Genomic DNA, 57,671 nt, shown 5'->3' on the forward strand with positions numbered 1-57,671 from the left:
CCGCCGCACCCCGCCGCGGCCCACCGGGCCGGCCGGGCGCGGCGCGCCGCGCGGGCGTCGGGAGCCCGGGGCGCGGCGCCTCCAGCCGCTCGGGCTGACGCAGCGCGACCAGCGCAACCGCTGGGGGCTGGCGTTCCTGATCACCCTGCTGGTGGTGGTGGTCGGCAAGCTCGTGGTGCTCCAGGGGGTCGACGGGGCCGCCTACGCACAGGCGGCCGAGAACGACCGGATGCGCACGTACCCGATCGAGGCCGTCCGGGGGGAGATCGTCGACCGCAACGGCAAGGTGCTCGCCTACTCCGTGGACGCCAAGCGGGTCACGGCCGACCCGACGCTGGTCTCCGACCCCACCCGAACGGCGCTGGCGTTGACCACGCTGCTCGGCATCCCGGTCGACGAGCTGGTCGAGAAGCTCTCCCGGGAGGGGCGCTACGTCGTCCTGGCCGACGAGGTCAGCACCGACGTCACCGACCAGATCCGGGAGCTGCCGGCCTCCACCCAGGCCGGCCTGGTCTTCCAGGACGACCCCGTGCGGCTCTACCCGGCGGGCGCGGTCGGCGGCCAGCTGGTCGGCTTCGTCGGCAAGGAGGGCGACGGCCTCGCCGGGGTCGAGCAGACCTTCGAGGAGCACCTGGCCGGGGTCGACGGCGAGGAGCGGATCGAGGTGGACGGCGTCGGCAACCCGATCCCCTCGGGCATCGACGACACCCAGCCGGCGACCGACGGCAGCACGGTGCAGCTGACGCTGGACCAGGACCTGCAGTTCGTCGTGCAGCAGACGCTGGACGCGGCCTGCGCCGACGAGGCGACGGCCACGGCGTCGGCCGTGGTCCAGGACGTGCAGACCGGCGAGGTGGTGGCGATGGCCTCCTGCCCCGGCTACGACCCGGGGAGCTACAACACCACCGACCCGGCCCTGCTCGGCAACCCGGTCGTCTCCGAGGTCTACGAGCCGGGCTCGGTGATGAAGGCGGTGACCCTGGCCGCCGCCATCGAGGAGGGCAAGGCCACCAAGGACACGGTGCTCAACGTGGACGGGCACATCCAGGCCGGCGACGTCGTGGTCACCGACGCCCACGACCACGAGCCGATCGACTTCACCGTCACCGGGATCCTCGCCAAGTCCAGCAACGTCGGGTCGATCATGCTGGCCCGGGAGATCGGGGACAGCACCCTCGACCAGTACCTGCGGGACTTCGGCTTCGGCTCGACCACCGGCATCGAGCTCCCCGGCGAGAGCGCCGGCATCCTGGAGGACGCGGCGGACTGGACCGCCAGCCGCGCGGCCAACGTGCCGATCGGCCAGGGCGTCTCGGTGACCACCCTGCAGATGGCCTCGGCGTACCAGGCCCTCGCCAACGACGGCGTGCGGATCGCCCCGCGGGTGGTGTCCTCGCTCACCGCCGAGGACGGCACGGTCACCGAGGTGCCCCGGCCGGAGGGCGTGCGGGTGGTCAGCGAGTCCACCGCGGACCAGCTGACCTACATGCTCGAGGCCGTGGTCGGCCCCGGGGGCACCGCACCGCTGGGCGAGATCGACGGCTTCCGGGTCGCCGGCAAGACCGGCACCGCCCAGCGGGCCAACCCCGAGACGGGCGGCTACGCGGGCGGCGGCTACTTCACCACCTTCGTCGGCTACGCCCCGGCCGACGACCCGCAGTACGTGGTGGCCGTCGACCTCGAGCGGCCCACCAGCGACGCCGAGGGCGGCCAGGTGGCGGCCCCGGTCTTCGCCGACGTCATGCGGTACGCACTGATCTCCGGGGGCGTCGTCCCCTCCGGCGCGCCCCGCCCGGACTTCACCCTCACCGTCCCCTGAACCCCGCCGGCGCAGGGAGCCGGCCACCCGCCGGTGCGACACGGGGCCGCCAGGTGATCGGGTCGCGCTCCTCCGCGCCGGTAGATTGGACCGTCGTGACCCCGACTGCGCCCGGGGCGGCGTCCCGGCCGGCCGGGAACCGCCCGCTCTCCCTCGGTGATCTCGCCGACCTCGTCGGCGCCCCGGTGACCGGCCCGACCGCTGTGGACGTCACCGGTGTCACCCACGCCTCCGGCGACGTCCGCCCCGGTGACCTCTACGCCGCGCTGCCCGGCGCCCGCACCCACGGCGCCCGCCACACCGCCGACGCCGCCGCACGCGGTGCCCGCGCGGTGCTGACCGACCCGGCGGGGGAGGAGCAGGCCCGGGCCACCGGCCTGCCGGTCTGCGTGGTCGAGGACCCGCGGTCCGTGCTGGGCGCGGTCGCCTCCCGGGTCTACGGGCTCCCCAGCGAGCTGCTGACCGTGCTCGGCATCACCGGCACCAACGGCAAGACGACGACGAGCTACCTGGTCGAGGCCGGCCTGGCCGCCGCCGGGTGGGCCAGCGGCCTGATCGGCACGGTGCAGACCCGCACCCGCGGCCGGGACGCCGACGGGACGCCGGTGACCACCGAGCTGCCCAGCGTCCGGACGACGCCGGAGGCGGCCGACCTGCACGCCCTGCTCGGCACGATGGTCGACTCCGGCGTCCGCGCGGTGGTCATGGAGGTCTCCAGCCACGCGCTGGTGCAGGGCCGGGTCGGCGGGGTGCGCTTCGCCGCGGCCGGGTTCACCAACCTCTCCCGCGACCACCTGGACTTCCACGGCGACCCGGAGAGCTACTTCCAGGCCAAGGCGCTGCTGTTCGACGGGCGGGCCGCCGTCGAGGTGGTCGACGTCGACGACCCCGCCGGGCGGCGGCTGGTCCGCCCGGGCACGGTCACCGTCTCCGGCTCCGGTGCCCCGGGTGCGGACTGGTCGGCCACCGACGTGGCCGCCGTATCCACCGGTGGGTCGACCTTCACGCTGCACGGCCCGGGCGGGCGCAGCTGGCCCGCGCACCTGCGGTTGCCCGGCAGCTTCAACGTGGCGAACGCGGTGCTCGCCGTGGCGCTGCTGGACGCCGTCGGCGTGCCGCCGGAGACGGCGCTGCCCGGGATCGCGAAGACCGTCGTCCCCGGGCGGATGGAGCCGGTGGACGCCGGCCAGCCCTTCGTCGCCGTCGTCGACTACGCGCACACCCCCGACGCGGTGCAGACCGCGCTGGCCGCACTGCGCCCGGCCACCCCGGGGCGGCTGATCACCGTGCTGGGGTGCGGCGGTGACCGCGACCCGGGCAAACGGCCGGGGATGGGCGCCGCCGGGGCGGCCGGCAGCGACGTGCTGGTGATCACCGACGACAACCCGCGGTCGGAGGACCCGTCGGCCATCCGCGCGGCGATGCGCGCCGGTGCCGGCGAGGTCCCGGCCGACCAGCGCGCCGAGGTGCTGGAGATCGGCGACCGGCGGGCCGCCCTGGCGGCCGCCGTCGGGCTCGCGCGACCGGGTGACACGCTGCTCGTGGCCGGCAAGGGCCACGAGACGGGTCAGGAGGTGGGCGGTCAGGTGCTGCCCTTCGACGACCGCGTGGTGCTGCGCGACCTGCTGGCCGCCATCGAGGTGGGTACGTGATCGAGCTCGCGAGGTCACGCATGAGCGCAGCATCGTCGAGCACGCGGCCGACGAGCGCCAGCGAGGTGGACTCGTGACCGAGCTTGCGAGGTCACGCATGAGCGCAGCATCGTCGAGCACGCGGCCGACGAGCGCCAGCGAGGAGGACGCGTGATCGCCCTGACCCTGGCCGAGGTGGCCGCGGCCGTCGACGGCGACCTCGTCGGTGACGGCTCCGCCACGGTGACCGGCGCGGTGCTGGTCGACTCCCGCGCGGTCGCCCCCGGCGACCTCTTCGTCGCCCTCCCCGGGGAACGGGTGGACGGCGCCGACTTCCTCCCCGCCGCCGCCGCGGCGGGCGCGGCCGGGGCACTGACCGCCCGCGCCGACCCCGCCCTGCCCTGTGTCGTCGTCACCGACCCGGTGGCGGCCCTGGGCCGGCTGGCCGCCGCGGTGCACGCCCGGCTCGTGGAGGCCGGACTGGTGACCATCGGCGTCACCGGGTCCTCCGGCAAGACCTCGACCAAGGACCTGCTCGGCCAGGTGCTGGCGGCCGCCGGCCCGACCGTCAGCCCGCAGGGCTCGTTCAACAATGACATCGGCCTGCCGCTGACCGTCCTCTCCGCCGGTGCGGACACCCGCTTCCTGGTGCTGGAGATGGGCTCGCGCGGCCCCGGCCACATCGCCCGGCTGTGCCACATCGCCCGGCCGGCCATCGGCGTGGTGCTCAACGTCGGGTCCGCCCACCTCGGCGAGTTCGGCAGCGCCGAGGTGATCGCCACCAGCAAGGGCGAGCTGGTGGCGGCACTGCCGGCCGGCGGCACCGCGGTGCTCAACGCCGACGACGCCCGGGTGGCCGGCATGGCCCCGCGCACGCAGGCCGCGGTGCTGACCACCGGGCTGGCCGAGCACGCCGACGTGCGGGCCACCGACGTGGAGCTCGACGACGCCGCCCGCGCCCGGTTCGCCCTCCATGCCCGCGGCGAGCAGCACCCGGTCGCCCTGCAGGTCGTCGGCGTGCACCAGGTCGCCAACGCGCTGTCCGCCGCCGGCGCGGCGCTGGCCGCCGGGATGACGCCCGCCGCGGTCGCGCAGGCGCTGTCGGCCGCCGCGCCGCGCAGCCGCTGGCGGATGGAGGTCACCACCCGCGCCGACGGCGTGACCGTCGTCAACGACGCCTACAACGCCAACCCCGAGTCGATGCGGGCCGCGCTGGCCGCGCTCCGCCGGCTGCGGGGCCGCCGCCGGATCGCCGTGCTCGGTGCGATGGGGGAGCTCGGCCCCACCGCCGGGGCCGCGCACGAGGAGCTGGGCCGGGACGCCGTGCGCGCCGGGGTCGACCTCGTCGTCTCCGTCGGGCCCGACGCGGCCGGTGTGCACGCGGGTGCCCGTGCGGAACTGGACGCCCGTGGTCGCGCAGGCGACCGCGGGGGAGAGCAGGAGGAGTCCGTGCACCTGCCGGACCGGGCAGCAGCCCGGCGGTTGCTGAGCGAGGTGGTCGGGCCCGGGGACGTCGTCCTGGTCAAGGCCTCGCGCAGCTACGGCCTCGAGGAGCTCGCCGCCGACCTGATCGCCGACGGCGGCCCGGAGGTGACCGCGTGAGGTCGGTCCTCGTCGCCGCCGCCGTCGGGCTGATCGTCTCGATCCTGCTGACCCCGTTGGCGATCAAGGCCTTCCGGAAGCACGGCTTCGGGCAGGAGATCCGGGACGACGGCCCGGAGAGCCACCTGTCGAAGAAGGGCACGCCCACCATGGGCGGCACCGTGATGGTGCTGGCCACGGTGGTCGGCTACCTGGTGGCGCACCTGTTCGTGATCAACCAGGAGGGCCGTGGCGTCACCGCCACCGGTCTGCTGCTGCTGTTCCTGCTCATCGGCCTGGGCACCGTCGGGTTCCTCGACGACTACCTCAAGATCCGGTACCGGCGCAGCCTCGGCCTGAACAAGACCGCCAAGCTGGTCGGCCAGCTGGTCATCGGGGTCACCTTCGCCGTGCTCGCGCTGATGGCCGACGGCGAGGACGGGACCGCGGTGGCCACCACGACGGTCTCCTTCGTCCGGGACATCGCCCCGCTCACCCTGCCGACGGTCGCGTTCGTCGCGCTGGCCTACCTCTTCATCGCCGGCTTCTCCAACGCGGTGAACCTCACCGACGGCCTCGACGGGTTGGCCGCCGGCGCCTCGGCGATGGTGTTCGGCTCCTACGTGGTCATCTCGTTCTGGCAGTTCGGGAACGACTGCGCCGGCGGCTTCGTCGACGGCTGCTACACGGTCCGCGACCCGCTCGACGTCACGCTGGTGGCCGCCGCGGCGATGGGCGCCTGCCTGGGCTTCCTGTGGTGGAACACCTCGCCGGCCCGGATCTTCATGGGCGACACCGGTTCGCTGGCCCTCGGCGGGCTGATGGCCGGGCTGGCCATCGTCACCCGCACCGAGTTGCTGCTCGTCGTCCTGGGCGGGCTGTTCGTGGCGGTCACCCTGTCGGTGGTGATCCAGGTCGGCTTCTTCCGGGCCACCCACCGCCGGGTCTTCCGGATGGCGCCCCTGCACCACCACTTCGAGCTGGCCGGCTGGGCGGAGAACACGGTGATCGTCCGGTTCTGGCTGGTCACCGGGATGGCGGTCGCCTTCGGGCTCGGGCTGTTCTACGCCGACTGGCTCTCCGTCACGGGGCTGTAGAGGTGACCCACGCGAACGGGACGGCGGACCGACCGCTGGGCACCGTGCTCGTCGCCGGGCTCGGCGTCTCCGGCGCGGCGGCGGCCCGGGTGCTGCTGGCGCGCGGGGACGAGGTCTGGCTCACCGACGCCACCGAGCCCGCCGTGCTGACCGAGCTCGTCGAGTCGGGCGCCCGCTGGCTCGGGGCGCTCAGCGAGCCGCCGGAGGACGTCGACCTGGTCGTCACCTCCCCGGGCTGGCGGCCGGACTCCCCGCTGCTGCGGACCGCCGCCGCCCGCGGCGTGGAGGTCATCGGCGAACCGGAGCTGGCCTGGCGGCTGCGGACGGCGGCGCCGGGTGCGGAGCCCGCCCCCTGGTTCGCGGTCACCGGCACCAACGGGAAGACGACGACGGTCACGATGCTCGAGGCGGTCCTGCTGGCCGGCGGGCTGCGGGCGGTCGCCGCGGGCAACGTCGGCCGGCCGCTCGTCGAGGTGGTCACCGCCCGCGACGCCGACGGCGCCCCCGCCCACGACGCGATCGCCGTGGAGCTCTCCAGCTTCCAGCTGCACTGGTCCTCCTCGATCGCCCCCGCCGCCGCCTGCGTGCTCAACGTCGCCGACGACCACGTCGACTGGCACGGCTCCTTCGACGCCTACCGCGACGCCAAGGCCCGCCTGCTGCGGCTGGCGCCGGTCGCGGTCGCCGACGCCGGCGACCCGGTCGCGTCCGGGCTCGTCGCCGCCCACCGGCACCCGGTCACCGTGACCCTCGGCGAGCCCGCCCGCGGCCAGCTCGGCGTCCGGTCCGGTGCCCTCGTCGACCGCACGTTCAGCCCGGACCCGGCCGGTGAGGTGCTCGCCGAGCTCGAGGCCCTGCAGGTGCGGGGGCCGCACAACACGGTGAACGCGCTGGCCGCCGCGGCGCTGGCCCGGGTCGCCGGCGTCGACGCGGCCGCGGTCGGTCGCGGCCTGGCCGGCTTCCGCGGCGGCGCCCACCGCAACGTGCTGGTCGGCAGCGTCGACGGCATCGACTTCGTCGACGACAGCAAGGCCACGAACCCGCACGCGGCCGGGGCCTCGCTGGCCGCCTACCCGCGGGTTGTGTGGATCGCCGGGGGCCTGCTCAAGGGCGCCGACGTCGAGCCGCTGGTCGCCGCGGTCGCCCCGCGGCTGGCCGGGGTGGTGCTGCTGGGCCGAGATCGGGAGGTGCTGGCCCGGTCGCTGGCGCGACACGCCCCGTCGGTCCCACGCACGGTGGTCCCCAGCGGCGACGATGGCGCTGTGACGGATGGGGACAGCGTGATGCGTGAGGTGGTCGCGGCTGCCGTCCGGCTGGCCCGCCCCGGGGACACCGTGCTGCTCGCCCCGGCGGCCGCCTCGATGGACGTGTTCACCGACTACGCGCACCGCGGCCGGGCCTTCGCCGACGCGGTCCGCGCGCTGGGGTGAGCGGCCGGTGACGGCGACCACCGGGCAGCGCTCGTCCCGCCGTCCCGGCCGCGAGGAGCAGCAGCCCACTGCCGCCCGGGCCGCGGGGCCGCGCTTCCGCGTCCCGGCCTGGGTCGACGGCCCGATGACCAGCTCGCACCTGGTGCTCGGGGCGGCCGGCATGCTGCTGGCCATCGGTCTGGTGATGGTCTTCTCCGCCTCCTCGATCGAGGCGGCCAAGGCCGGCCAGCCGGCCTGGCTCCCCGGCGTCCGGCAGATCGCCTTCGCCGCGATCGGGCTGCTCGCCATGCTCGCCGCAATGCACCTGCCGGTCGGCCGCATCCGCCAGTTCTCCGGCTGGGCGCTGCTCGGCGTCGCCGGGCTGCTGCTGCTGGTCCTGGTGCCGGGCATCGGGCTGAAGCTGAACGGTTCCCGGGCCTGGTTCGACCTGGGCTTCACCAACTTCCAGCCGTCCGAGCTCGGCAAGCTGGTCTTCGCGCTGTGGGGCGCCCACGTCATCGCCCTGCGGGAGAAGTACCTGACCGTGCAGTCGCTGCTCGTCCCGGTGTTGCCGGTGTTCGGCGTGCTGTCGTTGCTGCTGCTGCTCGAGCCCGACATGGGGGCGGTGGTCAGCCTGGGTCTGGTGCTGGCCGGGTTGATGTGGGCCGGTGGGCTGTCCCGCCGCTACATCGCCGGTGCCGTGGCGCTCGCCGCCGTGGCCGTCGCCCTGATGGTGACGTTCGCGAGCTACCGGATGGCCCGGATCACCTCGTTCCTGGACCCCTTCGCCGATCCGGAGAACGGCGGCTACCAGGCGATCCGCGGGCTGTACGCGCTGGCCACCGGCGGGGTGTGGGGCGTCGGGCTGGGCAACAGCGCGATGAAGTGGAACATCCTGCCGCACGCGGAGTCCGACTACATCTTCGCGATCATCGGCGAGGAGCTGGGCTTCCTGGGCTGCCTGGTGGTGGTGACCCTCTACGGGATCCTGGCGTGGGCCGGGTTCCGGATCGCCCACCGGTCCGCCGACCGCTTCGTCCAGCTGTCCAGCGTCGCCATCACGGTGTGGCTGGTCGGGCAGGCCGTGATCAACATGGGCTACGTCGTGGGCCTGCTGCCGGTCACCGGCGTGACGCTGCCGCTGATCTCCGCCGGCGGCACCTCGCTGGTCCTCACCCTCTTCGTCGTCGGGCTGCTGGTCCGCTTCGCCCGGGCCGAACCGGCCGCGATCGCCTCCCAGCGGAGCCAGCGCCGCGGCCGGTTGGCCCGGCTGCTGGCGCCGGTCCCCTCGGCGGCCGTCGACCCGGTGCCCTCCCGCCGACGCCGCGAGAGCCGGTCCACCGCCCGCCCCGGTCCGCCGCCCCCGGCCCCCCGGCGTGGCAACGGCCGGACGGTCGCCCGGGTGACCGGGCACCCGACGTCGTCCCCGGTGGGCCGGGGACGTGGTGCCGGGGCTCCGGGGCCCGCCCCGGACGCGCGCCGCGGTGGCCCGGAACGGCAGACTGTCGACCGCCGGCAGAACCCCGGTGACCGCCCGACCGTCCGCAGCCGGCCCTCGTCCGCGGCGGGGCCTGCCCTGCATGAGGGGCTCCGCGACCGTCCCCGGTCCGGGGAGCCGCCCGCCGCCCAGGGCCGGCCCGTCCCGCGGTCCCGCCCCCCGAGAACAGAACGGCCAGGACGCCCGCAGTGACCTCACCCCAGCACGATCCCGGCGAGAACGGCCCGGCCGTGCCCTCCTCCGGCCCCACCCCGGTGCACGTCGTGCTCGCCGGTGGGGGCACCGGTGGCCACATCGAGCCGATGCTCGCCCTCGCCGACGCCCTCACCCGCCGCACCGGTGCTGCCGGCGGTGCTCCCCGGGTCACCTGCCTGGGCACCGCCCGGGGCATGGAGACCCGCCTCGTGCCGGCCCGGGGCTACGACCTGCGGCTCATCCCGCCGGTCCCGCTGCCGCGCAAGCCCACGCCGGACCTGCTGCGCGTCCCGGGCCGGGTCCGCCGGGCCGTCGCCGAGACCCGGGCGCTGCTCACCGAGCTCGACGCCGACGTCGTCGTCGGCTTCGGCGGGTACGTCGCCCTGCCGGCGTACCTGGCCGCCCGTCGGGCCGGGCGGGGGCGGGCCGGCGTCCCGATCGTGGTGCACGAGCAGAACGCGCTGCCCGGGCTGGCCAACCGGATCGGCGCCCGGCTCGCCGCCCGCGTCGCGGTCACCGTCCCGAGCACGCCGCTGCACCGCGCCGAGCACGTCGGGATGCCGCTGCGCACCGCGATCAGCGGGCTGGACCGGGCCGCCCGGCGGGCCGAGGCGCGGGCCGAGTTCGGGCTGGACCCCGACCGCCCGACCCTGCTGGTCTTCGGTGGATCGCAGGGCGCCGCGTCACTGAACCGGGCCGCGGTCGGCGCGGCCGACGCGCTGACCGCCGCCGGGGTGCAGGTGCTGCACGCCCGGGGGCCGAAGAACACCGACGTCTCGGTGCCCGCCCGGCCGGCCGGGGGCGCGCCCTACGTCGTCGTGGACTACCTGGAACGGATGGACCTGGCCTACGCCGCGGCGGACCTGGCGCTGTGCCGCTCCGGTGCGGTGACCGTGGCCGAGCTCTCCGCGGTCGGGCTGCCGGCCGTGTTCGTCCCGCTGCCGATCGGCAACGGGGAGCAGCGGCTCAACGCGCTGCCCGTGGTCGAGGCCGGTGGCGGGCTGCTGCTCGCCGACGCGGACCTGTCGCCGGCCTGGATCCGGAGCGAGCTCGTGCCGCTGCTCACCGACCCGGCCGCGCTGTCGGCGCTGGCCGCCGCCGCGGCCGCCGCGGGCACCCCGGACGCCGACGAGCGGCTGGCCGACCTCGTGCTGCAGGTCGCCGCCGAGGGGGTGCGGAACCGATGAGCGCCGCCGACGTCGCCGCCTGGCGCGGGCCGATCCCGGCCCTGGCCGAGCTGGGGCCGGTGCACTTCATCGGCATCGGCGGGGCCGGGATGAGCGGCATCGCCCGGATCATGCTGGCCCGCGGCGTGCCGGTGTCCGGCAGCGATCGGCGGGACTCCCCGGCGCTGCGCGCGCTGGACGCGCTCGGTGCCCGGATCGAGGTCGGTCACGCCGCCGAGCACCTGGGCGAGGCGGCGACCGTGGTGGTCTCCACCGCGATCCGCGACGAGAACGCCGAGCTGGTGGCCGCCCGGGAGCGCGGGCTGCGGGTGCTGCCGCGGGCGGTGGCGCTGGCGGCGGTGATGGCCGGACGGCGCAGCGTGGCGGTGGCGGGCACCCACGGGAAGACCTCGACGACCTCGATGCTCACGGTCGCCGTCCAGGCCTGTGGGGTCGACCCATCCTTCGCCATCGGCGGCACGCTCAACGAGTCCGGCTCGAACGCCCACGCCGGCCAGGGCGACGTCTTCCTCGCCGAGGCCGACGAGAGCGACCGGTCCTTCCTGCTGCTGGCCCCGCGCGGGGGCATCGTCACCAACGTCGAGGCCGACCACCTGGACAACTACGGCGACCTGGCCGCGGTGGAGGCGGCGTTCGACACGTTCGTGCGCACCGTGCCCGCCGAGGGCTTCCTGGTGCTCTGCGCCGACGACCCGGGTGCTGCCCGGCTGGCCGGCGTGGGAGCCACCGCCCGGGTGCGCACCTACGGCCAGTCGGCCGGGGCGGACCTCCGCCTGGTCGACCTGGAGGTCGGCCCGGACGGCACCCGGTACACCGCCGTCCTCGACGGTCGGGAGCTCGGCGCGGTGCACATCCGGCTGCCCGGCGTGCACATGGCCCTCAACAGCGCCGCGGCGCTGCTGGCCGGCCTGGAGCTGGGCCTGCCCGCCGCCGGGCTGGTCACCGGGCTGGCCCGGTTCGGCGGTGTGCACCGTCGCTTCGAGCTCAAGGGCACCGTCGCCGGGGTCCGGGTGTACGACGACTACGCCCACCACCCCACCGAGGTGGACGCCCAGCTGCGTGCCGCCCGCGCGGTGGTGGGGGAGGGGCGCCTGCTGGTGCTTTTCCAGCCGCACCTCTACAGCCGGACGGCGCAGTTCGCCGCCGGCTTCGGCGCGGCGCTCGGCCTGGCCGACGAGGTCGTGGTGATGGAGGTCTACGGCGCCCGGGAGGACCCGGTCCCCGGGGTGACCGGTGCGCTGGTGGCCGACGCGGTGCCCCTTCCCGCCGGGCGGGTCGCCTTCGAGCCCTCGTGGTCGGCGGCCGCCGGCGCGATGGCCGACCGGGCGCGCCCGGGCGACCTGGTGGTGACCATGGGCGCCGGCGACGTGTCGATGGTCGGTCCCGAGGTGCTGGTGGCGCTCGCGCCACCGCCGGAGCCGACGGACGCGGTGGAGGACGGGCCGGAGCCACCACGGTGAGCCGCACGGGGTCGACGACCCGCGACCGGTCCCGCAGACCGCGGCGCGGCGCCGCCCCGGCGGGAGCTGCTGCACCGGTCACCTCGCTGGGCTCCCGGCGCGGTCGGTCCCGTCGCGCGCACCGGCCACGCCGCCGGCTGGTCGTGGCGGCGGTCGCGCTGGCCGTCGTGGTCGCGCTCGCGGCGTGGGTGCTGCTGGCCAGCCCGTTGCTCGCGGTGCGCGCCGTGCGGGTCGACGGTGCCGTCGCGCTGTCCGACGCCCAGGTCGTCTCCGTCGCCGGGATCGAGGAGGGCACCCCGTTGGCGCGGGTGGACACCGGGACGGCGGCCGGGCGGGTGGCCCAGCTCCCGCAGGTCGCCTCGGTGGAGGTGACCCGCGGCTGGCCGGGGACGGTCGTGGTCACGCTGGCCGAGCGCGTCCCGGTCGCCGTCGTGGAGCAGGCCGGCACCCGGCAGCTGCTCGACGCCGGGGGCGTGGTGTTCGACACCATCACCGGCGACGCCCCGAGCGGGGTGGTCCCGCTCGACGTCCGCGACCCCGGCCCGGACGACGCGGCCACCACCGCCGCGCTGGGTGCGCTCACCGCGCTGCCGGACGCCGTGCGCAGCCAGGTGACCCAGGTGTCCGCGCGCACCGCCGACGACGTCACGCTGACCCTGACCGACGGTCGGTCCGTGCGCTGGGGGAGCGCCGAACGGACCGACCGCAAGGCCGAGGTGCTGCACGCGCTGCTGGACCAGATCGACCAGGGCACCCTCGACCCGGCCGGCACCCTCGACGTCAGCACCCCTGACGCGGTCGTCCTGCGCTGATCCCCCGGAGTCGGTCGGGCTCCCGACACGCCCGGCCAGAAAAAGGTCCGCGAGTCGTCCGTCTCCGCGTGCCGGACCCGGCCGGAGATGTCTGCAGTCGAACTGGAGACGCTGACCAGGCGGGTCGTCACGTCTCGTGAGCGGCAAGTGACGGATGGGTCGGCAGATCCTCGTGGGAATCCGCCGGATGGACACGCCGAACCAAGGAGGGTGCTTGCTGCCTCGGATGGGCACACCTAACTTCGTCCTCACAACGACTCAGTTGACATAACTATAAGGCTTAACCTAAGGATGAGGGTCCAGTTGGGGAGCGCGGCATGACACCTCCGCACAACTACCTAGCGGTCATCAAGGTCGTCGGCATCGGCGGCGGCGGGGTGAACGCGGTCAACCGCATGATCGAGGTCGGCCTCAAGGGGGTCGAGTTCATCGCGATCAACACCGATGCGCAGGCGCTGCTGATGAGCGACGCCGACGTCAAGCTCGACGTCGGCCGTGAGCTCACCCGCGGCCTGGGCGCCGGTGCGCAGCCCGATGTCGGCCGGCAGGCCGCCGAGGACCACCGCGAGGAGATCGAAGAGGTGCTCAAGGGCGCCGACATGGTCTTCGTGACGGCCGGCGAGGGCGGCGGCACGGGCACCGGCGGTGCGCCCGTCGTCGCCTCCATCTCCCGCAAGCTCGGCGCCCTGACGATCGGCGTGGTCACCCGCCCGTTCTCCTTCGAGGGGAAGCGGCGGGCGGTCCAGGCCGAGACGGGCATCGAGGAGCTGCGCAACGAGTGCGACACGCTCATCGTGATCCCGAACGACCGGCTGCTGCAGCTGGGCGACCGGAACGTCAGCGTGATGGACGCCTTCCGCACCGCCGACCAGGTGCTGCTCTCCGGTGTGCAGGGCATCACCGACCTGATCACCACGCCCGGCCTGATCAACCTGGACTTCGCCGACGTCAAGTCGGTCATGTCCGGGGCAGGCTCGGCGCTGATGGGGATCGGCAGCGCCCGCGGGGACAACCGCGCCCTGCTCGCAGCTGAACAGGCGATCGCCTCGCCTCTGCTGGAGGCCTCGATGGAGGGCGCCCACGGCGTCCTGCTGTCGATCTCCGGTGGGTCGGACCTGGGGCTGTTCGAGATCAACGAGGCTGCCTCGCTGGTCTCCGACGCCGCACACCCGGACGCCAACATCATCTTCGGCGCCGTCATCGACGACGCCCTCGGTGACGAGGTGCGGGTCACCGTGATCGCGGCCGGTTTCGACGGTGGCAAGCCCGGCACCCGCAAGGACGCCGGCAGCACCCCGCTGGCGACGTCGGCACCCACCGCACCGGCCGCACCGGTGAGCACCCCGCCGGCGGCCCGTCCGCCGGCGCCGGTGCAGACGGGGGAGCGGTCGGCCGGTCCGGCTGCGACCGCGCCGCCGCAGGTGCCGGCCGCCCCGGCGGCCTCCTCCCCGTCGGCGCCGCGCCCGGGTCAGCCGGGGAGTGCGCCGCAGGGCGGTGGGATCACCGTGCCGCCGCTGCCGCCGATCGCCGGCCAGGGTGGCGGCCAGGGCGGCACCGCCCGTCGGCCGTTGGCCTCGGACGACTTCGAGGAGGAGCTCGACATCCCCGAGTTCCTCCGCAGCCAGTAGAAGGACCCCCGTGCCCCCCACTACTCGCAAGCTCGCAGCGGGACCCTGCACGGGGGCCGTTTCCAGCAGGTCAGATACGTGACTGACCGCTCGGCCGCTCCGTCGGCGGTGCGACCCCGCCGGGTCGTCACCGACCGGCGGGGCGGCCGTTCTGTCGCGCCGTACGACTCCTTCAACCTGGGGGTGCACGTCGGCGACGACCCGGACGCCGTCGCGGCCAACCGGGCACGGCTGGCCGGCGAGCTCGGCGTGCCCGCCGACCGGCTGCTCTGGATGACCCAGGTGCACGGCACCGGCGTCGCGATCGTCGAAGACGCCGACGAGAACCCGGTCGCCGACGTCGACGCACTCGTCACCGCCACCCCCGGCCTGGTGCTGTGCGTGCTGGTCGCCGACTGCGTGCCGGTGCTGCTGGCCGACCCCGTCGCCGGGGTGGTCGCCGCCGTGCACGCCGGCCGCGAGGGGGTGCGGGCCGGCGTCGTCCCGGCCACGCTGGCGGCGATGACCCGGCTGGGCTCGCGGCCGGGTGACGTGGAGGCCCTGCTCGGCCCGGCCGTCTGCGGGCTGGACTACGAGGTGCCCGCGCAGATGCAGGCCGACGTCGCCCGGGTCGCCCCGGCCAGCGCGGTCCGCACCCGGCGCGGCACGCCGGGGCTCGACCTGCGGGCGGGGATCGCCGAGGTCCTCCGCCGCGCCGGCGTCGGGCAGGTCGTGCACGACCCGCGCTGCACCGTCGAGGACCCCCGGCTGTTCAGCCACCGCCGCGACGGCGTGACCGGGCGCCAGGCCGGCGTCGTCTGGCTCGGCTCCTGACCGACCCCGCCCCGGGCCCGCCGCGCGCACGCTCGCAGCGAGCCCCGGGGCGGGGCCGGGCGGCTCACCCGCCGGGGGACCGACGCGGTCGCTGCGGGGAGGATGAGGGCATGTCGCCCCTCGCCGAGAACAGGTCGCCCCTCGCCGAGAACCTGCGAGCCGTCCGCGCCCGGATCGACGACGCCGCCCGGGCAGCCGGACGGGACCCGGCCGAGGTGCGGCTGCTGGCGGTGAGCAAGACCTGGTCGGCCGACGACGTCCGGGCCCTCGCGGCGCTCGGGCAGCGGCACTTCGCCGAGAACCGGGTGCAGGAGCTGGCCGGGAAGGCGGCGGCCCTGGCCGAGGACCCCGCCGTGCCCGAGCTGCACTGGCACCTGGTCGGGCAGCTGCAGCGGAACAAGGTGGCCCCGGTGGCCCGGCTCGGTGCCACGGTGCACTCGGTGGACCGAGCCTCGCTGGTGACGGCGCTGGCCCGCGCCGCCGAGCACGAGCAGCGGGTCCTGGACGTCTACGTCCAGGTCGACCTGGGTGGCCCGGAGGGCGAGCTCGGCAGCCGGGGCGGGGCCCCGCCGACCGACGTCCCCGGCCTCGCGGACGCGGTCGCCGGCGCGCCGGAGCTGCGGCTGCGGGGACTGATGGCGGTGGCCCCCCGGGGTGAGGAGCCCGCCCCGGCGTTCGAGCGGCTGGCCGAGCTGGCCGCTCGGCTGCGCGCCGATCATCCTGGTGCCTCGGAGACATCGGCAGGCATGAGCGGCGACCTGGAGGCTGCTGTGACAGCTGGGGCCACTGTGGTGCGTGTCGGTACCGCGTTGTTCGGGACGCGCCCCCTAGCCTCCGGTGCAGAGCAGTGACACCGGGCCGGGGCGCGGGGGAGTGACGTGGCACGCCGGCGCCCTCCCGAGTCCCACCCGAACCACCTGAACCACCCAGGCACCTGAGTGCAGCGCGGGGCGCCCAGCGCCGACGAGACCAGAGGGAGACGTCCGATGGCGGGAGCGATGCGGAGGATGGGGGTCTACCTCGGCCTCGTCGAGGACGACGACACCCGTGGCGGGTACGACCGCTACGCCGCACGGCAGAGCGACTACGACCGCGACGACCGGGGCTACGACCGCGGCTACGACCGGTACGCCGCCGATGACGCCGACCCCGTGGCGGAGGAGTCCCGGTACGGCTACGGCAGCGGCTACGGCGGTGGCTACGACACCGAGTACGCCGGTGTGCGCCCGGTCGACGAGCCGGTCGAGGAACGCGCCCCCGAGCCCGAGGTCTCCCTGGGCCGGCGGCCGGCCACGCCACGGACGATCGGCCTGGCGAGCGGCAGCACCGCCGCACGACTGGCCGGTAGCGGGCTGTCCGCCGCCGGGAGCGCCGGGGCCGGTTCGTCGGGCCGCAGTCGGATCAGCTCCGGCGGTTCCGGTGCCGCGACCGGCCTGGCCATGAGCGAGCCCGTGGCCTCCGCGCCCGAGCCCGTCCCGGCCCCCGCGCCGGTGCCGTCGCCGGCTCCGCAGGGCTACCGGATCACCACGGTGCACCCGGCCTCCTACAACGAGGCCCGCACCATCGGCGAGCGCTTCCGGGACGGCATGCCGGTGATCATGAACCTGACCGACATGGAGCACGCCGACGCGAAGCGGCTCGTCGACTTCGCCATCGGCCTGACGTTCGGCCTGCACGGTAGTATCGAGCGAGTCACGGCCAAGGTCTTCCTGCTCAGTCCGCAGGACGTCGACGTGACGGCTGAGGACAAGGCCCGCATCCGTGAGGGCGGCTTCTTCAGCCAGTCCTGACCCCGTGCACCCTGCGCCTCGGCGTGAGGTGCTCCCGAACGAGCGAGGACCGTGGCTCTCCTTCTGCAGATCGTCTCGTCGATCCTGCTCGTCTTCCTGATCCTCCTGTTCGCCCGCTTCGTCGTGGACTGGGTGATGGTGCTCGCCCGCAGCTGGCGCCCCCAGGGTCTGGTCGCGGCGGGGCTCGAGGTCGTCTACGCAGCGACCGACCCGCCGCTCAAGGCGGTGCGGAAGGTCATCCCGCCGCTGAACCTCGGGTCCATCCGCCTCGATCTGGGGTTTATGGTTCTGCTGATCGCCGTGATCCTCCTGCGCAGCATCCTGAGCAGCTGGGCCTACTCCATCGCATGATCCGTCGTACCGTGCCCGAGCGGGGTGCGGACCCGAACCGGTTCGCCGCCGATCTGGATCCGTCCCCGTTCCTCCCGCCCGACCTGAGGTGAGCCGCATGCCACTGACTCCCGCCGACGTGCACAACGTCGTCTTCAAGAAGCCGCCGATCGGCAAGCGCGGCTACGACGAGGACGAGGTGGACGCCTTCCTCGACGTGGTCGAGGCCGAGCTGGCCCGGCTCATCGAGGAGAACAACGACCTGCGCGGCTCCGGTGGCACCGGGTCCGGGGAGCGGGAGGAGCGGCCCGAGTCCGCGCCGATGACCGTCGCGGCCCCGCCGCCCCCGCCGGCGCAGACAGCGGCGGCACAGGTGCGCGAGGACGACGCGATCCGTGCCTCCCGGATGCTGGCGCTGGCCACCGAGACGGCCGAGCGGCACGTCAACGAGGCCAAGGCCCAGGCCGACCAGATGGTGGGCACCGCCAAGAGCAGCAGCGACCGGATGATGTCCGAGGCGCGGGCCAAGAGCGAGCAGATGGTCGGTGAGGCCAAGAGCCGCGCCGACAGCATGCTCGGTGACGCCCGCACCCGCGCGGACACGATGGAGCGCGAGGCCCGTGCCAAGGCCACCGCCCTCGCCCAGGACGCCGAGCGCAAGCACGTGGAGGCGATGGGCTCCCTGGAGGAGAAGCGGGCCAGCCTCGAGCGCAAGGTCGACGAGCTGCGCACCTTCGAGCGGGAGTACCGCACCCGGCTGCGCTCCTACCTGGAGTCGCACCTGCGTGACCTGGACAGCCGTGGTTCGGCCGAGCCGGCGTCCAACAGCCGGCAGAGCCAGCACGTCAGCGCCTGACACAGCACGCACCGCAGCACAGAGCCCCGCCGGACCAGGTCCGGCGGGGCTCTGTGCTGCGGCGGCTCTGTGCTGCTGGGGGTCTGGTCCGGCTGCTGAGCCCTCGGTGCTGACCCGGCCGGACGGGGCCGGGCCCCCGGTGCTCACCGGGGGCCCGTCCGACGTCAGCGCGCCGGGGTGATCCAGACCCGGGCGCCTGCGGGGCCCTCGAGCCCGTCGCCGGAGCCGGCCTCCTGGGCGTGCACGGCGGTGGCCAGCACCTCCGCGGCCAGCGGGGCGGCGTGCTCGGTGAGCGCCTGGGCCACGGCCCCCTCGCCGGTCCACCACACCTCGATCCGGTCGCTGACCGCCAGCCCGCTGGACTTGCGGGCGTCCTGCACCAGCCGCACGACCTCGCGCACCAGCCCGGCCCGCTCCAGCTCCGGGGTGAGGGTCAGGTCCAGGGCGACGGTGAGCCCGCCGGCCGAGGCGACCGTCCAGCCCTCGCGCGGCGTCTCGGTGATCACCAGGTCGCCCTCCACGAGCGGCACCGGCGCACCGTCGACCGGCACGGTCGCCGTCCCGGCCCGGTAGGCGGCGACCAGCTCGGCCGCGTCGGCGACGGCGACCGCGGCGGCGACCGCCTGCACCTGCTTGCCCATCCGGCGCCCCACCGCCCGGAAGTCCACCTTCACCGAGACGTCGACCAGCGAGCCGTCGACCGCGGCGAGCTCGGTCAGCTCCGCGACGTTCAGCTCCTCGGCCACCTCGGCGACCAGCTCCCGCGGCAGCTGCGCCCACCCCGGAGCGGCCACGAGCGCCCGGGCCAGGGGCTGGCGGGTGCGGGCCTTGCCCGCGGTGCGGGCAGACCGGCCGAGCTCGACCAGGCGCCGGACCAGGGCGACCTGGTCGACCAGCGCGTCGTCCCGGGCGTCCTCGTCGACGGCCGGCCAGCTCGCCAGGTGCACCGAGTCGACCGCCTCCACCTGCCCGGGCACGACGACGCCGCGCCACACCCGCTCGGTCACGAACGGGGTGAACGGCGCCATCAGGCGGGTCAGCGTGTCGAGCACCTCGTGCAGGGTGCCCAGCGCCGCCGGGTCGCCGTCCCAGAAGCGCCGCCGGCTGCGCCGGACGTACCAGTTGGACAGGTCGTCGACGAACTCGGCGATCAGCCGCCCGGCGGTCTGGGTGTCGAACTGCTCCAGCGCGTCGGTGACCCCGGCGGTCACCGACGCCAGCTCCGCCAGCGCCCAGCGGTCCAGCAGCGGCCGCTCGGCGCGCGGGGGAGCCGGGGTGACCGCCGGGTCCCAGCCGTTGGTCTCGGCGTAGAGGGTGAAGAAGCTGGCGGTGTTCCAGTAGGTCAGCAGGACCTTGCGGACCACCTCGGACAGCGTCTCGTGGCCGACCCGCCGGGCCGACCAGGGCGAGCCGCCGGCCAGCATGAACCAGCGGACGGCGTCGGCGCCGTGCCGGTCCATCAGCGGCATCGGCTCCAGGATGTTGCCCAGGTGCTTGCTCATCTTCCGGCCGTCCTCGGCCAGGATGTGCCCCAGGCAGAGCACGTTCTCGTAGGAGCTCTGCTCGAACACCAGCGTGCCGACCGCCATGAGCGTGTAGAACCACCCGCGCGTCTGGTCGATCGCCTCGGCGATGAACTGCGCCGGGTACGCCGCCTCGAACTCCGCCTTGTTGCGGTGCGGCGCACCCCACTGGGCGAACGGCATCGACCCGGAGTCGTACCAGGCGTCGATGACCTGCCGGACCCGGCGGTAGGTGCCCTCCTCGCCCGGAACGGTGAAGGTCACCTCGTCGATGAACGGCCGGTGCGGGTCCAGGTCGGACAGGTCACGGCCGGTGCGCTCGGACAGCTCGGCGAGCGAACCGATGACCACCATCCGGCTCGGGTCGGCGTCGTTGCGCCAGATCGGCAGCGGCGTGCCCCAGTACCGGTCCCGGGACAGCGCCCAGTCGACGTTGTTGTTCAGCCAGTCGCCGTAGCGGCCCCACTGGATGTTCTCCGGGTGCCAGTTCGTCCGCTCGTTCTGCGCCAGCAGCTGGTCCTTGACCTGGCTGGTGCGGATGTACCAGGACGGCTGCGCGTAGTACATCAGCGGCGTGTGGCAGCGCCAGCAGTGCGGGTAGCTGTGCTCGTACCGCAGCTCCCGGTAGAGCACACCCCGGTCCTGCAGGTCCTGCACCAGGGCCGGGTCGGCGGCCTTGAAGAAGTGCCCGCCGACCAGCGGCACGTCGGCGAGGAAGTGGCCGGTCGAGTCGATCGGGTTGACCACCGGCAGGCCGTAGGACCGGCAGACGGTGAAGTCGTCGGCGCCGAAGGCGGGGGACTGGTGCACCAGCCCGGTGCCGTCCTCGGTGGTGACGTACTCGGCCAGGACGACGAAGTGCGCGTCCCCCTCCGGGAAGTCGACCAGCTCGAACGGCCGCTGGTAGTGCACCCGCTCCCAGTCCCGGCCGGTGGTGCGGGCCAGGATCTTCACGCCCTCACCCAGCACGGCGGTCAGCAGCGGCTCGGCGACGACGAACGTCCCGTCGTCGGTGCGGGCGACCACGTAGGTGACGTCGGGGTGCACGGCGACCGCGGTGTTCGACGGCAGCGTCCACGGCGTCGTCGTCCAGATCAGCAGGTCGGCCTTCCCCGCCCACTCGCCGCTGGTGACCGGGAGCCGGACGTAGACCGAGGGGTCGGTCAGCGTCTCGTAGCCCTGGGCCACCTCGTGGTCGCTCAGGCCGGTGCCGCAGCGCGGGCAGTACGGGGCGACCCGGTGGTCCTCCACGAGCAGGCCCTTGTCGAACACCTGCTGCAGCGACCACCAGACGCTCTCGATGTAGCTGGCGTCCATGGTCCGGTAGGCGGTCGACATGTCGACCCAGTAGCCCATCCGGCTGGTCAGCTCGGCGAACGCGCCGACGTGCCGCTCCACCGACTCCCGGCAGCGGGCGTTGAACTCGGCGATCCCGTACCGCTCGATGTCGGGCTTGCCGGCGAAGCCGAGCTCCTGCTCCACGGCGATCTCCACCGGCAGCCCGTGGCAGTCCCAGCCGGCGCGCCGGGGCACGTGGTAGCCCTGCATCGTCTTGAACCGGGGGAAGACGTCCTTGAACGCCCGCGCCTCGATGTGGTGGGTGCCGGGGCGGCCGTTGGCCGTCGGCGGGCCCTCGTAGAAGACCCACTGCGGCCGGTCGGCAGAGCCTTCCAGCGATCGGGCGAAGACCTTGTCGGCCTCCCACTGCTCGAGGACCTCGTGTTCGAGGGCCGGCAGGTCGACCTGCGGGGGAAGGGCCTGGAACGGCCCGGAGGGAGCACTCACACGACCCATCATCCCCGACCCCGCCAGCACCTCCGCGCAGCCGCCGGTCCGCTGCCTCCATCGGCCGGGGACACCGGTACGGGAGACTCCCCCCATGGGGGCTCGCCGATGAACACGACGGTCACCATCGCGCTGGCCGTCGGCGCCCTCGTCGTCCTGCTCGCCGCGGTCGCGCTGCGGCTGGCCGACCGGATCGGGCTCCCGTCGCTGCTGCTCTACCTGGCGTTCGGGGTGGCACTGGGGGAGAGCGGCCTCGGCATCGAGTTCTCCGACGTCGGCCTGACCCAGACCCTCGGCGTCGCCGCGCTCGTGGTGATCCTGGCCGAGGGTGGCCTGACCACCCGCTGGTCCGACGTCCGCCGGGCGGTGGGCCCGGGCATCGCGCTCGCCACCGTCGGCGTGGTGGTGAGCATCGCCGTCGTCTCCTCGATCGCGGTCTGGCTGCTGGACTTCGACTGGCTGTTCGCGCTGCTGCTGGGTGCGGTGGTCACCTCGACCGACGCGGCCGCCGTCTTCTCCACCCTGCGCCGGATCCCGCTGCCCCGGCGGATGGTCGCCGCGCTGGAGCTGGAGTCCGGGTTGAACGACGCCCCGGTCATCCTGCTCGTCCTGGTGCTGAGCGAGCAGCTCACCGGCGGGGCCGCCTCGGTCTGGTACCTCGTCCTGGCCGAGGTGCTCGGTGAGCTGGCCGGCGGGACGGTGATCGGCGTCGGCATCGGCTTCGGCGGGGCCTGGCTGCTCAGCCGCGCCGCCCTGCCGCTGGTCGGCTTCTACCCGCTGGCCACCGTGGCCCTGTGCGTGCTGGCGTTCGCCTCCGCCGACCTGGTGCACACCTCCGGCTTCGTCGCCGTCTACCTGTGCGGCCTGGTGCTCGGCAACGCCGCGCTCCCGCACCGGGCCGGCACCATCGGCTTCGCGGAGGGGCTGGCCACCCTGGCCCAGATCGGCCTCTTCGTGCTGCTCGGGCTGCTGGTCTCCCCGTCCCGGCTGCCCGACGCCCTGCTGCCGGCGCTGCTCGTGGGCGGCGCGCTGCTGCTGGTCGCCCGCCCGCTGTCGGTGCTGCTGAGCGTCGTCTGGTTCCGCATCCCGATCGCCCAGCAGTTGTTCATCTCCTGGGCCGGGCTGCGCGGCGCCGTGCCCATCGTGCTCGCCACGTTCCCGATCGCTGCCCAGGTGCCGGGCGCGACCCGGGTGTTCGACACGGTGTTCGTGCTCGTCGTCGTCTTCACCGTGGTGCAGGGCTGGTCACTGCCGGCCGTCGCCCGGCTGCTGCGGCTGGCCACCCCGGTCACCCCGCAGGACATCGACGTCGAGTCGGCCCCGCTGGACCAGCTCGGCGCGGAGCTGATGCAGCTGCGCGTACCCGAGACGTCCCGGCTGCACGGCGTCTACCTGCCCGAGCTCCGGCTGCCCGAGGACGCCGCGGTGGTGCTCGTCGTCCGGGACGGCAAGCCGTTCGTCCCCGACCGGTCCACCCGGCTGATGCACGGCGACCAGGCGCTGCTGGTGTCCGCACGCGGCTCCCGACAGGAGGCCGAACGTCGGCTGCGCGCGGTCAGCCGGGCCGGCCGGCTCGCCACCTGGCGAGGCGAGAGCGGCCAGCCCAGCGAGACTGATTAGACGGCGACCCTCCGGGTCGCACCGCCTCCAGGAGCCGTGCCCGTCGGCCGTTGAGCCATTTCGAGCGGTGCCGTCGGGAGCCTCCGGCCCCGCGACGGCCCAGCTCAGCGGCCCGCCGGGCCGCACGTACCCGCGTCGGCTCGCTTCGAGTGCACCGGTCGGGGACCCTCCGGGCCCCGCGACCGGTGCACGGGCCCTTCGGGCCGGGGCCGCCGATGTCCGGGTTGACCCGGTCGGGGTGAGGTTGAGCCGCGCCACGACGCGGCTCAACCCGCGCTCGCGCGGCTCAACCCGCGCTCGCGCGGCTCAACCCGGGCCCGTCCGGCTGAGTCCGGCCCGATCAGCCCTGGAGCTCCAGGGTCTTGGTGGTGTCGGCGCGGACCTGGGCCATCAGGGCCGGCTCCTGGGACAGCTTGTGGCCGTAGGAGGGGATGGCCTCCTGCAGCAGCGGGCGCCAGGTGTCCATCCGCTCCGGGAAGCAGCGCTCCAGCAGCGTCAGCATCGCCGAGGTGGCCGTCGAGGCCCCCGGGGAGGCGCCCAGCAGGCCGGCGATCGAGCCCTCGGCCCCCACGATCAGCTCGGTGCCGAACTGCAGCACCCCGCGGCCGGTCGTCGGGTCCTGCTTGATGACCTGCACCCGCTGGCCGGCGGTGATCAGCTCCCAGTCGTCCTGCTCGGCGCTCGGCACGAACTCCTCGAGCGCGCGGAACCGGGCGCTGGTCGACTGCAGGACCTGGCCGATCAGGTACTTCGTCAGCGGGATGTTGGCGATCCCGGCGCCGAGCATGGAGCCCAGGTTGCCGCTGCGCACCGACTTCGGCAGGTCCCACATCGACCCGGCCTTGAGGAACTTGGGGGAGAAGCCGGCGTAGGGCCCGAACAGCAGGGCCTGCTCGCCGTCGATCAGCCGCAGGTCCAGGTGCGGCACGGACATCGGAGGCGCGCCGACCTTCGCCTGGCCGTAGACCTTGGCCTGGTGCCGGCCGACCAGCTCCGGGGAGCGGGTGCGCAGGAACTGGCCGCTGACCGGGAACCCGCCGAAGCCGCGGATCTCCGGGATGCCGGAGCCCTGCAGCAGCGGGAGCGCGCCGCCGCCGGCCCCGACGAAGAGGAAGCGGGTGCGCACGGTGCGGCTGCGGCCGGAGCCGGAGCGGACGGTGACCGCCCAGCGCCCGTCGGACTCACGCCGCACCTTGCGGACCCGGGTGGAGGTGTGCAGCTCGACGCCGCGGCCGACCGCGGCGTCCAGCAGCAGCCGGGTCAGCGCCCCGAAGTTGACGTCGGTGCCGGCCAGCGACCGGGTCGCGGCGGCGACCTCGTCCGCCGGGCGACCGGCCATCATCAGCGGCACCCACGAGGCGAGCACGTCGCGGTCGTCGGTGTACTCCATCTCCGCGAACAGCGGCTCGGCGGACAGCGCGTCGTACCGGGTGCGCATGTACCGGCGCCCGGCCTCGCCGGTCACGAAGCTGACGTGCGGCACGGAGGTGATGAACCGCTTGGGGGAGTCGGTCAGCCCGGAGCGCACCAGGTGCGACCAGAACTGCCGGGACACCTGGAACTGCTCGTTGATGCCGACGGCCTTGGCCGTGTCGACGTGGCCGTCGGGTGCCGCGGGGGTGTAGTTCAGCTCGCACAGGGCCGAGTGGCCGGTGCCCGCGTTGTTCCACGCGTCGGAGCTCTCGCCGGCGACCTGGTCGGCGGACTCGAAGACCGCGACGGTCCAGTCCGGCGCCACGACGCCCAGGAGCGCGGAGAGCGTCGCGCTCATGATGCCGCCGCCGACGAGGACTACGTCGGGGTTCGAGGAACCATCCGTGGTCAAGATCTGCCTCCGTGACTGAGTGCGTACCGGCCCATCGTCGTCCGCGTCGGCGGACGAAACGTCCCGAACCCGGGAGTCCCCCCGATCTGAGGGGGAGAGATGCATCACAAGGTCGCCTCCTGCGAGGGTCCCCCGCGTCACCTCCGCCCGCAGCGCGGGTGGCGGACGACGGGTCCGGCCGCCTCCGCAGCTGACGGTCCCTGATCGTGCACCGGGGCCCCCCGCCCCGGGACGGGGGCTTCCGGGAGTCTGCCGAGCGAGCCGCAGCCGGCCGCTATCGTCGTGGCCGACGTGGTCACCGGGGCCGCCAACGGGGAGGACGGCGATGTCCGAGCAGCCCGATCCCTCGACCGGTTCCTCGGCCGCTGCGGCCGGTCCGCGCGGCCGTTCCCGGGCCCGGCTGCTGCTGGGCCTGGCCGCCGCCGTCCTGGCCCTGGACCTGGCCACGAAGCTGGTCGTCGTCGCCACGCTGTCCGACCGGGAACCGCTGCGACTGCTCGGCGGGGCGCTCTACCTCACCGAGGCCCGCAACACCGGTGCGGCCTTCTCCTTCGCCGAGGGCGCCACGGTGGTGTTCAGCCTGATCGCGCTCGCCGTGGTCGTGGTGATCGTCCGCAGCGCGCGGCGGATGTACTCGACCGGGTGGGCGGTGACGCTCGGCCTCGTCCTCGGTGGTGCCCTGGGCAACCTGATCGACCGGGTGTTCCGCGACCCGGGGTTCCTGGAGGGCGGCGTCGTCGACTTCATCTCGGTGTTCGACCCCTACGGCCGGGTGTTCCCGATCTTCAACGTCGCCGACTCGGCGATCGTCTGCGGCGGCGTGCTCGGCGCGATCCTGGCCTTCCGGGGCATCGAGTTCGACGGCAGCCGCAGCAGCGACCGGCCGGACGCCGCCACCGACTGACCGCGGGACGGCCCGGCGGCGGCCGGGCGCGGAGCCCCACCCGTCACAATGGTGCGGTGATCAGCAGTCCCGGCCCGGCCTCCTCCGGCGGGCGACCCGGTGAGAATCGGTCGCTGCCCGTGCCCGACGGGCTCGAGGGCCAGCGGGTCGACCAGGCGCTGGTGCGGCTGTTCGGCGTCTCCCGTGCCGTGGCCGCCGAGCTGGCCGACGGCGGTGCCGTCGTCGTCGACGGCCGGGCCCGGGGCAAGGGCGACCGGCTGACCGCCGGCAGCTGGCTGGAGGTCGAACTGCCGCCGCCGCCGGGTGAGCCGGCCGCGCCGGTACCGGTCTCCGGGCTGACGGTGGTGCACGACGACGACGACGTGGTGGTCATCGACAAGCCGGTCGGGGTGGCCGCGCACGGCAGCCCCGGCTGGACCGGGCCCACGGTCACCGGGGGACTGGCCGCGGCCGGCTACCGGATCTCCACCAGCGGCGCGGCCGAGCGGCAGGGCATCGTGCACCGCCTGGACGCCGCGACCACCGGGCTCATGGTCGTCGCCAAGAGCGAGCGGGCCTACACCCTGCTCAAGGCGGCGTTCAAGGAGCGCACCGTCGACAAGGGGTACCAGGCCCTGGTCCAAGGGCACCCCGACCCGTCCAAGGGCACCATCGACGCACCGATCGACCGGCACCCCAAGCACGACTGGCGGTTCGCGGTGGTGACCGGCGGCCGCCCGTCGGTCACCCACTACGAGGTGATCGAGGCCTTCCCGGCGGCCAGCCTCGTCGACGTCCACCTGGAGACCGGGCGCACCCACCAGATCCGGGTGCACTTCTCCGCCCTGCGCCACCCGTGCGTCGGGGACATGACCTACGGGGCCGACCCGACGCTGGCCGCCCGGCTCGGGGTGGAGCGGCAGTGGCTGCACGCGGTGCGGCTCGGGTTCGCGCATCCCGCCGACGGGCGCTGGGTCGAGTTCACCAGCGACCACCCGGCCGACCTGGCCGGTGCCCTGGCTGTCCTGCGCGCCGAGAACTGAGGCGCCCGCCTCGTGTCCGGAGCCACCGACCTCCCCGCTGCCCTCGCCGACTTCGGCGCGGCGCAGCTGGCGGCGGTGATCATCGCCGTCTACCTGGTCGTGGGGGAGCCGTTCGTCGGGTACGTGCTGCACCGGCGCTTCGAGGGGCGGCTGCGCACCGACCCGGCGGCGCGTCGCTCCTTCTACCGCCGGCTGCTGGTGCTCGAGTGGGGTCTGGCGGCGGTCACCGTCGTGGTCTGGCTCGCCGCCACCGGGGTGAGCGCGGCCGAGGTGGGGCTGCGCTGGCCGACCGGCTGGCCGGGGCCGGCGACCTGGCTGGCCGTCGTGGTCCTCCTGGCCCTGGTCCTGCTGACCACCCGGGCGCTGCGCAGCGGTGCGGTCGCCGGGCCGCCGCCGGAGTCGCTGCGCCGCACCCGCCCCGGCGAGGCCCGGCACGCCGAGCCTCCCGGCCACTCGACGCTCGCGCTCCTGCCGCGCAGCCGGTCCGAGCGCCGGCTGTTCGCCCTGGTCGGGGTGACCGCGGGGGTCTGCGAGGAGTGGCTGTACCGCGGCTTCTTCCTCGCCGTGGTCGCCGCGCTGGCCCCCGGGCTGCCTGCTCTGGTGCTGGTCCTGGTCGCCGCGCTGGCGTTCGGGCTGGCGCACGCGTACCAGGGGCCGGCCGGGGTGCTGACCACCGGCGTCCTCGGGGGGGTGCTGGCCGGGGTCTACCTGGACACCGGGTCGCTCCTGCTGCCGGTGCTGCTGCACGCCGCGATCGACCTGCGGTTCCTGTTCGTGCCGGCCTCCGCGCTGCCGGCCGCCGTCCGGTGAGGCGCCGAGGCGGGTGTGACGGAGTGGTTCGGATCGCCGAGACACGTTCTGTCGGACCCTCGGCGTAGGACTCCGGAAGTGCGAGGATCGGTGGACCGACACCCCCGCACGGCAGCACCCCTGAACGGCCTTCCCCGCCGGTCACCCCAGAAAGACCCGCCGCCCCTGTCCACCGCTGGTGGCCAGGCGGTGAGCACGACCCGTGAGGAGCACCACGCACCGTGAGCAGCCCGTCCGCAGAGAACTTCGTGCACCTGCACGTGCACACCGAGTACTCGATGCTCGACGGGGCGGCCAAGCTCGGTGAGGTCACGAAGGCCGCGGCCGACGAGGGCATGCCGGCGCTGGCGATGACCGACCACGGCAACGTCTTCGGCGCCTACGACTTCTACAAGACCGCCAAGGCCGCCGGCGTGAAGCCGATCATCGGCATGGAGGGCTACTACACGCCCGGCTCCCGGTTCGACCGCGCCCCGTTCGACTTCGGCGACAAGCTGATCGACGAGGAGGGTGACGGCGGGAACAACCGCGGCAAGGCCGCCTACACGCACATGACCCTGCTGGCCCGCACGACGGAGGGGATGCACAACCTCTTCCGGATCTCCTCGCTGGCCAGCCTGGAGGGGCAGTACCGCAAGCCGCGCTTCGACCGCGACCTGCTGGAGCGGTACGGGAAGGGCCTGATCGCCACGACCGGGTGTCCCTCCGGCGAGGTCAACATGTGGCTGCGGGCCGGCAAGGTGGACAAGGCCCGGCAGGCGGCGGCGGACTTCCAGGACATCTTCGGCAAGGAGAACTTCTACGCCGAGATCATGGACCACGGGCTGTCCATCGAGAAGAAGACCAAGCCGGCCCTGCTGGAGATCGCCAAGGAGCTCGGCATCCCGCTGCTGGGCACCAACGACCTGCACTACACCCACCGTGAGGACGCCCAGGCGCACGACGCCCTGCTGTGCATCCAGACCGGCTCCCGGCTCAACGAGCCCAACCGCTTCAAGTTCAACGGCGACGGCTACTACCTGAAGTCCGCGGCGGAGATGCGCGCGCTGTTCCGCGAGCACCCCGAGGCCTGCGACAACACCCTGCTGATCGCCGAGCAGTGCGAGGTGCAGTTCACCGAGGGCGCCGACCTGATGCCCCGGTTCCCGCTGCCCGAGGGTGAGGACGAGACCTCCTGGTTCATCAAGGAGGTCGAGGTCGGGCTGCACAAGCGCTACCCGGCCGGCATCCCCGACCACGTCCGCAAGCAGGCCGACTACGAGGTCGGGATCATCACCCAGATGGGCTTCCCGGGGTACTTCCTCGTGGTCGCCGACTTCATCAACTGGGCCAAGGACAACGGCATCCGGGTCGGCCCGGGCCGCGGCTCGGCCGCCGGCTCGATGGCCGCCTTCGCGATGGGCATCACCGATCTCGACCCGCTGCAGCACGGGCTGATCTTCGAGCGGTTCCTCAACCCCGAGCGCGTCTCCATGCCCGACGTCGACATCGACTTCGACGACCGCCGCCGAGGCGAGGTGATCCGCTACGTCTCGGAGAAGTACGGCGAGGAGCGGGTCAGCCAGATCGTCACCTACGGCACGATCAAGGCCAAGGCCGCGATCAAGGACGCCGCCCGGGTGCTCGACCGGCCGTACTCGGTGGGCGACGAGCTGACCAAGCTGATGCCCCCCGGCGTCATGGGCAAGGACATCCCGCTGTCGGGCATCTTCGACCCCAAGCACGAGCGCTACAAGGAGGCCGGGGAGTTCCGGGCCCGCTACGAGTCCGACCCGGGCGCGGCCGAGGTCGTCGACCAGGCCCGCAAGCTCGAGGGGCTGAAGCGGCAGTGGGGCGTGCACGCCGCCGGCGTCATCATCGGCCGGTACCCGCTGATCGACAGCGTGCCGATCATGCGCCGCGAGGCCGACGGCGCGGTGATCACGCAGTTCGACTACCCGACCTGCGAGACCCTCGGCCTGCTGAAGATGGACTTCCTGGGCCTGCGCAACCTGACCGTCATCGACGACGCGCTGCGCAACATCGTCATCAACGGCAAGGACCCGGTCGACCTCGACGAGATCAGCAAGGACCTCACCGACAAGAAGACCTACGAGCTGCTCGGTCGCGGTGACACCCTCGGTGTCTTCCAGTTCGACGGTGGCCCGATGCGGTCGCTGCTGCGGCTGATGCGACCGGACAACTTCGAGGACATCTCCGCCGTCGGCGCGCTCTACCGGCCCGGCCCGATGGGTGCGAACTCGCACACCAACTACGCGCTGCGCAAGAACGGCCAGCAGGAGATCACCCCGATCCACCCGGAGCTGGCCGAGCCGCTGCAGGAGATCCTCGGCCAGACCTACGGCCTGATCGTGTACCAGGAGCAGGTCATGGCGATCGCGCAGAAGGTCGCCGGGTACTCCCTCGGCAAGGCCGACCTGCTGCGCCGCGCGATGGGCAAGAAGAAGAAGTCGGTGCTGGACGCCGAGTACGTCGGCTTCGAGGCCGGGATGAAGGCCAACGGCTACTCCGCCGCGGCGGTCAAGACGCTCTGGGACATCCTGGTCCCGTTCGCCGACTACGCGTTCAACAAGGCGCACTCGGCCGCCTACGGGCTGGTCTCCTACTGGACCGCCTACCTCAAGGCCAACTACCCCGCCGAGTACATGGCCGGGCTGCTCACCAGCGTCGGCGACGACAAGGACCGCCGGCCGGTGTACCTCGCCGAGTGCCGCCGGATGGGCATCAAGGTGCTCCCGCCGGACGTCAACGAGTCCTCCTGGGACTTCACCGCCGTCGGCACCGACATCCGCTTCGGCATGGCGTCGGTGCGCAACGTCGGGCACAACGTCGTCGACTCCGTCGTGCGGGCGCGCGAGGAGAAGGGCGCGTTCAAGGACTTCGCCGACTTCATGCGCAAGATCGACACGGTGGCCTGCAACAAGAAGGTCATCGAGTCCCTGGCCAAGGCCGGCGCCTTCGACTCGATGGGCCACTCCCGGCAGGGCATCGCCGCGATCCACGCCAACGCGGTGGACCAGGCGATGGGGGTCAAGCGCAAGGAGGCCGAGGGCCAGTTCGACCTGTTCGGCAGCTTCGGGGAGACCGCCGAGGACCCGTTCGGCTCGTCGCTGGACATCGCGATCCCCACCGCCGACTGGTCGAAGTCGGAGAAGCTGGTGTTCGAGCGGGACATGCTCGGCCTCTACGTCTCCGACCACCCGCTGCACGGGGTGGAGCACGTGCTCACCTCGCACGCCGACACCGCGCTGGCCGAGATCATCTCCGGCGGGGTGGAGGACGGCGCGAACGTCACGATCGCCGGCATCCTCACCGCGGTCGGGCCACGCACCAACAAGCAGGGTGCGCCGTGGGCGATCGCCACGATCGAGGACCTCGAGGCCGGCCTGGAGGTGCTGTTCTTCCCCAAGACCTGGGCGCAGGTCCAGGACAAGGTGGTCCGCGACCAGATCGTGGTGGTCAAGGGCCGGATCAGCCGCCGGGACGACACGCCCTCGCTGTTCGCCTCCGAGGTGTACGTCCCCGAGGTCACCGACGGGCCCCGCGGGCCGGTGCTGGTCTCGATGCCGGCGGCCCGCTGTACGCCGCCGGTGGTGGAGCGGCTCCGCGAGGTGCTCGGCAGCCACCCGGGCACCACCGAGGTCCAGCTCAAGCTGCTCAACGGTGGCCGCGAGACGGTGCTGCGCCTGGACCAGGGGCTGCGGGTCCAGCCCAGCACCGCGCTGATGGGCGACATCAAGGCGCTCCTGGGCCCCACCAGCGTCGCCCTCCTGTGACGGAGGCCCCCTTGGCTCCCCCCGCCCGCACCCGGGGCGGTGGGCCCTCGGAGGGGCCGCTGGGTCAGCCAGAGTCGAGGCACACAGCCGGGCCAGCGACACTGGACCGGTGACCGATCCCCGTACCGCCGGGCCGGCGCCGGGTGCACCGGCCGGTCCCGGCGCTCCGCTGGCGTCCCGGCCCGCGTCACCGCCCCCCGGCTGGGTGCCCCGGCACCCGGCGACCCGGGCCGGGTGGGGGCCCGGCCTGCGGGGCAGCCGCGAGGACGTGCGGGCCGGGGTGATCACCGTGCTGGCGTTGACGGTCACCGGCCTGGGGGCCGGCGCACTGTGGGCCTGGCTGGCCCCGCGGGCCGACTACCGGGTCACCGAGACCCAGGTCGTGCCGGTGGTCGGGGTGCCGAGCGCCGAGGTCCTCTTCGCCGACGACGGCGTGTACGTCCTGGTGCTGGCCGGGCTGGGGGTGGTGGCCGGCGTCCTGGTGTGGCTGATGCGTCGCCGCCGCGGTGTGCCTGCGCTGGTCGGGCTGGCCGGCGGGATGGTCGGTGCCGGGGTCGTCGCCTGGCAGGTGGGAGAGCTGCTGGGGGCCGGGCCCACCGAGGGGGAGCTCGCCGAGGTGGGGCGGACGATCACCACCGGCGTGGACCTGGCCGCGACCGCGGCGCTGGCCATCGGGCCCTTCGCCGCCGTGCTCACCTACCTGGTGGCGACGGCGCTCACCCCCGACGACGACCTCGGCCGGCCCGACGACGCCCCGCCAGCCGAGCAACGGCCGCCGCACCTCCCGCTCCCGCCGGTGCCACCATCGGTTCCCCGGCGCCGGTAGGCCCCCGTGCAGGGTCCCGCCGCGAGCTGGCGAGCGGTGGGGGGCAAGGGGGTTCCTTCAGTCAGTTCGGGGTCATCGGGGTGGCGAACTGGCGCAGCGGCACCGGCACCGCGCCGAGGGTCCGCAGCAGGGTCAGCTCCCGGCGCAGCATCCGTGACTCCATGGCCAGCCGGCGGCGGGTCGCGGACTCGGCCAGCAGCGTCTGCCGGTCCTCGGTGGTCAGCAGGGCCACCGAGGCCACCAGGTAGGACAGGCCGCGGGCGTCGTCGCTGACCTCGCGCAGCAGGGCCGCGGTGTCGGCGATCCCGGCCGGGGCGGCGTCGTCCTCGGGCACCAGGTCCTCCGACGTCAGTGCCTCCAGCACCTCGTCCGGCAGCCCGTCGCCGCCGCCCTGGCGGACGGCGACGTCGGCCACGTAGCGGGCGAAGAGGTCGCGGACGTTCCCGGCCAGCAGCTCCAGCGACCCGCGGGCCACCTCGGTCACGACCTCGTCGGCCCCGTGTCCGGGCGTGACGTCCACGCCGACCAGCCCCTCGGCGTCCCCGGCGGCCTCCTCGGCGGCCTCCTCCTCGTGCAGCCACTCGACGACCGCCCGCAGGTACGTCGGCGCCGCGCCGGCCTCGCCGCCGTGCTCGGCCACCCCGGCCGGCGGCAGGACGTCGAGCAGCCGGAACCGCTCACCACCGACGGTCACCACCTGGTACCCGCCGTCGGACTGCGGGGCGACCACCCGCAGCACCGCGGTGCAGCCGACGTCGAACAGCGCCTCGGCGGGTGCGACGCGCTCCACCTCCCAGCCCTGGCGGATCGCCACCACGCCGAACCGGCGCGGTGAGCCCTCGGGCAGGGCGGAGAGGTCGGCGACGAGCTGGCGGTACCGGGGCTCGAACACGTTCAGCGGCAGGACGACACCGGGGAACAGCGGGGTCTCCAAGGGGAACAGCGGGATGACCTCGCGGTCTCCGGTTCCCTCCTCCTCGCGCACGCCGGGAGCCTACGGGCAGCGGGGCGGGTGCACCCGCCGTCTACCGTGGGGTGTTCGCCCCGTTCTACCCGGAGGTGCTCCGTGCTGTCCCGCATCGACCTGCGTGGTCCTGCTCTGCCCGGGCCGCGTGAGCTCGCCCAGCTGCTGCCGCGTGCCGGCGTCGACATCGACTCGGTGCTCGACGTCGTCCGGCCGATCTGCGAGGACGTGCGGCTGCGCGGCGCCGCGGCGGTGCGGGAGGTCACCGCGCGGCTGGACGGCGTGGACGTCCCGGACATGGCGGTGCCGCAGGCCGCGCTGGACGAGGCGCTGGCCACCGTGGACCCCGCGGTGCGCGCCGCGCTGGAGGAGTCGATCCGCCGGGTGCGGATCGTGCACTCCGACCAGCGCCGCACCGACGTCACCACCGACGTGGTGCGCGGCGGCACCGTCACCGAGCGCTGGGTGCCGGTGCGCCGGGTCGGCCTGTACGTCCCCGGCGGGCTGGCGCCGCTGCTGAGCTCGGTGGTCATGAACGTCGTCCCGGCGCAGCTGGCCGGGGTGACCTCGATCGCGGTCGCCAGCCCGCCGCAGCGGGACAACGGCGGCCTGCCCGACCCCGGGGTGCTGGCGGCCTGCGCTCTGCTGGGCGTCACCGAGGTGTACGCGGTCGGTGGGGCCCAGGCGATCGCCGTCTTCGGCTACGGCGCCGGCTCCTGCGCACCGGTCGACCTGGTCACCGGGCCGGGCAACGTCTACACCACCGCGGCCAAGCGGCTGCTGCGCGGCCTGATCGGCATCGACTCCGAGGCCGGCCCGACCGAGGTCGCCGTCCTGGCCGACGACACCGCCGACCCCGTGCACGTCGCCGCCGACCTGATCAGCCAGGCCGAGCACGACCCGCTGGCCGGTGCGGTGCTGGTCACCACCAGCGAGGAGCTCGCCGACGCCGTCCTGGAGCTGGTACCCGGTCAGGTGGCCGCCACCAAGCACAGCGACCGGATCACCACCGCGCTCGGTGGCACCCAGTCGGGGATCGTGCTGGTCGACGACCTGGACGCCGGGCTGGCCGTGGTCGACGCCTACGCCGCCGAGCACCTGGAGATCCAGACCCGGGACGCCCGCGCGGTGGCGATGCGGGTGCGCAACGCCGGCGCGGTCTTCGTCGGGCCGTGGGCGCCGGTCTCCCTCGGCGACTACGCGGCCGGCTCCAACCACGTGCTGCCCACCGGCGGCTGCGCCCGGCACTCCAGCGGGCTCAGCGTCCAGACGTTCCTCCGTGGCATCCACGTGGTCGAGTACGACGAGCAGGCCCTCGCCGAGGTCGCCGGGCACATCGACGCCCTGGCGAACGCCGAGGACCTGCCTGCGCACGCCGCCGCGGTGCGGGCCCGGCAGCAGTCGCCGTCCCGGTCGTGACGGCGATGGAGGCGCTCCCGCTACGGCCGGAGCTGCGTGGCCGGTCGCCGTACGGCGCGCCGCAGCCACCGGCCGAGCACCGGCTCAACACCAACGAGAACCCGCACCCGCTGCCCCCGGCGCTGCTGGCCGACCTGCAGGTGGCCCTGGCCGAGGCGGCCACCGGGCTCAACCGCTACCCCGACCGGGACGCCACGGCGCTGCGGGCCGACCTGGCCGCCTACCTGACCCGGACCAGCGGCGAGCAGGTCGACCCGGCGCAGGTGTGGGCGGCCAACGGCTCCAACGAGGTGCTGCAGCAGGTGCTGCAGACCTTCGGCGGCGCCGGCCGGACGGCGCTGGGCTTCACCCCGTCCTACTCGATGCACCCGATCCTCAGCGCGGGCACCGGCACCGCGTGGGTCGACGGTCACCGCCGCGCCGACTTCACCATCGACCCGGCCGCCGCCGCCGTCCAGGTGCGCGAGGTGCGGCCGGACGTCGTCTTCGTGACCAGCCCGAACAACCCGACCGGCACCGCGGTCGAGCTGGACACCATCGCCGCGCTCTACGAGGTCACCGACGGCGTCCTGGTCGTGGACGAGGCCTACACCGAGTTCGCCCGCACCGGCACGGTCTCGGCGCTCTCGCTGCTGCCCGGCCGGCCACGGCTGATCGTCAGCCGCACGATGAGCAAGGCGTTCGGCATGGCAGGGCTGCGGCTGGGCTACCTGGCCGCCGACCCGACCGTGGTCGACGCGCTGCAGCTCGTCCGGCTGCCGTACCACCTCAGCTCGCTGACCCAGGCCGCGGCGCGGGCCGCGCTGGCGCACACCGAGCAGCTGCTGGCCACGGTCACCCTGGTCAAGGCCGAGCGCGACCGGATCGTCGCTGCGCTGCCGGGCATGGGGCTGACCAGCGTGCCCAGCGACGCCAACTTCGTGCTGTTCGGGCACTTCGCCGACTCCGCCGCAGCCTGGCAGGCGCTGCTGGACCGGGGGGTGCTCGTGCGCGACGTCGGCCTGCCCGGCTGGCTGCGGGTCACCGCCGGCACCACCGAGGAGACCGATGCGTTCCTCACCGCCCTGGGTGAGGTCGCACCGGTGCACCGCAGCTCTCTGGGAGGATCGACGGCATGAACCGCACTGCACGCGTCGAGCGCACGACCAACGAGACCAAGCTCGTGGTCGAGCTCGACCTCGACGGGACGGGTGTGGCCGACGTCGCCACCGGGGTCGGCTTCTACGACCACATGCTCACCGCGCTGTCCAAGCACAGCGGGATCGACCTGACCGTGCACGCCGACGGCGACCTGCACATCGACGCCCACCACACGGTCGAGGACGTCGCCATCGCACTGGGCCAGGCGTTCGCCGAGGCGCTGGGCGACAAGCGCGGCATCACCCGCTACGGCGATGCCACCATCCCGATGGACGAGGTGCTGGTGCAGGCCGCCGTCGACCTCTCCGGCCGGCCGTACTTCGTGCACGCCGAACCCGAGAACATGACGCCGATGATCGGGCCCGACTACCCGACGAGCCTCACCAAGCACGTGCTGGAGTCCTTCGCGTTCAACGCGCGGATCAGCCTGCACGTGCGGGTGCTCTACGCCGGCCGGGACGCCCACCACATCGTCGAGGGTCAGTTCAAGGCCCTGGCCCGCGCGCTGCGCACCGCCGTCGCCCTGGACCCGCGGGTCACCGACGTGCCCTCGACCAAGGGCGCTCTGTGAGCTCGTGAACTTCGGCGTCGCGCTGATGGTCGTCGGGGGGTTCCTGCTCGGCGGCGCGTACAGCATCTTCCGGGCCGACTCCGACACCGACGGGCGCACCGGGGTGCAGGTGGCCTTCGCCGTCATCCTGCTGGTGGCCGCCCTGCTGGCGACGGCGGCGGGCATCCTCCGCCTCGTCTGACGTGGCCGGGAATGCCGGTGGGCCGCGAACGGCTGGTGGGTAGCGTGGCAGCTGTGAAGAAGGTCGTCGTCCTCGACTACGGGTCGGGCAACCTGCGTTCGGCCGAGCGGGCCCTGACCCGGGTCGGCGCCGACGTCACCGTGTCCGCCGACCCGGAGACCGCGCTGGAGGCCGACGGCCTCGTCGTCCCCGGGGTGGGCGCCTACGCCGCCTGCATGGACGGGCTGCGCGCCGTGGACGGGCCCAAGGTCATCGGCCGGCGGCTGGCCGGCGGGCGTCCGGTGCTCGGCATCTGTGTCGGCATGCAGATCCTGTTCGAGCGCGGCGTCGAGCACGGCCAGGACACCGAGGGCTGCGGGGAGTGGCCCGGCGTCGTCGAGGAGCTGCACGCGCCGGTGCTGCCGCACATGGGCTGGAACACCGTCTCCTCCCCGGAGGGCTCGACGCTGTTCGCCGGCCTCGAGGGGCAGCGCTTCTACTTCGTGCACTCCTACGGGGTGCGCGAGTTCCCGCTGGCCGTGCCCGGCGTCACCGGTCGGCTGACCCCGCCGGCGGTCACCTGGGCCGAGCACGGCGACCGGTTCGTCGCCGGGGTGGAGAACGGGCCGCTGTCGGCGACCCAGTTCCACCCGGAGAAGAGCGGCGACGCCGGCGCCCAGCTGCTCACCAACTGGCTCGGCACCCTCGACTGAGCCGGGGCCGAGCCGTGTTCTGACGCGGCTCGACCCCCGGCGGGCCGGGTTGACCCGGGCAGGTGCCGCCCCAGCCGAGAGCGCGGGGCCGGGCCGGGCCGGCTTCGGCGGACGGCGACGTGCTCAGCTGCGCAGGTAGCTCGCGCCGTTGACGTCGATGATCGTGCCGGTGGAGAAGCGGGCTCCCGGCGAGGCCAGCCACAACACCGCCGAGGCGACCTCCTCCGGGTGGGCGACCCGGCCGTAGGGGGACTGTGCCCGGACGGCGTCCCCGCCGGGACCGTCGAGCACCTCGCGGGCCATCTCCGTCTGCACGAACCCCGGCGCCACGGTGCCCACCGAGATGCCGTGCGGGGCCAGCGCCAGGGCCATCGACTGGCCGAAGGCGTTCAGCCCGGCCTTGGACGCGCCGTACGCGGGGTTGGCCGGCTCGCCGCGGAAGGCGCCCCGGCTGGAGACGTTGACCACGGCGCCGCCACCCGCGGCGATCAGGTGCGGCAGCGCGCGGAACGTCGCGTTGGCCGGGCCGACCAGGTTGACCGCCAGGGTGTGCTGCCAGGCCGCCTGCCACTCGTCGTACCCGGTCTCCAGCGGCGGGTGGGCGGTGAAGACGCCGGCGTTGTTGACCAGCACGTGCAGCCCGCCCAGCGCCGCGGCGGCCTCGTCGACCATCCGCCCGACGGCGTCGGGGTCGGTGAGGTCGGCCTGCACCAGCACGTGGCCGGTGCCGGGCAGCTCGGCCAGTACCTGCTCGGCGCGCTCACGGGAGCCGCCCCAGTGCACCGCCACCCGGTCGCCCTGACCGGCGAACGCCAGGGCGATCGCACGGCCGATGCCGCGGGAGGCGCCGGTCACCAGGACGGCGCGGGAACTCGGGGTCTGCGTGGCCACGCAGGGAGTCAACCAGTCACCAGCTGCCCCGGTGCACGACCTCGTCCAGGCCCCGCCGGCCGCGCTTGAGCGATGGGGACCGCTTGTCCTCGGTGCCCGGATAGCCCACCGAGACGCAGCCGATCGGGGTGTAGGCGGCCGGCACCCCGAAGGCCGCACGGAACGCGTCGACGCGCTCGGCCGGGACGCCGAAGAAGCAGGCGCCCAGCCCCTCGTCGACTGCGGTGAGCAGCATCAGCAGCGAGGCCATGCCGGTGTCGACGTCCCAGTAGGGCACCGGCCAGCGGGCCTCGTCCCGGTCGGTCCAGCCCTTGTCGGACTCCGCGTAGCGCTCCAGGTAGGCGGCCTTGTGCGACAGCGGCACCACCAGCAGCGGTGCCCGGCGCATCCGGGTCAGCCAGCCGTCGGGCGCACCCGGGCCGGTGGTCGCCGTCCAGAAGCGCTCCCGCTCCGCCGGCGTCTCCAGCGCCAGGAACGCCCAGCCCTGGCTGAACCCGGCCGAGGGCGCCCGGATCGCGTGCTCGAGCAGCCGGTCCCGCACCTCCGGCGGCACCGGCCGGTCGGGGTCGTAGTCCCGCACCATGCGGCGGCGGCGGACGACGTCAGCGAACTCCACGGCACGACTCCATGCACGGCACCCTGCCGCACACCCCCGACAGGTTGTCGGTGCCCCGGCCGGGTAGGAGCGCACCGCGGCCGCCGGGGACCTCCCGGCCGTCGCCACCGACGACCGAGGGGCAGCGATGACGACGAGCGGACGGGGGGCGCCGACCGGCGGCCTCGTGCAGAGCCTCCAGGGGAACGCGGCCTCGCTGGTGCGCCTGGAGCTCGACCGGGTGCGGCAGGAGCTCACCGACAGCGCGCGCCGGGCCGGCCGTGCCTCGGCCCTGCTGGGCGGGGCCGGTCTGCTCGGCATGGTCACCGTGGGCACCTCGGTCGCCCTGGTGCTGCGGTCGCTGGACACCGTGCTGCCCCGCCCGGCCTCGGCTGCGCTGCTGAGCGGGGTCTGCGGAGCCGGCGCCGGGGTGCTCGCCGCGCTGGGCGTCGCCGAGCTGCGCCGGGCCAAGCCGTTCGTGTCGCAGGAGACGGTGCAGAGCCTCGAGGACGACGTGCGGGCGGCACGTCCCGGGGCGTCCGGGGGCACCGCGCCGCCGGCCGGCTGATCCCCCCGCCCCCGGCCACTGGGTGGGCCGGATCCGGCTGTCGGCGGGCTTCCCTAGGCTGTGCCCGTGCCGAAGCTCCAGCTGCTCCCCGCCGTCGACGTCGCCGACGGCCTCGCCGTCCGCCTGGTCCAGGGGGAGGCCGGCAGCGAGACCTCCTACGGCGACCCGCTCGAGGCGGCGATGGCCTGGCAGCGCGACGGCGCCGAGTGGGTCCACCTGGTCGACCTGGACGCCGCCTTCGGGCGCGGTTCCAACCGCGAGCTGCTGGCCCGCGTGGTCGGAGAGCTCGACGTCGACGTCGAGCTCTCCGGCGGCATCCGGGACGACGAGTCCCTGGCGGCCGCGCTGGCCACCGGCTGCCGCCGGGTGAACCTGGGCACCGCCGCGCTGGAGTCCCCGGAGTGGTGCGCGCGGGCGATCGCCGAGCACGGCGACCGGGTCGCCGTCGGCCTGGACGTCCGCGGCACCCGGCTGGCCGCCCGCGGCTGGACCAAGGAGGGCGGGGAGCTGTACGAGACCCTCGCCCGGCTGGACGCCGAGGGGTGCGCCCGCTACGTCGTCACCGACATCACCAAGGACGGCACGCTGCGCGGCCCGAACCTCGAGCTGCTCCGCGAGGTCTGCGCGGCCACCTCGCGCCCGGTCGTCGCCTCGGGGGGCGTCAGCTCGCTGGACGACATCCGCGCGCTGGCGGCCCTGACCGAGGTCGGCGTCGAGGGCGCGATCGTCGGCAAGGCGCTCTACGCCGGCCAGTTCACCCTGCCCGAGGCCCTGGCGCTGACGCAGGAGCTGGGGTGAGCGCCCGGCGGCTGGGCTCCGGCGCCCCGTGGGAGGACGCGGTCGGCTACAGCCGGGTCGTCGCCCACGGCGACAGCGCCTGGGTGAGCGGGACGACGGCGACGGTCGACGGAGTCGTCGCGCACCCCGGTGACGCAGGCGCCCAGACCCGGGTGGCGCTCACCGGCGTGCAGCGCGCCCTGGAGCAGGCCGGCTTCGGCCTCGGCGACGTCGTCCGCACCCGGATGTACGTCACCGACATCAGCCGCTGGGAGGAGGTCGGGCGGGTGCACGGAGAGTTCTTCCGCGACGTCCGGCCGGCCACCGCGATGGTGCAGGTGGCCGCCCTGATCGACCCGGCGATGCTGGTGGAGATCGAGGCAGACGCAGTCCGGGGTGCGGCGTGAGCCTGGCCGTCCGCGTGATCCCGTGCCTGGACGTCGACGCCGGCCGGGTGGTCAAGGGCGTCAACTTCGTCGACCTGGTCGACGCCGGTGACCCGGTGGAGATGGCCCGGGTCTACGACGCCGAGGGCGCCGACGAGCTGACCTTCCTGGACATCACCGCCAGCTCCGGTGACCGGGAGACGACCTACGACGTCGTCCGGCGCACGGCGGAGAGCGTGTTCATCCCGCTCACCGTCGGCGGCGGGGTGCGCAGCGTCGCCGACGTCGACCGGCTGCTGCGCAACGGCGCCGACAAGATCGCGGTGAACACCGCGGCGGTGACCCGACCGGAGCTGATCGCCGAGATCGCCGACCGGTTCGGCAACCAGGTGCTCGTGCTGTCCCTGGACGCACGCCGGGTGCGGGACGGCGTGCAGACCGACTCCGGCTTCGAGGTCACCACCCACGGTGGCCGGCGCGGCACCGGCCGGGACGCCGTCGAGTGGGTGGTGCAGGCCGCCCGGCTGGGGGTCGGCGAGGTGCTGCTCAACTCGATGGACGCCGACGGCACGCGCACCGGGTTCGACACCGACCTGATCGCCGCAGTGCGGCGCGAGGTCACCGTGCCGCTGATCGCCAGCGGGGGAGCGGGCGCGGTCGACCACTTCCCACCGGCGGTGGCGGCCGGCGCCGATGCGGTCCTGGCGGCCAGCGTCTTCCACTTCGGGCAGCTGCGGGTCGGCGACGTCAAGCAGGGGCTGGCGGCCGCCGGCGTGCAGGTCCGGCAGGAGATCGACCACCCGCTGCGCTGACCGGGTGTCCCCGGGTTCAGTCGACGGTGAGGTCCACGCAGGCGACCTCGCGGCGGCCGCTCACCCAGAGCAGCACCTCCAGCGGGGCACCGGTCACCGTGGTCGTCGGTTCTCCGTCGCGCAGCCGGCGCTCGCTGCCCGCCGAGCCGTCGGGCACGTCGCTGCGCTGCACCAGCAGGCCGGCCGTCGGCCGCGGTGCGGCCCCGCCGCGGGCCAGCAACGGCACGCTCTTCCAGAGCTGGTCCTGCACCTGACGCGGCAGGTCGCGCGGCGCCCAGCCGGGCTGGGCACGCCGGACGTCCTCGTGGTGGATGACCATCTCCGCGGTGTTGAGCAGCCGGTCCAGCACCGGCCAGGAGGTGGGCACCCAGGCCGGCGGCCCCGACCGGACGTCGGCGACCAGCCGGGCGAAGTCCTGCCGCTCCCGGGCCCGGCCGTGCACCCGGTCGGTCCACCGCGTGAACGGCCCACCCAGCACGAACCCGGGCATGGCGTCGGGGCGGCGATCGCGCACGACGAGGTGGGCGGCCATGTCCTGGGTGGCCCAGCCCTCGCAGCAGGTGGGCTGGTCGGGCCCCAGTTGCTCCAGCAGGTCGGCCAGCGCGGCCCGCTCCGACTGCGACACGGGCACGGCGGAGGTCGGCACGAGCCGAGGCTATATCCGTTCCGCCACCCGGGCCCGACCGGTGCGTGACCCACGCTGCGCTCGACGGACTGCCCGGCCCGTCGTGGGCTGCCGCCGATTCCGTTAGGGGGCCTAAGGAGTGCGCGTAGGCTGGCGACACCGACCGACCGATCTCTGGAGGACCCCTGTGCCGCGCCGCAGAGACGCCGTCGTCCGGCGCGGGCTCCGTCACGTACGCCGCGCCGTGCGCGAGCAACCGGGCATCTTCGCGCTGGCGTTCCTGGGCAGCAGCCTCTACGGCGGGATGACCGTCGCCAGCGCCTACGTCATCGGCGGGATCACCACCCGGGTGCTGCTGCCGGCCTTCGACGAGGGGGCCACCACCACGGCTGCGCTGACGCTGGCCGCCCTGGCGATCCTCGTCGTCGCCGTCCTGAAGATCATCGGCATCATCGGCCGGCGGCTGTTCGCCGGGATGATGGCCTACCGGCTGCAGGCCGACTACCGCCGCCGGGTCACCGGCCAGTACCTCCGGCTGCCGCTGTCCTGGCACCAGCGGCACCCCACCGGGCAGCTGCTGTCCAACGCCAACTCCGACGTCGAGTCGGCCTGGTTCTTCGTCCAGCCGCTGCCCTTCGCCTGCGGCGCGCTGGTCATGGTGGCCATCACCAGCGTCGCGCTGGTGCTCACCGACCCCCTGCTCGCGCTGGTCGGGCTGGTCGTCTTCCCCCTGGTGTTCGTGATGAACGCCGTCTACAGCCAGGTCATGTCGCCCCGGATGGCGCGCGCCCAGCAGCTGCGCGCCGAGGTCAGCGAGATCGCCCACGAGAGCTTCGACGCCGCACTCGTCGTCAAGACGCTGGGCCGGGAGACCACCGAGACCACCCGGTTCGCGGTGAAGGCCGACGAGCTGCGCGACGGGCTGATCTCCGTCGGCCGGGTCCGGGGCCTGTTCGACCCGTTGATGGAGGCGCTGCCGAACCTGGGCACCCTGGCGGTGCTGCTGATCGGGGCCCAGCGGGTGGCCGCCGGCGCCGCCGACGCCGGCGACCTGGTCTCCATCGCCTACCTGTTCACCCTGCTGGCGCTGCCGATCCGGGCCATCGGCTGGGTGCTGGCCGACCTGCCCCGGGCGATGGCCGGGTTCGACCGGGTGACCCCCGTGCTCGAGGCCACCGGGGAGATCCCGCACGGGCCCGACGCGGCGCCCGCCGGCGACCAGGGCGCCGTGCTCGAGCTGCAGGACGTCTCCTTCCGCTACGGCGGTGCCGCCCGCCCGACCCTGGACGGCGTCACCTTCGACGTCGCCGCCGGGCGCACGCTCGCCGTCGTCGGCCCGACCGGCGCCGGCAAGTCCACCCTCGCCGGGCTGCTCGTGCGGCTGACCGACCCGGACTCCGGGGCGGTGCTGCTCGACGGGGTCGACCTGCGCACCCTCCGCGAGGGCCAGGTCAGCGACCAGGTGGCGTTCGTCGCCCAGACGACCTTCCTGTTCGACGACACCGTCCGCGACAACGTGACCCTGGGCGGGCCGTACACCGACGAGCAGGTCCACGAGGCGCTGCGCATCGCCGCCGCCGACGACTTCATCGGCCGGCTCCCCGACGGCCTGGACACCCGGGTCGGCGAGCGCGGCGCCAGCCTCTCCGGCGGTCAGCGGCAGCGGCTGGCGCTGGCCCGCGCCATCGTCCGCCGTCCCCGGCTGCTGGTCCTGGACGACGCGACCAGTGCGGTCGACCCGTCGGTGGAGGCCCGGATCCTGGACGCGCTGCGCGCCGCCGACCGGCCGGCCACCGTCGTCGTGGTCGCCTACCGGCAGGCCACCATCGCGCTGGCCGACGAGGTGCTCTGGCTGGAGGCCGGCCGGCTCGTCGCCCGCGGCACGCACACCGAGCTGCTCGCCCAGGTGCCCGGCTACGCCCGCCTGGTGCACGCCTACCAGCCGCCCGAGCCCGGCCCGGCCGAGCGGGAGCCCGCGGGGGTGCCGGCGTGAGCGACCAGCCGCTGCTGGCCACCGACCACCGGTCGGAGAGCGCCACCGCGACACTGCGCCGGGGCCTGCGGATGATGCCGGAGTTCCGCCAGGGCCTGCCCGCCACCTTCACCCTGGCCCTGATCGCCACCGCCGGCCGGGTGGTCGTCCCGATCGCGGTGCAGCAGACCCTGGACCGTGGGCTCGGCGCGCCCGGCGGCCCGGACATCGACCTGGTCCGCGACCTGGTCGCGATCTGCGCGGTCGTCGTGCTGGTCACCAGCTTCGCCGTCTACCGGATGAACGTCCGGCTGTTCCGCACCACCGAGACGGCGCTGGCCGGGCTCCGGGTCCGGGCGTTCCGACACGTGCACGACCTGTCGGTGCTGCACCAGCAGGGCCAGCGGCGGGGCTCACTGGTCTCCCGGGTGACCAGTGACGTCGACCAGCTGTCGGTGTTCATGCAGTGGGGCGGCGTGCTCGGGTTGGTCAGCCTCGGCCAGCTCGTGGTGGCCACCGTCGTCATGGCGGTCTACTCCTGGCAACTGACCCTGCTGGTGCTGGTCTGCTTCATCCCGCTCGCCGTGGCGATCAAGTTCTTCGCCCGCCGCCTCGCCGAGGTCTACGGGGTCGTGCGCGAGCGGGTGGGCGACGTGCTGGCCGCCGTGGGGGAGTCCGTCATCGGGGCGCCGACGGTGCGGGCCTACGGCGTCCGCGCCCGGACGGCGGCCCGGCTCGACGGCGCCATCGACCGGCACTACCGCGCCTCGGTGCACGCGCAGAAGGTGACCGCCGGCGTCTACGTCAGCGGGGAGTTCATCGCCGCCGTCGCCAACGCCGCGGTCGTCGTGGTCGGCGTGCTCCTCGGCATCGCCGGGGACATCAGCGCCGGCACCCTGGTCGCCTTCCTCTTCCTGGTCACGCTGTTCGTCGCGCCGGTGCAGACCGCCAGCGAGGTGCTCAACGAGGCGCAGAACGCCGTCGCCGGGTTCCGCCGGGTCCTCGACGTGCTGGACACCGAGCCCGACGTCCAGGACCCCGCCGACGGTCGGCCGCTGCCCGACGGGCCGCTGGACGTCCGCTTCGACGCGGTCTCCTTCGCCTACGCCGCGGGGGCCGCCAAGGCGCTGGACGGCGTAGACCTGACCATCGCCGCCCGGACCCGCGTCGCCATCGTCGGGGAGACCGGCTCGGGCAAGACGACGTTCGCCAAGCTCGTCACCCGGCTGATGGACCCCACCGGGGGCCGGGTGCTGGTCGGTGGCGTGCCGCTGGACGAGGTGGCCTTCGCCTCGCTGCGCGAACGGGTGGTGATGGTGCCCCAGGACGGGTTCCTGTTCGACGCCTCGGTGGCCGACAACGTGCGCTACGGCCGGCCGGACCTGACCGACGCGGAGATCGTCGCCGCCTTCGACGAGCTCGGCCTGCGCGACTGGCTGGACGGGCTGCCCGACGGCGTGACCACCCCGGTGGGCCAGCGCGGGGAGTCGCTGTCGGCGGGGGAGCGGCAGCTGGTCGCGGTGGCCCGCGCCTACGTGGCCGACCCCGACCTGCTGGTGCTCGACGAGGCGACCAGCGCCGTGGACCCGGCCACCGAGATGCGGCTGACCCGGGCGCTGGACGCGCTCACCGACGGGCGCACCACGCTGACCATCGCGCACCGGCTCTCCACCGCGGAGCGGGCCGACGAGATCCTGGTCGTCGACGCCGGCCGGGTGGTCCAGCGCGGCACCCACGCCCAGCTCGTGGACGCCGACGGGCCCTACGCGCGGCTGCACGCCTCCTGGCGCCGCAGCTCCGGCCGGCAGCCCGAACCCGCCGCCTGACCTGCTGGTCGCGGGACCGGTGGGGCGGGTGGGCCGACGATCCCGACCGCCCGCCGCCCGGGCAGCTCCGGACGAGCGCCGAGGCCCTACGGTCCGGCCGTGCCCTTCGAGCCTGCCCGCCGCCGTCCCCCGCTGCCCGCCCTGGTCGCCGTGCTGGGAGCGGTGCTCACCGCCCTGCTGAGCGCCTTCTTCAGCGTCATCGCCCTGGCCTTCTCCAACGGGCAGTACGGCGACGGCGGCTGGCTGGTGATCGCCACGCCCGTGCTGCTCGCGGCCTGGCTGCTGACCGGCGCGCTGCTGCTGCTGATCGGCCGCTCCTGGCTGGCGCTGCTCGTGCCGGCCGCCGTGGTGTTCGCCCTGGTCGTCTGGGGGACCGTCGCGGCCGGGCTCGGCTCGGACACCGACGGCTTCGTCGTCCTGCTGTGGGTGCTGCCGGCCGGCACCGCGGTGCTCGCCGGGCTCCCCGGCGTCCGCCGCTGGGTCGCCGCCCGGCGGGGTGCCCGGCTGTCCACAGATCGCGGCTGACCGCCCCCGTGCGCCGGCGGGCGCCCCTGGCGTCCGGAGGGTGCACGAGACGGACGACGACCCCCCGACGACCGCGTTCCTCGCCGGCCTGGCCGTCGCGCTGGCCGGTCCGCTGCTGGCCGCGCTGCTCGGGTCGTCGTCCGGCGTCCGGCGTCCGGCGCCCGGCGCTGGGCGCCGGGCCCGCCGGGGTCCCTCCCCGCTGACCACGCCGGCCGACCCGGGCGGGCGGTGCCCCCGACCCGCCTGGGCGAGTCGCACACGCCGGACCGCCCGGCCGGTGCCCCGGGCCAGCTAGCGTCCCCGGGGTGGGCAACGACGCTGACGTGATCGTGGTGGGAGCGGGGCTGGCCGGGCTGGTCGCCACCGCCGAGCTGGCCGACGCCGGGAAGCGGGTGCTGCTGCTGGACCAGGAACCGGCCGCCTCCGTCGGCGGGCAGGCGCACTGGTCCTTCGGCGGCCTGTTCCTCGTCGACAGCCCCGAGCAGCGAAGGCTGCGGGTGAAGGACTCCCTGGAGCTGGCCCGGCAGGACTGGCTGGGCACCGCCGGCTTCGACCGCGAGGAGGACCACTGGCCCCGCCAGTGGGCCGAGGCCTACCTGCAGTTCGCCGCGGGGGAGAAGCGCGCCTGGCTGCGCCAGCAGGGGGTCCGGTTCTTCCCGGTCGTGGGCTGGGCCGAGCGCGGCGGGTACACCGCCACCGGGCACGGCAACTCCGTCCCCCGGTTCCACATCACCTGGGGCACCGGGCCCGGTGTGCTCGCCCCGTTCCTGCGCCGGGTCGCCGACGCCGCTGCCCGCGGGCTGGTCGAGGTCCGGCACCGGCACCGGGTCGACGGCCTGGTGGTCACCGGCGGCGCGGTCACCGGCGTGCGCGGCGCGGTCCTGGAGCCCAGTGACGTCGCGCGCGGCGTCGCCAGCTCCCGCACCGAGGTCGGCGAGTTCGAGTACGCGGCGCAGGCCGTCGTCGTCACCTCCGGCGGCATCGGCGGCAACCACGAGCTGGTGCGCAAGAACTGGCCGGCGCGGCTGGGCCCGGTGCCGAAGCGGCTGCTCTCCGGCGTCCCGGCGCACGTCGACGGCCGGATGCTGGAGATCGCCCAGGGCGTCGGCGGCCGGGTGGTCAACCCCGACCGGATGTGGCACTACACCGAGGGCGTCGCCAACTGGGACCCGATCTGGGCGCGGCACGGCATCCGGATCCTCCCCGGCCCCTCCTCGCTCTGGCTGGACGCGACCGGTTCCCGGCTGCCCGTGCCGCTGTTCCCCGGGTTCGACACCCTCGGCACGCTCGCGCACATCGGCACCACCGGGTACGAGCACACCTGGTTCCTGCTCACCCGGAAGATCGTGGAGAAGGAGTTCACTCTCTCCGGCTCCGAGCAGAACCCCGACCTGACGGGCAAGGACCTCAAGCTCCTGCTCACCCGGGTGCGCTCGGGTGTGGCGGCACCGGTGCAGGCGTTCCTGGACAAGGGCGAGGACTTCGTCGTCGAGCGCACCCTGCCCGAGCTGGTGGCCGGGATGAACCGGGTCACCGGCGACTCCCCGCACGTCGACCTGGCCACCGTGGAGCGGGAGGTCGTCGCCCGCGACCGGGAGATCGCCAACACCTTCACCAAGGACCTCCAGGTGACCGCGATGCGGCAGGCCCGCACGTTCCTCGGCGACAAGCTGATCCGGGTGGCTGCCCCGCACCGGCTGCTGGACCCCGACGCCGGGCCACTGATCGCCGTCCGGCTCAACGTGCTCACCCGCAAGTCCCTCGGCGGGCTGGAGACCGACCTGTCGGGTCGGGTGCTGCGGGCCGGCGGCGAGCCGTTCCCCGGCCTGTACGCGGCCGGGGAGGTCGCCGGCTTCGGGGGCGGGGGCATGCACGGCTACCGCTCGCTGGAGGGCACCTTCCTCGGCGGCTGCCTGTTCTCCGGCCGGGTGGCCGGGCGGGCGCTGGCGGCGGCGCTGTGACCGCACCCGACTGGGACGCCGTGCCCTACACCGGCCCGCCGTCCTACCGGACCCCGCCGCCGGACCACGGGCACCCGTCCCAGCCGGGACCGCCGCCGGGGTGGGGCTCGCCGCAGGGGTGGGCGGCTCCGCAGGGCTGGCCGCCGCCGCCGGGCTGGGGCCCGGCGGGCTGGGGTCCGCAGGCATGGGGGCCGCCGCCGTGGGGTCCGCCGGGAGCCTGGGGCGGGCCGCGGCGTCCGGCCCGGCCGGGCGCGGTGGTCGCTGCTGCGGTGCTGGCGTTCGTCTCCGCGCTGCTGGTGGTCCTCGGCACGATCTACGGCCTGGCGTTCAGCGCGCTGCTCAGCCTCGCCCGGGGACCCTCGGCCGGCGTCGGCAGCTGGACGGCGCTGGCCCAGCTGGCCCTGGTGGCCCTGCTGGTCGTCGGCGGGCTGCGGCAGCTGAACGGCGACCGGCGGTGGCTGCTGGCTGCGGGCGCCGTCCAGGTCGCGCTCTGCCTGTACTGGGTGTTCGTGCTCGACGACCTCTCCTCGCGGACCGTCGGCGACGTCCTCGGGTTCGTGCCGCTGCTCTACCTCGCCCTGGCGGGGACGGCGGTCGGCCTCACCTTCCTGCCCGACGCCCGGGCGTGGGCCCGGCGGGCCGACCCGCCGGCACCAGCTCCGGGCCCGGAGCAGACGCCCGCAGGGGCGCACTGGCCCGACGCCTGACCGGCCGGTCAGCCTTGGCCTGACCGGGCGGTCAGCCAGGGCCTGACCGGCCGGGACCCAGCGGGTGGGACGATCCCTGCATGTCCGCCCCTGCCCCCGACACCGCCCTGGACCCCGCCGTGGCCGCGCTGCTGCGCCGTGACCCCGCCGGCCTCGTCGCCGCCGTCGTGCAGCAGCACGACACCGGCGAGGTGCTGATGGTCGCCTGGCTGGACGACGAGGCGCTGCACCGCACGCTCACCACCGGACGGGCCACCTACTGGTCCCGGAGCCGGGGCGAGTACTGGGTCAAGGGCGAGACCTCCGGGCACCGGCAGTGGGTGCGCGACGTGCGGCTGGACTGCGACGGCGACGCCCTGCTGCTGCTGGTCGACCAGGAGGGCCCGGCCTGCCACACCGGCGAGCGCAGCTGCTTCCACCGCCCGCTGCCGGCCACGCCCGGGGCGCCGGCATGAGCCTGCAGCTGGGGCGCACCAGCCCGACCCGCGCCGAGTTCACCCACCTGGACGCCCCCGTCGTCCCGGTCACCCGCCGGCTGCTGGCCGACAGCGAGACCGCGGTGGGCATCTACCGCAAGCTGGCCGGCAACCGCCCGGGCACCGTGCTCCTGGAGTCCGCCGAGCAGGGCAAGCAGTGGTCCCGGTACAGCTTCGTCGGCGTCCGCAGCGCCGGGGTGCTGACCGAGGCCGACGGGAGGACGGCCTGGCTCGGGGACCCGCTGCCCGGGCTCACCGACGACCTGCCGGCCGACCCGCTGGCCGCCGTCCGCGCCCTGGCCCGCCGGCTCCGCTCGCCGCGCACCCCCGGCCTGCCGCCGCTGACCGGCGGGCTGGTCGGTTACCTGGGCTACGACGTCGTCCGGCGGCTCGAGCGGCTGCCGCAGACCGCGGTCGACGACCTGGGCATGCCGGAGCTCGCGCTGATGCTCGTCACCGACCTGGCGGTGCTGGACCACACCGACGGCACCGTGCTGCTCATCGCCAACGTGCTGGGCGGCGCGCCGGGCGGCTACGACGACGCGGTCGCCCGGCTGGACGCGATGGCCGCGGACCTGGCCGAGGCGGCGCCCCCGGGGGTGGCGATGGTCGAGACCGCCGACGCGCCGCCGGTGACCAGCAACATGGGGCCGGGGGAGTACGAGGCCGGCGTCGAGCGGGTGCGCGAGCACGTCCGCGCCGGCGACGTCTTCCAGACCGTGCTGGCCCAGCGCTTCGAGCTGGCCACCGCCGTCGACGCCCTCGACCTCTACCGGGTGCTGCGGGCCACCAACCCCTCGCCGTACATGTACCTGCTGCGCTTCGCCGGCCGGCAGTCGCCGTTCGACGTGGTCGGCTCCTCCCCGGAGGCGCTGGTCACCGTGACCGGGAGCAGGGCCGTGGTGCACCCGCCGGCCGGCACCCGTCCCCGCGGCTCGACCCCGGAGGACGACGTCCGGCTCACCGAGGAGCTGCTGGCCGACCCCAAGGAGCGGGCCGAGCACGTCATGCTCGTCGACCTGGCCCGCAACGACCTGGGCCGGGTGTGCGAGCCGGGCACCGTCGAGGTGGCCGACTTCATGCGGGTGGAGCGGTACAGCCACGTCATGCACCTGGTGTCCACCGTCGCCGGCCAGGTGACCGCGGACCGGGACGCGCTGGACGTGTTCGACGCGACCTTCCCGGCCGGCACCGTCTCCGGCGCGCCCAAGCCGCGGGCGATGGAGGTCATCGAGTCCCTGGAGCCGACCCGCCGGGCGCTCTACGCCGGCACGGTCGGCTACGTCGACGCCAGCGGTGACATGGACATGGCGATCGCCATCCGCACCGCGGTGCTGCACGACGGGCGGGCGTACGTGCAGGCGGGCGCCGGCGTCGTGGCCGACAGCGACCCGGCCACCGAGGAGGCGGAGACCCGGCACAAGGCCCGCGCTGTGCTGTCGGCGATCGCCACCGCGGAGGGGCTGCGGGAGCTGCCGTGAGCCATCCCGTGCCGTCGACGCCGGCCCCGGCCACCGCCCGGGGCCGGCGGGAGCTCACCGTCGCGGCCCTGCTGTGCGTGCTGTCCGGGGGGCTGGCGCTGTCGGCGTCGGGGGAGCCGTGGGCCGACGTCACGATCGTGCGCGAACCGCCGCTGCCGCCGACGGCGGAGGTGCTGACCGGGAGCCAGGCCGCCCCGCTGGTCGCCGCCTGCGGGTTGCTGCTGCTCGCCGCCGCGCTCGCGGTCATCGCCGTCCGCGGCGCCGGCCGCGTCGTGGTCGGCCTGCTCGTCGCGGCGTCCGGGGGCGTGCTCGGCTGGTCCGGCCTGCGGGCGGTCACCGGCTCGCTGGACCTCGCCGGTGCCGGCGTCAGGTCGGGGATCGGGCTGGGGCAGGCCGAGGTGACCGTCGACCCCCTGGCCACCTGGCCGGCGGTGGCCCTCGTCGCCGGCGTGCTCGGCGTGCTGGCCGGGGCCCTGGTGGTGCTCCGCGGCCGGGAGTGGCCGGGCATGGGGCGTCGCTACGAGCGCACCGGGCAGCCGGCGGAGGTGGCACCGGCACCGGCGCCGGCCCGCCCGACCCGTCCCGCCCGTCCGGAGACCGACGAGGACCGGCACCAGGCGGCCTGGAAGGCGCTGGACCGGGGAGACGACCCGACAGTGTGAACAGGGCCCGCACGGGTGCGGTGCACCGGCCCCCCGGAACGGAACCGGACCCGCCCCGTCTCTAGAGTGATCCGCGCGGTCCGAGTGGTGGGGGCCGCTCCGGTGCCACATCCTGAGAGGTCCGAGGAGGGGTCATGAGCGTCCTCGACGAGATCGTCGCCGGCGTCCGGGAGGACGTCGCCGCCCGTCAGGCCACCACCCCGCTGACCGAGGTGCAGGCCGCGGCCCGCGACGCCCGGCCCGCCCTGGACGCCCTGGCCGCGCTGCGCGCGCCGGGCGTCGGCGTGATCGCCGAGGTCAAGCGGCGCAGCCCGAGCAAGGGCGACCTCGCCGCGATCGCCGACCCGGCCGCGCTCGCCGCGCAGTACGCCGCCGGCGGCGCCCGGGCGATCAGCGTGCTGACCGAGGGGCGCCGATTCGGCGGGTCGCACGCCGACCTGGCCGCCGTCCGCGCCGCCGTCGAGGTGCCGGTGCTGAACAAGGACTTCGTGGTCAGCAGCTACCAGGTGCACGAGGCCCGGGCGCACGGGGCGGACCTCGTGCTGCTCATCGTGGCCGCGCTCGACCAGCCGGTGCTGATCGGCCTGCTGGAGCGGATCGAGTCCCTGGGCATGACCGCCCTGGTCGAGGTGCACAGCGAGGGCGAGGCCGACCGTGCCCTCGCCGCGGGCGCGTCGGTGATCGGCGTCAACGCCCGCGACCTGACCACCCTGTCGGTCGACCGCTCCACCTTCGAGCGGATCGCCCCGGGGCTGCCCAGCGAGGTCGTCAAGATCGCCGAGTCCGGGGTGCGTGGCCCGCACGACCTGATCAGCTACGCCGGCGCGGGCGCCGACGCGGTGCTGGTCGGGGAGGGCCTGGTCACCGCGGGCGACCCGCGGCAGGCGGTCGCCGACCTGGTCACCGCCGGCTCCCACCCGGCGACCCCGCGCACCACCCGCTAGTCAGGCCCCGTCCCGAGGCTCGCCGGAGCCTGCGAGGGATGAGGAGGACGGGGTCCTTCTTCTGCCCCCCACCGCTCGCAAGCTCGCGGCGGGCCCCTGCAGGAGGGCCGAGGACGAGCAGGTCCTTACGCTGGAGGGCATGACCCTCTCCGCGCCCGCCCCGGCCCCTGACGTCCCCGACGCCACGGCGTCGGCGCAGTGGCCGGACGCCACGGGACACTTCGGCGTCTTCGGGGGCCGATTCGTCCCGGAGGCCCTGATCGCCGCGCTCGACGAGCTGACCGCGGCCTACGAGGCGATGCGGGTCGACCCCGCGTTCCTCGACGAGTACGCCACCCTGCAGCGCGACTACACCGGCCGGCCCAGCCCGATCACCGAGGTGCCGAAGTTCGCCCAGCACTGCGGTGGCGCCCGGGTGCTGCTCAAGCGCGAGGACCTCAACCACACCGGCTCCCACAAGATCAACAACGTGCTGGGCCAGGCGCTGCTCACCAAGCGGATCGGCAAGACCCGGGTCATCGCCGAGACCGGCGCCGGCCAGCACGGGGTCGCCACCGCCACCGCGGCGGCCCTGATGGGGCTGTCCTGCACCGTCTACATGGGCGAGGAGGACACCCGTCGCCAGGCGCTCAACGTCGCCCGGATGCGGCTGCTGGGTGCCGAGGTGATCCCGGTGACCACCGGGTCGCGCACGCTGAAGGACGCGATCAACGAGGCGTTCCGCGACTGGGTGACCAACGTCGAGACCACCAACTACGTCTTCGGCACCGTCGCCGGCCCGCACCCGTTCCCGATGATGGTGCGCGACTTCCAGCGGGTCATCGGCGACGAGGCCCGCGCGCAGCTGCTCGAGCGGGAGCAGCGGCTGCCCGACGTCGTCCTGGCCTGTGTCGGTGGCGGGTCCAACGCCATCGGCATCTTCACCGCCTTCGTGCCCGACGAAGCCGTCCGGCTGGTCGGCCTGGAGGCCGGTGGGGACGGCGTGGACACCGGCCGGCACGCGGCCACCATCACCGGCGGCGACCCCGGGGTGCTGCACGGCGCGCGGTCCTACCTGCTGCAGGACGACAACGGGCAGACCGTCGAGTCGCACTCCATCTCCGCCGGCCTGGACTACCCCGGGGTCGGCCCCGAGCACGCCTTCCTGCACGACATCGGGCGGGCCGAGTACCGGCCGGTCACCGACGCCGAGGCGATGGAGGCGTTCGCGCTGCTGTGCCGCACCGAGGGGATCATCCCGGCGATCGAGTCGGCGCACGCGCTGGCCGGGGCGATGGTGGTCGGCCGTGAGCTCGGCCCGGACGCCTTGCTGCTGGTGAACCTCTCCGGCCGCGGGGACAAGGACGTCGAGACCGCCAGCGCCTGGTTCGACCTGGCGGACCGGACGGCGCCCACCGACTCCGACGAGCGGGCGGTCGAGGCCGGCCGCGGCGCCGAGCCCGGGCCCGGCATGGACACCGACCAGCGCACCACCGAGGGTGCGGTCAGCAACGACCGGGCCGTCGCCGGGCAGGACGCGGGGGAGCAGGCATGAGCAGCGCCCTCGCCGAGGTGATCGGCGCCGCCCGCGCCGAGGGACGAGCAGCGCTCATCGCCTACCTCCCGGTCGGCTACCCCGACGTCGACACCTCGATCGCGGCCATGGTCGCGGCGGTGGAGGGCGGCGCCGACGTCGTCGAGATCGGGGTCCCGTACTCCGACCCGGGGATGGACGGGCCGGTCATCCAGGAGGCCGTGGACGTCGCCGTCCGGGCCGGGGTCGGCATGGCCGAGGTGCTGCGGGCCGTCACGGCGGTCGCCGACGCCGGTGCGGTGCCGGTGGTGATGAGCTACTGGAACCCGATCGAGCGCTACGGGGTCGACCGGTTCGCCGACGACCTGGCGGCCGCCGGTGGCGCCGGCGCCATCACCCCCGACCTCATCCCGGACGAGGCCGGCCCCTGGTTGGCCGCCAGCGACCGGGTCGGGCTGGACCGGGTCTTCCTGGTCGCGCCGTCGTCCACCGATGCGCGGCTGGCCGCCACCGTCGCCGCCTGCCGCGGTTTCGTCTACGCCGCCTCCACGATGGGCGTCACCGGCAGCCGGGCCACCGTCGGCGACGCCGCGGAGCGGCTGGTCGCCCGCACCCGCGCCGCCGCCGCCGAGCCGCCGGTCTGCGTCGGCCTGGGGGTCTCCACCGGCGACCAGGCGGCCGAGGTCGCCGGGTTCGCCGACGGCGTGATCGTCGGCTCTGCGTACGTGCGGCGGCTGCTCGACGGACACGGCGCCGACGGCGTGCGTTCGCTCTCCGTCGAGCTCGCCGAGGGCGTCCGGCGTGCGAAGGTGCAGGCATGACCGTGCTGGCGGACGCCGCCGTCCTCGCCGCGATCCCCAGCCCCACCCAGGGGGTCTGGGAGATCGGGCCGTTCCCGCTGCGCGCGTACGCGCTGTGCATCATCGCCGGCATCGTGCTGGCCTGCTGGCTGGGGGAGCGCCGCTGGGTGGCCCGGGGTGGCGCCCCCGGCGACGTGCTGGACATCGCCGTCTGGGCGGTGCCCTTCGGCATCGTCGGCGGCCGGATCTACCACGTGATCACCACCCCGCAGCCCTACTTCGGGGAGGGCGGCGACCCGCTCCGGGCGTTCGCCATCTGGGAGGGCGGCCTCGGCATCTGGGGCGCGATCGCGCTCGGCGGGGTCGGCGCGTGGATCGGCTGCCGGCGGCGGGGGATCCCGTTGCCGGCCTGGGCCGACGCCATCGCCCCGGGCATCGCGCTCGCCCAGGCCGTGGGGCGCCTTGGCAACTGGTTCAACAACGAGCTCTACGGCAGCGCCACCGACCTGCCGTGGGCGCTGACCATCTACCGCTGGAACGCCTCCGCCGGGCAGGCGCTCACCGGCCCCGACGGCGAGCCCGTGGTGTTGGGCACCTTCCACCCCACGTTCCTGTACGAGCTGCTGTGGAACCTCGGCGTCGCCGCGCTGGTGATCTGGGCCGACCGCCGCTTCCAGCTCTCCCACGGGCGTGCCTTCGCGCTGTACGTGGCCGCCTACTGCGCCGGCCGGGTCTGGATCGAGATGCTCCGCATCGACACCGCCGAGCAGTTCCTCGGGCTCCGGCTGAACGTGTTCACCTCGGTCGTCGTCGGCCTGCTGGCCGTCGCGTACCTGGTCGTGAACCGCGGCCGGCCGCGCGAGGTGATCACCCGCGGGGCGGAGAAGGCCCGCGAGGACGCCCCGGCCGAGGCGTCGTCACCCACGGCGGACGGCACGGCCCCCGGCGCGACCACTGCGGGCGCGACGACTCCGGGCGCGACGGCCTCGGGAGCGACGGCCTCGGGAGCGACGGCCGCCGGGCGGACGGCGGCGGGAGGCACGGTCGCGGGCGAGACGGTCACCGACCGGGTGGACGAGGACCGGGCCGGTGCGCGCACCGACGAGGGCGGTTCACCCGGGAAGGGCTGACCTGGCGCGGCGCATCAGGGCGCCGTTCGCGCAGCTCGAGGAGATGTTCCCGACACCTGGTCGACATGTCGCTCAGGTGTCCCCGCTGTGTACGCTCGACCTCGGCCGACCAGTGATCCTGGGCCGGTCGGCGATGTCGGACCGGGCCAGCGCTGCCCCGTGCACGACCATCCCGCGGCCACCCGCCCCCGCGGGTGTGCGGGTCCCTGATGCCGGCTCGACGTACCGTGTCCGCCGGCCTCCGCTGCCCCACTCGTCGGACCCTCCCCGGTCCTCCGTGCACCACCCACCCGCTCTGACCACCCGGCGGGGTCTGCGACCCCCCGCACCAGCGCCACCCGCCGACCCGGCCCCCGGGCGGAGGGCGGCGCCGCGGCCAGCCGACGACGGGAGTGACATGTCTGACCTCGCCGCCCCCTCCGCGGGATCGCCGTCCCCGGCCGCATCCACACCGGCCGTGCCGTTCTCCGCGCTCCCGGCCGCCTTCGGGCTGTACGACCCGGCCAACGAGCACGACGCCTGCGGCGTCGCGTTCGTCGCCGACGCCCGGGGCCGTCGCTCCCGGAAGATCGTCGCCGCCGGTCTCACCGCACTGCACAACCTCGACCACCGTGGCGCCGCGGGGTCCGAGCCCAACTCCGGTGACGGGGCGGGGATCCTGACCCAGGTCCCGGACGGGCTGCTGCGGGAGAGCGTCGAGTTCGACCTGCCGCCGCTGGGCGAGTACGCGGTCGGCATCGCCTTCCTGCCCGCCGACGAGACCGAGCGGGCCTCCGTCGTGGACGCCGTCGCCGGGCTCGCCGCCGAGGAGGGGCTGACCGTCCTGGGCTGGCGTGAGCTGCCGGTCGACCCGGACGGCGCCGACCTCGGGCCCACCGCCCGGCGGGTCATGCCGCACTTCGCCCAGCTGTTCGTCGCCGAGACCATCGGTGCCCGCGCCGACTCCCGCGCCTTCGGCGGCACCGCCGCCCCGCACGGGGTCACCCGGCTGGAGCGTCGCGCGTTCGTGCTGCGCAAGCGGGTCGAGCGCGCCGCCCGGGACGCCGGCACGAGCTGCTACGTCGCCTCGCTGTCCTCTCGGACGATCACCTACAAGGGCATGCTGACCACCGACCAGCTGCCGGCGTTCTTCCCCGACCTGCAGGACGAGCGGTACGAGTCGGCGATCGCGCTGGTGCACAGCCGGTTCTCCACCAACACCTTCCCCAGCTGGCCGCTGGCCCACCCGTTCCGGTTCATCGCCCACAACGGCGAGATCAACACCATCAAGGGCAACCGGAACCGGATGCGGGCCCGCGAGGCCAAGCTGGAGACCGAGCTGTTCGACGGCCCGGCCGGCCCGGCCAGCGAGCTCGGCCTGGAGCGGATCTTCCCGGTCACCGCCAGCGACTTCAGCGACTCGGCGACCTTCGACGAGGTGCTGGAGCTGCTGCACCTGTCGGGCCGCTCGCTGCCGCACGCGGTGCTGATGATGATCCCGGAGGCGTGGGAGAACCACGACGAGATGGACGCGGCCCGCCGCGCCTTCTACCGGTTCCACTCCTCGATCATGGAGCCCTGGGACGGGCCGGCCTGCGTGGCGTTCACCGACGGCAGCCTGATCGGCGCCGTCCTGGACCGCAACGGCCTGCGCCCGGGCCGCTGGTGGCGCACCAAGGACGACCTGGTCGTGCTGGCCAGCGAGGCCGGCGTGCTCGACATCCCGGCCGCCGACGTGGTCGCCAAGGGCCGGCTCCAGCCGGGCCGGATGTTCCTCGTGGACACCGCCGCCGGGCGGATCGTCTCCGACGAGGAGGTCAAGGGCTCCCTGGCCGGCGCCGAGCCCTACGACGACTGGCTGCACGCCGGTCAGGTGC

50 protein-coding genes (2 of these 50 only partly in view) are annotated in these 57,671 nt (G+C 74.7%); 44 read left to right on the forward strand and 6 right to left on the reverse strand.

Annotation, left to right across the window (positions count from 1 at the left end; translation table 11 throughout):
* The 15 genes from O2W18_RS19130 to wag31 form a co-directional block, all read left to right on the forward strand.
* A protein-coding gene (locus tag O2W18_RS19130; protein WP_269189023.1) for a peptidoglycan D,D-transpeptidase FtsI family protein crosses the window boundary here: on the forward strand, positions 1-1,819 show its 3' portion. 44 nt of this gene lie to the left of the window's left edge; 1,819 of the gene's 1,863 nt are visible here — the last part of the coding sequence; the start codon falls outside the window, past its left edge; the stop codon is at positions 1,817-1,819.
* Positions 1,820-1,914: 95 nt separating this feature from the next.
* Positions 1,915-3,471, forward strand: coding sequence for a UDP-N-acetylmuramoyl-L-alanyl-D-glutamate--2,6-diaminopimelate ligase (locus tag O2W18_RS19135; RefSeq protein ID WP_269189024.1), 1,557 nt, complete (start codon positions 1,915-1,917; stop codon positions 3,469-3,471).
* 150 nt (positions 3,472-3,621) lie between these two features.
* Positions 3,622-5,052, forward strand: a complete 1,431-nt coding sequence (locus O2W18_RS19140; RefSeq protein WP_269189025.1) for a UDP-N-acetylmuramoyl-tripeptide--D-alanyl-D-alanine ligase — start codon at positions 3,622-3,624, stop codon at positions 5,050-5,052.
* Positions 5,049-6,128, forward strand: coding sequence for a phospho-N-acetylmuramoyl-pentapeptide-transferase (mraY, locus tag O2W18_RS19145; protein WP_269189026.1), 1,080 nt, complete (start codon positions 5,049-5,051; stop codon positions 6,126-6,128). The genes O2W18_RS19140 and mraY overlap by 4 nt, the downstream gene beginning before the upstream one ends.
* Positions 6,129-6,130: 2 nt before the next feature.
* Positions 6,131-7,558 (forward strand): UDP-N-acetylmuramoyl-L-alanine--D-glutamate ligase, encoded by a 1,428-nt coding sequence (gene murD / locus O2W18_RS19150; protein ID WP_269189027.1) that lies wholly within the window; start codon positions 6,131-6,133, stop codon positions 7,556-7,558.
* A gap of 7 nt (positions 7,559-7,565) precedes the next feature.
* The gene (gene ftsW / locus O2W18_RS19155; RefSeq protein ID WP_269189028.1) at positions 7,566-9,227 is read left to right on the forward strand and encodes a putative lipid II flippase FtsW; all 1,662 of its coding nucleotides are present in this window, start codon (positions 7,566-7,568) and stop codon (positions 9,225-9,227) included.
* On the forward strand, positions 9,224-10,417 hold the full coding sequence (murG, locus tag O2W18_RS19160; protein WP_269189029.1) for an undecaprenyldiphospho-muramoylpentapeptide beta-N-acetylglucosaminyltransferase: 1,194 nt from the start codon (positions 9,224-9,226) through the stop codon (positions 10,415-10,417). Before ftsW ends, murG begins: the two co-directional genes overlap by 4 nt.
* On the forward strand, positions 10,414-11,877 hold the full coding sequence (gene murC, locus O2W18_RS19165; protein WP_269189030.1) for a UDP-N-acetylmuramate--L-alanine ligase: 1,464 nt from the start codon (positions 10,414-10,416) through the stop codon (positions 11,875-11,877). The genes murG and murC overlap by 4 nt, the downstream gene beginning before the upstream one ends.
* Positions 11,874-12,689: a cell division protein FtsQ/DivIB gene (locus O2W18_RS19170; protein WP_269189031.1), complete on the forward strand. Its 816-nt coding sequence runs from the start codon at positions 11,874-11,876 to the stop codon at positions 12,687-12,689. Before murC ends, O2W18_RS19170 begins: the two co-directional genes overlap by 4 nt.
* A 317-nt stretch (positions 12,690-13,006) precedes the next feature.
* The gene (ftsZ, locus tag O2W18_RS19175; RefSeq protein ID WP_269189032.1) at positions 13,007-14,317 is read left to right on the forward strand and encodes a cell division protein FtsZ; all 1,311 of its coding nucleotides are present in this window, start codon (positions 13,007-13,009) and stop codon (positions 14,315-14,317) included.
* Positions 14,318-14,395: 78 nt separating this feature from the next.
* Positions 14,396-15,130, forward strand: coding sequence for a peptidoglycan editing factor PgeF (gene pgeF / locus O2W18_RS19180; RefSeq protein ID WP_269189033.1), 735 nt, complete (start codon positions 14,396-14,398; stop codon positions 15,128-15,130).
* A gap of 110 nt (positions 15,131-15,240) precedes the next feature.
* Positions 15,241-15,981, forward strand: coding sequence for a YggS family pyridoxal phosphate-dependent enzyme (locus O2W18_RS19185; protein ID WP_269189034.1), 741 nt, complete (start codon positions 15,241-15,243; stop codon positions 15,979-15,981).
* A gap of 135 nt (positions 15,982-16,116) precedes the next feature.
* Positions 16,117-16,920: a cell division protein SepF gene (locus O2W18_RS19190; protein WP_269189035.1), complete on the forward strand. Its 804-nt coding sequence runs from the start codon at positions 16,117-16,119 to the stop codon at positions 16,918-16,920.
* Positions 16,921-16,971: 51 nt separating this feature from the next.
* Complete coding sequence (locus tag O2W18_RS19195; RefSeq protein WP_269189036.1) at positions 16,972-17,271, forward strand: YggT family protein; 300 nt, start codon at positions 16,972-16,974, stop codon at positions 17,269-17,271.
* Between the two features lie 97 nt (positions 17,272-17,368).
* The gene (gene wag31, locus O2W18_RS19200; RefSeq protein ID WP_269189037.1) at positions 17,369-18,106 is read left to right on the forward strand and encodes a DivIVA-like cell division protein Wag31; all 738 of its coding nucleotides are present in this window, start codon (positions 17,369-17,371) and stop codon (positions 18,104-18,106) included.
* A gap of 164 nt (positions 18,107-18,270) precedes the next feature.
* Here the strand turns inward: wag31 and ileS are convergent, their stop codons facing one another.
* Entirely contained in the window at positions 18,271-21,414 is a 3,144-nt protein-coding gene (gene ileS, locus O2W18_RS19205; RefSeq protein ID WP_269189038.1) for an isoleucine--tRNA ligase, read from the reverse strand.
* Positions 21,415-21,522: 108 nt separating this feature from the next.
* Here ileS and O2W18_RS19210 point away from each other — a divergent pair, with 108 nt between their 5' ends.
* Entirely contained in the window at positions 21,523-23,034 is a 1,512-nt protein-coding gene (locus O2W18_RS19210) for a potassium/proton antiporter (RefSeq protein ID WP_269189039.1), read from the forward strand.
* Between the two features lie 340 nt (positions 23,035-23,374).
* Here the strand turns inward: O2W18_RS19210 and mqo are convergent, their stop codons facing one another.
* On the reverse strand, positions 23,375-24,859 hold the full coding sequence (mqo, locus tag O2W18_RS19215) for a malate dehydrogenase (quinone) (protein WP_269189040.1): 1,485 nt from the start codon (positions 24,857-24,859) through the stop codon (positions 23,375-23,377).
* Positions 24,860-25,184: 325 nt separating this feature from the next.
* Here mqo and lspA point away from each other — a divergent pair, with 325 nt between their 5' ends.
* From lspA to O2W18_RS19240, 5 genes are all read left to right on the forward strand, one after another.
* Positions 25,185-25,763, forward strand: a complete 579-nt coding sequence (lspA, locus tag O2W18_RS19220) for a signal peptidase II (RefSeq protein WP_269189041.1) — start codon at positions 25,185-25,187, stop codon at positions 25,761-25,763.
* Positions 25,764-25,819: 56 nt separating this feature from the next.
* Positions 25,820-26,785: an RluA family pseudouridine synthase gene (locus O2W18_RS19225; protein ID WP_269189042.1), complete on the forward strand. Its 966-nt coding sequence runs from the start codon at positions 25,820-25,822 to the stop codon at positions 26,783-26,785.
* 12 nt (positions 26,786-26,797) lie between these two features.
* Entirely contained in the window at positions 26,798-27,595 is a 798-nt protein-coding gene (locus O2W18_RS19230) for a CPBP family intramembrane glutamic endopeptidase (protein ID WP_269189043.1), read from the forward strand.
* A gap of 221 nt (positions 27,596-27,816) precedes the next feature.
* A complete protein-coding gene (gene dnaE, locus O2W18_RS19235; protein ID WP_269189044.1) occupies positions 27,817-31,371 on the forward strand; it encodes a DNA polymerase III subunit alpha in 3,555 nt (1,184 codons plus the stop codon).
* A 109-nt stretch (positions 31,372-31,480) separates the two neighbouring features.
* Positions 31,481-32,197: a DUF2567 domain-containing protein gene (locus O2W18_RS19240; protein WP_269189045.1), complete on the forward strand. Its 717-nt coding sequence runs from the start codon at positions 31,481-31,483 to the stop codon at positions 32,195-32,197.
* Between the two features lie 61 nt (positions 32,198-32,258).
* On the opposite strand, the gene O2W18_RS19245 is transcribed toward O2W18_RS19240, so the two are convergent.
* Positions 32,259-33,182 (reverse strand): LON peptidase substrate-binding domain-containing protein, encoded by a 924-nt coding sequence (locus tag O2W18_RS19245; RefSeq protein WP_269189046.1) that lies wholly within the window; start codon positions 33,180-33,182, stop codon positions 32,259-32,261.
* Positions 33,183-33,263: 81 nt separating this feature from the next.
* Between O2W18_RS19245 and hisD the strand changes: the two genes are divergently transcribed.
* The 5 genes from hisD to hisH are packed head-to-tail and all read left to right on the forward strand — an operon-like array spanning position 33,264 to position 37,164.
* Positions 33,264-34,580 carry a histidinol dehydrogenase gene (hisD, locus tag O2W18_RS19250; RefSeq protein WP_269189047.1) on the forward strand — a complete coding sequence of 439 codons (1,317 nt, stop codon included), beginning with the start codon at positions 33,264-33,266 and terminating at the stop codon, positions 34,578-34,580.
* Positions 34,581-34,585: 5 nt separating this feature from the next.
* Complete coding sequence (locus tag O2W18_RS19255; RefSeq protein WP_269189231.1) at positions 34,586-35,698, forward strand: histidinol-phosphate transaminase; 1,113 nt, start codon at positions 34,586-34,588, stop codon at positions 35,696-35,698.
* Positions 35,695-36,291, forward strand: a complete 597-nt coding sequence (gene hisB, locus O2W18_RS19260; RefSeq protein WP_269189048.1) for an imidazoleglycerol-phosphate dehydratase HisB — start codon at positions 35,695-35,697, stop codon at positions 36,289-36,291. Before O2W18_RS19255 ends, hisB begins: the two co-directional genes overlap by 4 nt.
* 4 nt (positions 36,292-36,295) lie before the next feature.
* Positions 36,296-36,472, forward strand: coding sequence for a hypothetical protein (locus tag O2W18_RS19265; protein WP_269189049.1), 177 nt, complete (start codon positions 36,296-36,298; stop codon positions 36,470-36,472).
* A gap of 44 nt (positions 36,473-36,516) precedes the next feature.
* Positions 36,517-37,164 carry an imidazole glycerol phosphate synthase subunit HisH gene (gene hisH / locus O2W18_RS19270; RefSeq protein ID WP_269189050.1) on the forward strand — a complete coding sequence of 216 codons (648 nt, stop codon included), beginning with the start codon at positions 36,517-36,519 and terminating at the stop codon, positions 37,162-37,164.
* A 123-nt stretch (positions 37,165-37,287) separates the two neighbouring features.
* Here the strand turns inward: hisH and O2W18_RS19275 are convergent, their stop codons facing one another.
* Both O2W18_RS19275 and O2W18_RS19280 read right to left on the reverse strand, forming a co-directional pair.
* Positions 37,288-38,055 carry an SDR family NAD(P)-dependent oxidoreductase gene (locus tag O2W18_RS19275; protein ID WP_269171706.1) on the reverse strand — a complete coding sequence of 256 codons (768 nt, stop codon included), beginning with the start codon at positions 38,053-38,055 and terminating at the stop codon, positions 37,288-37,290.
* Positions 38,056-38,071: 16 nt separating this feature from the next.
* Positions 38,072-38,671 (reverse strand): nitroreductase family protein, encoded by a 600-nt coding sequence (locus O2W18_RS19280; RefSeq protein ID WP_269189051.1) that lies wholly within the window; start codon positions 38,669-38,671, stop codon positions 38,072-38,074.
* A gap of 127 nt (positions 38,672-38,798) precedes the next feature.
* Between O2W18_RS19280 and O2W18_RS19285 the strand changes: the two genes are divergently transcribed.
* The 4 genes from O2W18_RS19285 (at position 38,799) to hisF (ending at position 41,193) form a co-directional block, all read left to right on the forward strand.
* The gene (locus tag O2W18_RS19285) at positions 38,799-39,218 is read left to right on the forward strand and encodes a phage holin family protein (protein ID WP_269189052.1); all 420 of its coding nucleotides are present in this window, start codon (positions 38,799-38,801) and stop codon (positions 39,216-39,218) included.
* A gap of 66 nt (positions 39,219-39,284) precedes the next feature.
* Complete coding sequence (gene priA, locus O2W18_RS19290; protein ID WP_269189053.1) at positions 39,285-40,016, forward strand: bifunctional 1-(5-phosphoribosyl)-5-((5-phosphoribosylamino)methylideneamino)imidazole-4-carboxamide isomerase/phosphoribosylanthranilate isomerase PriA; 732 nt, start codon at positions 39,285-39,287, stop codon at positions 40,014-40,016.
* The gene (locus O2W18_RS19295) at positions 40,013-40,402 is read left to right on the forward strand and encodes a RidA family protein (RefSeq protein ID WP_269189054.1); all 390 of its coding nucleotides are present in this window, start codon (positions 40,013-40,015) and stop codon (positions 40,400-40,402) included. The genes priA and O2W18_RS19295 overlap by 4 nt, the downstream gene beginning before the upstream one ends.
* Positions 40,399-41,193 carry an imidazole glycerol phosphate synthase subunit HisF gene (gene hisF / locus O2W18_RS19300; RefSeq protein ID WP_269189055.1) on the forward strand — a complete coding sequence of 265 codons (795 nt, stop codon included), beginning with the start codon at positions 40,399-40,401 and terminating at the stop codon, positions 41,191-41,193. Before O2W18_RS19295 ends, hisF begins: the two co-directional genes overlap by 4 nt.
* 16 nt (positions 41,194-41,209) lie before the next feature.
* On the opposite strand, the gene O2W18_RS19305 is transcribed toward hisF, so the two are convergent.
* Complete coding sequence (locus tag O2W18_RS19305; protein ID WP_269171711.1) at positions 41,210-41,839, reverse strand: TIGR03085 family metal-binding protein; 630 nt, start codon at positions 41,837-41,839, stop codon at positions 41,210-41,212.
* 223 nt (positions 41,840-42,062) lie between these two features.
* On the opposite strand from O2W18_RS19305, the gene O2W18_RS19310 reads away from it, so the two are divergent.
* From O2W18_RS19310 to gltB, 14 genes are all read left to right on the forward strand, one after another.
* Positions 42,063-43,811, forward strand: coding sequence for an ABC transporter ATP-binding protein (locus O2W18_RS19310; RefSeq protein ID WP_269189056.1), 1,749 nt, complete (start codon positions 42,063-42,065; stop codon positions 43,809-43,811).
* Entirely contained in the window at positions 43,808-45,616 is a 1,809-nt protein-coding gene (locus tag O2W18_RS19315; protein WP_269189057.1) for an ABC transporter ATP-binding protein, read from the forward strand. Before O2W18_RS19310 ends, O2W18_RS19315 begins: the two co-directional genes overlap by 4 nt.
* A 99-nt stretch (positions 45,617-45,715) precedes the next feature.
* Positions 45,716-46,141 carry a hypothetical protein gene (locus O2W18_RS19320; protein WP_269189058.1) on the forward strand — a complete coding sequence of 142 codons (426 nt, stop codon included), beginning with the start codon at positions 45,716-45,718 and terminating at the stop codon, positions 46,139-46,141.
* 40 nt (positions 46,142-46,181) lie between these two features.
* On the forward strand, positions 46,182-46,436 hold the full coding sequence (locus tag O2W18_RS19325; protein ID WP_269189059.1) for a hypothetical protein: 255 nt from the start codon (positions 46,182-46,184) through the stop codon (positions 46,434-46,436).
* 10 nt (positions 46,437-46,446) lie between these two features.
* Positions 46,447-48,102: an FAD-binding dehydrogenase gene (locus O2W18_RS19330; RefSeq protein ID WP_269189060.1), complete on the forward strand. Its 1,656-nt coding sequence runs from the start codon at positions 46,447-46,449 to the stop codon at positions 48,100-48,102.
* Entirely contained in the window at positions 48,099-48,809 is a 711-nt protein-coding gene (locus O2W18_RS19335) for a hypothetical protein (protein WP_269189061.1), read from the forward strand. Before O2W18_RS19330 ends, O2W18_RS19335 begins: the two co-directional genes overlap by 4 nt.
* A gap of 80 nt (positions 48,810-48,889) precedes the next feature.
* Positions 48,890-49,264: a phosphoribosyl-AMP cyclohydrolase gene (gene hisI / locus O2W18_RS19340; protein ID WP_269189062.1), complete on the forward strand. Its 375-nt coding sequence runs from the start codon at positions 48,890-48,892 to the stop codon at positions 49,262-49,264.
* The gene (locus tag O2W18_RS19345) at positions 49,261-50,766 is read left to right on the forward strand and encodes an anthranilate synthase component I (protein ID WP_269189063.1); all 1,506 of its coding nucleotides are present in this window, start codon (positions 49,261-49,263) and stop codon (positions 50,764-50,766) included. Before hisI ends, O2W18_RS19345 begins: the two co-directional genes overlap by 4 nt.
* Entirely contained in the window at positions 50,763-51,428 is a 666-nt protein-coding gene (locus O2W18_RS19350; RefSeq protein ID WP_269189064.1) for a TIGR02234 family membrane protein, read from the forward strand. Before O2W18_RS19345 ends, O2W18_RS19350 begins: the two co-directional genes overlap by 4 nt.
* 134 nt (positions 51,429-51,562) lie before the next feature.
* Positions 51,563-52,372, forward strand: coding sequence for an indole-3-glycerol phosphate synthase TrpC (trpC, locus tag O2W18_RS19355; RefSeq protein WP_269189065.1), 810 nt, complete (start codon positions 51,563-51,565; stop codon positions 52,370-52,372).
* Between the two features lie 139 nt (positions 52,373-52,511).
* Entirely contained in the window at positions 52,512-53,906 is a 1,395-nt protein-coding gene (gene trpB / locus O2W18_RS19360) for a tryptophan synthase subunit beta (protein WP_269189066.1), read from the forward strand.
* Positions 53,903-54,706, forward strand: coding sequence for a tryptophan synthase subunit alpha (gene trpA, locus O2W18_RS19365; protein WP_269189067.1), 804 nt, complete (start codon positions 53,903-53,905; stop codon positions 54,704-54,706). Before trpB ends, trpA begins: the two co-directional genes overlap by 4 nt.
* Entirely contained in the window at positions 54,703-55,815 is a 1,113-nt protein-coding gene (gene lgt, locus O2W18_RS19370; RefSeq protein WP_269189068.1) for a prolipoprotein diacylglyceryl transferase, read from the forward strand. Before trpA ends, lgt begins: the two co-directional genes overlap by 4 nt.
* A gap of 397 nt (positions 55,816-56,212) precedes the next feature.
* On the forward strand, positions 56,213-57,671 hold the 5' end (the start) of the coding sequence (gene gltB, locus O2W18_RS19375) for a glutamate synthase large subunit (RefSeq protein ID WP_269189069.1). Its footprint extends 3,218 nt past the window's final position; 1,459 of the gene's 4,677 nt are visible here — the first part of the coding sequence; its start codon is at positions 56,213-56,215; the stop codon falls past the right edge of the window.

This window comes from Modestobacter sp. VKM Ac-2983 (assembly GCF_026967885.1).
Classification (GTDB): domain Bacteria; phylum Actinomycetota; class Actinomycetes; order Mycobacteriales; family Geodermatophilaceae; genus Modestobacter.

Excerpts from the sequence above, each read along its gene's own strand:
- hisI (WP_269189062.1), top strand. The coding sequence starts at position 48,890 with ATGTCCGCCCCTGCCCCCGACACCGCCCTGGACCCCGCCGTGGCCGCG.
- O2W18_RS19255 (WP_269189231.1), top strand. The coding sequence starts at position 34,586 with ATGGAGGCGCTCCCGCTACGGCCGGAGCTGCGTGGCCGGTCGCCGTAC.
- trpA (WP_269189067.1), top strand. The coding sequence starts at position 53,903 with ATGAGCAGCGCCCTCGCCGAGGTGATCGGCGCCGCCCGCGCCGAGGGA.
- trpB (WP_269189066.1), top strand. The coding sequence starts at position 52,512 with ATGACCCTCTCCGCGCCCGCCCCGGCCCCTGACGTCCCCGACGCCACG.
- wag31 (WP_269189037.1), top strand. The coding sequence starts at position 17,369 with ATGCCACTGACTCCCGCCGACGTGCACAACGTCGTCTTCAAGAAGCCG.
- O2W18_RS19285 (WP_269189052.1), top strand. The coding sequence starts at position 38,799 with ATGACGACGAGCGGACGGGGGGCGCCGACCGGCGGCCTCGTGCAGAGC.
- O2W18_RS19345 (WP_269189063.1), top strand. The coding sequence starts at position 49,261 with ATGAGCCTGCAGCTGGGGCGCACCAGCCCGACCCGCGCCGAGTTCACC.
- hisB (WP_269189048.1), top strand. The coding sequence starts at position 35,695 with ATGAACCGCACTGCACGCGTCGAGCGCACGACCAACGAGACCAAGCTC.
- lgt (WP_269189068.1), top strand. The coding sequence starts at position 54,703 with ATGACCGTGCTGGCGGACGCCGCCGTCCTCGCCGCGATCCCCAGCCCC.
- ftsZ (WP_269189032.1), top strand. The coding sequence starts at position 13,007 with ATGACACCTCCGCACAACTACCTAGCGGTCATCAAGGTCGTCGGCATC.
- lspA (WP_269189041.1), top strand. The coding sequence starts at position 25,185 with ATGTCCGAGCAGCCCGATCCCTCGACCGGTTCCTCGGCCGCTGCGGCC.
- trpC (WP_269189065.1), top strand. The coding sequence starts at position 51,563 with ATGAGCGTCCTCGACGAGATCGTCGCCGGCGTCCGGGAGGACGTCGCC.
- O2W18_RS19210 (WP_269189039.1), top strand. The coding sequence starts at position 21,523 with ATGAACACGACGGTCACCATCGCGCTGGCCGTCGGCGCCCTCGTCGTC.
- O2W18_RS19185 (WP_269189034.1), top strand. The coding sequence starts at position 15,241 with ATGTCGCCCCTCGCCGAGAACAGGTCGCCCCTCGCCGAGAACCTGCGA.
- O2W18_RS19190 (WP_269189035.1), top strand. The coding sequence starts at position 16,117 with ATGGCGGGAGCGATGCGGAGGATGGGGGTCTACCTCGGCCTCGTCGAG.
- murC (WP_269189030.1), top strand. The coding sequence starts at position 10,414 with ATGAGCGCCGCCGACGTCGCCGCCTGGCGCGGGCCGATCCCGGCCCTG.